Source organism: Microcoleus sp. Pol1C5, assembly GCF_036701115.1.
GTDB lineage: Bacteria > Cyanobacteriota > Cyanobacteriia > Cyanobacteriales > Microcoleaceae > Microcoleus.
This window is the reverse complement of record NZ_JAUBQE010000049.1, coordinates 1-57,671: the sequence shown is the minus strand read 5'-3', so window position 1 is coordinate 57,671 and position 57,671 is coordinate 1. Positions and strand designations below refer to the sequence as shown.

Here is a 57,671-nt window from a genome sequence, read left to right as displayed (position 1 = left end):
TTCCAGAGTTTGACAGTGCCGTCGGAACCCGAAGATGCGATCGCCAATCCGTCGGGAGCAAAACTGACTCCTCTCACCCAGCCCCTATGCCCCGTAAGGGTTCTAATTTCTGTGCCGTTTTCGATGTTCCAGAGTTTGATAGTAGCATCGTCGCTAGCAGATGCGATCGTCTTGCCGTCAGGTGAGAAACTGACAGTCCAAATGTTGTCGCGGTGTCCGGTTAGGGTTCTGAGCAATATCCCGTCTGGGTTCCAGAGTTTGACGGTATCGTCTTCGCTAGCGGATGCGAGGATTTTTCCATCGGGCGAGAAAACGACGTTTCTGACGACAGCTTGGTGGCCGAGGAGCCGATCGCGCTCTCGGATGCTGTAAATTGCTTGTTGGAGGGCGATCGATACTTGCATCTTAGTTTCGGATTTTGCCGGACTGAATGCCTCTAATTTTTTAAGTTTATGTGCTGCTTGCAGTGCTTCGAGCAGTGCTGGAAAAGGGTTTGAGGCTAAAGTTGTCTTTGAGGACAAACTTTCGAGGACTATTTTAGTTTCTGCGAGTTCTCGATCGGCTTTAATTACTTGCAATTGTACAGCCATAGCTGCTGCTAAAGATATCCCTAAAATTGTCGAACCGATCGCAATTATCTTTCTAGCTTGTTTTTTCGCTAAAGTTAACTCTGTTTTAGCTTGATGCTGAGCCAGACTTAAAGTTTCATTAGCTTGTGCCAATATTTGACTTTCCTCAGCTTGCAGTGCAAAAGCCAATTCAACTTCTCGCTTTTCCAAATCCTGAGCCGCCGCTAAAAAGCGGTAATCCAGATGGCTTAAACTTTGGTGTTTAGCCCATTCCAAAGCTTGTTGTAGCGCCTGACCCCGCAGCAGCCGCGAATTATCCTCAAAATTGGCAGCATTCCAAGCATTAAAATTTTCCGAATAAGGTCGCAGCTTTCCTAACTGTTTTTCCACCCATTCAATATTAAAAACTTCGGCATAAATGCGGTTATAAACTTTTAATTTTCCCTGTTGTTGCACCACTAAACCTGACAGTCGCAATTCCGTTTGTTCTGGACTGCCATCAGCAAGAACCCCCCCCAGCCCCCCCTTAGCAAGGGGGGGAGCAAGAGTGGCTATTTCTTGCTTTCCCAGGGGTGAAATAGCCGCATTTAGCCCCGCACTACTCAGAGATAAATCAGCATTTAGCCCCCCCTTAGCAAGGGGGGGTTGGGGGGGGTTAGCGGATTGCAAAACCTGCTGGTAAACCCCCAATAACTGCCCCGCTTTTTGCTGATTTCTCAAAAGGCGATCGCGAATAGTTTTCAAATGTTCAGGCTCATCCTGAGACTCCCAATTCTCCACAATCCGCAACTTCACCAACCTCTCAACTCCGTCCTCCTGTGTGGAACAGGCATCCTGCCTGTCTGTGGGGGTGGAACAGGCATCCTGCCTGTCTTTCTCAGCGCCCTCTGCGTCTCTGCAGTTAACTTTCTTCAACTCCTTTTCCAGTATTAACTTGCACAGCTTTTGGGTCAAAAAAGGTTGTCCCCCCGTCCAATCCAAAATATCTGCGATCGCACTTTCAGGATTGGCAACTTGCCCCTGCCAACCATCAATTAAAGGCTGCACTTCATCAATCTGAAAACCGCGTAAATTTATCGCCTTACCAATATTAAAAGGAGTTTGAGTTTTATCAGCAATCAAATCCGAAGGCGTCGCCACCCCCAACAGCGCAAAAGTCAAACGCCGGTACAGAGGATTGTCAACTCTTTGATTGTAAAACCAGCGAATCAGAGCAAAAAACTCATCAGCCGAAAAATTCATGCTCAATACTCGATCTATCTCGTCAATAAAAATAACAATGCTTGCTTCAATTTCAACTAAAACAACTTCTTCAATAAACAAACTAAACCGTTGTACGGGCGATAACAAATCCCGGCGTTCGCGCCACCAATTCCGCCAATTAATTTTATTCCCTAGCTGACAGCTACTGACCAAAGAATTGACAATGCCTGCATACCACTTTTCGGGAGTTACATCTTCCTTACCAATCCCAGTTAAATCGATAAAAGCGCAAACAGTACCTTCAGCTTGCAATTTTTGCATAGCCCGCACCCGCAAACTAGATTTGCCCATTTGCCGCGAATTCAAAACGTAACAAAACTCACCCGCTTTCAAATTTTCGTAAAAGTCCCAGTCTGCTTGTCGCGTCACGTAACTCGACGCATCTGCGGGGAGACTCCCGCCAATCTGATATTCATCACTAACTGGAGATTCTTTCATCATTGCCTGCACCAAAATCTAGATTTGATTGTACGATCGCAAACCTGACTATGTAGAGATTTACCCAAAAACCTGATTTTTGCTGATTTTGATGATGCTTTGTCAGGCTGCACCTGATTTTTTCCGATAAATTCCGAGTGTTCAGCTATTTATCAGTTCCTATAATACCTGATTTTATCACCATTGCAGTTCAATAGTTTTAGCAAGAAACTGGTAACAGAAAGCGAAAGGTGCAGCAAACAAATACAAACACTTAGCGCTTTGACAAACTCAGAATACACTCATAAATAGGATTACTACCATGACAGAACTTAGAACGATCGCCGACGCTAACATTTCTACCCTGAGATTCGGTTTAATTGAAGACTTGACCGACGTTCCCCGAAAGGAAGACCCTGATTCAGATAATCCGAATCCTAAGCCTAATAAATTCGGTTTGATTGAAGACTTTACCGATGTTCCCCGGACAGACCCCGATGGCGATCCGAATCCCAATAAATCCCCTTTTATTGAAGACTTCACCGATGTTCCCCGGACAGAAGACGATGGTAATCCAATGGTAGAAATACGTGAAGTAATCGCCGCAGATAGCAACTCTACTAACAGCTTATTCGGCCGCATCGATAAAATCAGTGGCTTACCCAATGACAACATACAGGGAACGCCAGGAAATGACTACTTAGTAGGAAAGCATTACACGGACGATGACATCTTTGGCGGTGGCGGTGCAGATACACTCAAAGGCCTTGACGGTGACGACTTCCTATTTGGCGGTACTGGCAATGATAAAGTCTATGGCGGTGGCGATTCCGATTGGCTAGAAGGGAATAGCGGCAACGATTTTCTTGTTGGTCACGCCAATGGTGACGGATACGATTATTATGAAGTCGATACCTTAATTGGCGGTTCCGGAGCCGATACATTCTCGCTAGTTATCGACGGGCCAGAGTTTGAAGTTCCTTACTTAGATGGCTTAGGCGAGCACGCTTATGCAATTATTCGGGACTTTAAGAAAGCAGATGGAGATGCAATTTTGATGGTCGGTCAAAAGCAAGACTACGAATTTGTATCGGGATACTACAATTACGGCAATGACTCTCTGAAAGACACAAAAATATTTTATCAAGGTGACATGATTGCCGTAGTCTCTGACACAATGGCTGCGGATTTAACCCTCTCTTTTGTGTAATTCTATCTGTAGGGCGCTGCACACCTTCCGCTTCGCCCCGCCCATTCTTGGCGTGTCAACTTAAGAGAAAATACCCGGCTTGCCTGCGGTTGGAAACCGCTCGTCTGGGTGCAAGTCGAATGTGGCGACGCCCGTCATCGAACTTGCACCCTTGCCTACACAAACAAAATTCATCTACGTGGGTTTCGCTCAATCTCTACGCCCTAATTTTGAAGAACAAGGAGCAACTGAAATGGCAATTATTAATGGAACCCCTTTCAATGACGACGATACCTTCAATAACGGTCAATTCCGACCCAAGTTAGTTGGTAAAGATCCTGAATGGATGCAAGGCCCCAATGGCCCTGTATTAACGCTGGGATCTGACACAATCTATGGTGATGCAGGAAGCGATATATTGTTGGGTCTTGGTGGAAATGACTATCTAGATGGTGGGTCTAACAACGACGTTCTCGATGGTGGCGCTGGTAATGACACTTTATATGGCGGCGTTGGCTACGACTATCTAGTTGGCGGCCCTGGTAACGATCGGCTGATTGGTGGTAATTTAGACGATGCTCTGCTTGGCGGTACCGGCAATGACAGTCTCTTGGGCGGAAGTGGTAACGATCAACTTACTGGTTTCGGCTTTGGGGAAAATGAATTCGACATCCTCACAGGTGGCATTGGAGAGGACAGGTTCGCGTTGGGTGACGCAAATAGCGTTTACTACCTCGGAAATGGCTACGCCACAATTACGGACTTTAGCTTAACTCAAACCGATAAAATCCAAATTCAAGGCATTCTAACAGACGGTTATTCGCTTGGACTTGGCAACTGGGAAGGTAGCAATGTCCAAGACACTGGAGTCTTCTACAAGGGTGATTTAATTGGTGTTGTGCAAGACCAAAATATTACCAATGTCAACCCCAATCAGGTGTTCATCTCCGCTTTTTAAGCTAAAACGCGGCAGAAATATTCGCGGTACAAATTGCAACGCGGCATGACATAATTGTTTTGCCGCCGCACAATTCCCATGCTGTGCAATTTGTAAATTTGCATCGAATCTAATTCAACTGGTTCGGCAGAATTGACAACTTTTTTCAAAGCTAAAGCTAATTCTGGATTGTGTTGCAGTATTTCCAAATGCTTTCGCAAATGACTGCTGTAAATTCCCGATTCTGATGCCGCATTTTCTAATAACTGAGCTAAGGAGATTTTTCCACAACTAATCTCATACATTGCCAATCTTACTAAATAAGGATGCCCGCCGATCGCATTTATTAACTCTCGCAACTGCCCCTGATCCCATTCCAAGCCGTGCAGCCGAGCTAAATCGTGAATTTGCTGGCTGTCAAACTCCAGCAACTCAACGGGCACCCCCGCATTAAACGGAGATTGATTCATGTCCAAAGGAATATAAACTTCCGTAGAATGCGCCATTACCAACCGCAGTTTTTTCCAGATATCCGAAATCTTGGCTTTTTCGTGCCAGCTTCGCAGCATCCCCAGAAAATCTTCAACTACTTCGGTGTAGGGAAAGAGGCGATCGACTTCATCCAACCCCAAAACCAGAGGCGTTTCTGTTTCTGCCAGCAAATACTCTTCAAAGTAAACAGTACAGTTATCGTTGCTGCCCAAAATATCCGTATCCCAATACTCGTTTAACTTGTTTTCTAACTTTAACTGTCGGCTTACCATCAAACACAACCAGCGCAGAAACTTATCAAGATTTGTTAATATTCCTCGGTCGGCGGCGCTCAAATCGAGATAAACTGCGTGATAGTTTTCCCGAACAGCGCCAGCTAAAATTCGGTTCATCAGTGAAGTTTTGCCCATCATCTCCGGTGCTTTAATCCGAATCAGAGAACCGGGTTTTACAACAGTCTCGCAGCACAAAGATTCAATGTTGCAACGCTCCACATAAAAAGGAGAATCTAATGATACCGAGCCTTCGGGAAACTGCAAATTTGCCGCAGTCAGCGGTTGTAAGAGCAGGTTGGTGTTAATATATTGAGTGGACTCTTGCGATGCAAATCTCCTCAGAGCTTCTTTAAAATTTTTCTTCGTGATTTTTTCGGCTAAGGCTTCTGAAAGCTTGTGCCACAATTTATTGCCGACATCTTTGTTGAGGTATTCAGCACTGTAGCCGTAAGTTTTGGCGATTTCATCGTAACTTTTTCCTTCCCAGGAACCTTGAAGGACTTTCATTTCGATGTCGCTGAGATGTTTGCCGGTGTTTTGAGCAAAAATGCGATCGGCAGATTCTTTGGTTTTGCTCCAAGAGAATTCTAATTCTGAGTTCATGGGATTGACGGGTAAGTACCCATATACGTAAGTATGCAGATGCTTGCAAGAGAGCAGTTGTTCCTGCACTGGAAAGTTACCCTGACTTTTCCCTATTTTAACTGATTTAACCTGAGTTTTTACTGTCAGTCCTTGTAGAAACGCCTGATTTTACTCCCCTGGTCGCTTTTGTTCTTAGAAAATAAACTGGTTTACAAGCAAGTTGATTGCCGAGCCCGATCGCAATTATCGATCGCCTAACCAACAATAGCCGAACCTCGCCAACACCAGGGTATAAGGAGAAAAATTATGGCTGCTACCATTACCGTTAATAGCACAGATGACTCGAATATCAGGAATGCCGTCCTCACCCTCAGAGAGGCAATTCTGATTGCCAATGGTACTCTGAATCTTCCGGCTTTGACAGTGGCAGAACAAGCACAGATTAACGGTACTGTCGGTACTGCGGCCGATCGCGATACGATCGCCTTTAATATCGGGGCGATCGGTTCTCAGCAATTAATTCAGCCTCTATCCGCACTGCCGCCCATCTCCGATCCAGTTATTATCGATGGTTGGAGTCAAGGCGGCGCGGGCTATAACGGTTTGCCACTGGTGGAACTGAGTGGCAACCTCGCCGGAGGTGGGATTGTCGGACTTGATATCACTGCTGGAAACAGTACAGTCCAAGGTTTAGCGATCAACAGATTTAGCTTGGCAGGCATCCGCTTGCAAACCAATGGCGGCAATGCAATCGCCAGCAACCATATCGGCACCGATCTTTCGGGTACGGTCAACCGGGGCAACCGCAGGGGGATCTGGATTGATCGCGTTCCAGATAATCGGATCGAGAACAACTTAATCTCTGGCAACGACAATTCAAATGTCGGGCTTGGCATCGAGATTTCCGGCATCGCTGCGCGCAACAACCAAGTAATCGGCAACCGTATCGGCACTGATGTTACTGGTACTGTTGCGATCGCCAACAACGCTGGCATCAGCATCCGCAATGCGCCTGAAAACTTGATTCAGGACAACCTGATTTCTGGCACTGTGGGCATCGGTAGCGGAATTTTGATTAACGGTTCAACTGCCAATCAAAATCGAGTTGTCGGCAACCTCATCGGCACTGATATCACGGGTAATGTAGCGCTAGGAAACAGTATCTATGGCATCTCTATTGGCAGCGCTTCTAACAATATTATCGGCGGAACGACGCCTCAAGAACGCAATATCATTTCTGGCAGTCAGACGGCGGGTATTGCTTTTCTACAAGCGCCCACAGTTTTAGGCGAACCTTCAGGCGGTGTACCTGCGACAAACCGAGTTGTCGGCAACTATATCGGCACAAATATCAGCGGTACTGCCACTTTGGGAAATCCGATCGGCGTCTGGATTGCTGTTGGCGAAAGCAACATCATCGGCGGCACGACACCGCAAGAAGGCAATGTCATTTCCGGCAATCAAATGGGCGTCTATTTGCTTGGCGACCAGACAACTGGCAACCGCGTTATCGGCAACTATCTCGGCACGCAAGCTGACGGCAGCACTCCTTTACCCAATACTTTGTACAGCAACGTCGTAGCTTTCAAGGCTGGTGTGAATAACCGCATCGGCGGTACCGCTGCGGGGGAAGGCAACACGATCGCATTTAGCGGTAGCAACGGCATTCAAGTGACTGATAGCAACGGTTTGGCAATTTTAGGCAATTCCATCTTTTCTAATAATGGTTTAGGTATCGATCTCGATAACGATGCCGATCCCTTAACTAGCGACGGCGTTACTCCAAACGACTTGGGAGACGGGGATACAGGCGGAAACGGCTTGCAAAATTTCCCGGTGTTAACCTCGGCAACTGCTAGTAACGGCAACATTACCCTTAGCGGCACTCTCAACAGCATTCCCAGTACGACTTTCCGCGTCGAATTTTTTGACAATACTGTTCTAGATCCCAGCGGTAACGGCGAAGGACAAACTTATCTCAACTTTGTTAATCTCATAACTGATGCTGCTGGCAATGCTAATTTTATATCGCCGCCTTTAACTGCAACAGGGGCGATCGTCACTACTGCTACTAACTTAACAACTAACGATACTTCGGAATTTTCTCAACCTTCCCCCGGCTTACTGGAATTTAGCAATCCTGCTTACACTGTAAATGAAAACGGTACAGTTGTAGGTGCTGCAATTACCGTCAATCGCATCGGTGGTAACAAAGGTGCTGTTGGGGCAACGCTGACGCTGACGGATGGTACTGCTGTTGCTGCTGACTACACCAATACGCCGATCGCGATTAACTTTGCCGCGGGCGATACGACACCAAAAATTGTTACTATTCCGATCGCCGATGACGCGATCGACGAAGCTGACGAAACGGTTAATTTATCTCTAACTAATCCAACGGGAAATGCTACAGTTGGCGATCGATACAACAATGCAGTTCTGACAATTGCAGATAACGATAACCCTCCAACTGTCAGCATCGCCCCCGCCACGATTAACCAAGCTGAAGGCAATACAAACACAACTGCCTACAACTACACCGTTAGCCTCTCCAATGCTTCTGGTTTGCCCATTACTGTTAACTACAAGACAGATGACGGTACTGCTACTACGGGCGATATCGACTACGAAGATAATGACGGTAATTTCATCTTTAATTCGCCAGAAGCGCTAACAAAAACGATCGCTGTAATTGTTAACGGCGACGACAAATTCGAGGCGAATGAAACTTTCAGCGTTACCCTCAACAACGCCACCAACGCCACCATCGATCCCGCCGCCAACCAAAGTACGGGCATTATTGTCAATGATGATAGTGATGACTCTAATCCCACTCCAACTCCGACACCAACGCCGACACCAACTCCGACAGAAACGCCGACACCGACACCAACTCCGACAGAAACGCCGACACCGACACCAACACCGACACCAACTCCGACAGAAACGCCGACACCAACGCCAACTCCGACACCAACTCCGATAGAAACACCAACTCCGACAGAAACGCCGACACCGACACCAACTCCGACAGAAACGCCGACACCGACACCAACTCCGACAGAAACGCCGACACCAACACCAACTCCGACAGAAACTCCGACACCAACGCCAACACCAACTCCGACACCAACTCCGACAGAAACGCCAACACCAACTCCGACACCAATTCCGACACCAATTCCGACACCAATTCCGACACCGACAGAAATTCCGGCAGAAACGCCAACACCAACTCCGACACCGACAGCAATTCCGACAGAAACGCCAACACCAATTCCGACTCCAATTCCGACACCAATTCCCGCAGAAACACCAATTCCGACAGAAACGCCAACACCAACACCAACTCCGACACCAATTCCAACAGAAACGCCAACACCAACGGCAATTCCCACAGAAATTCCTGCAGAGATTCCCACAGCAACTCCGACACCGACAGAAATTCCGACAGAAGATTGCCCTTGTAACTCTCTATCCCTCCCAAATCTCAACCAACCCAATCCTGTAGAAAAGGTAGTTGTGAATAGTACGATCGATCTACCCCTCACAGGTACTGCTAGCAATGAGACATTCGACGGCAGCAGCAGCGAGGATTATTTCCAGGCAAAAGAAGGTAACGATAACCTGTTTGGTGGCGAAGGAAATGACTTTTTAAACGGTAACGAAGGCAACGACTTTATCTCTGGTGGAACGGAAGATGACTTGCTTTTTGCTGGCAAGAATCAAGACATTATTCTTGGTAATGAAGGAAGAGATACATTATGTGGGAATCGAGGAGAAGATTCGCTAAATGGCGGAGAAGAGAGCGACTTCATTCACGGCAACGAAGACTCCGATTTCTTGGATGGGGGCAAAGGAAACGATTTCTTATTGGGAGGTAAGGATAGAGATTTAATTTTAGGCAGTGAAAGCAACGATACTCTGTTGGGAAATTTAGGTGACGATACTGCCTGTGGTGGCGGTGGCAACGATTACTTGCGGGGTGATGAAAATAACGATTTACTTGATGGCTGTGAAGGAAATGATACGATTTGGGGAGGAAAAGACAATGATACCATCTTTGGGGGAGCGGGAGACGACTTTTTAAGCGGCGATTTGGGAGATGATTATTTAATTGGAGGAAGTGGGAACGATCGTTTTCTGCTTTGGGCCGATTCAGGGATGGATATCATTCGAGATTTTGAACCCGGAAAAGATGCGATCGCCCTTACTAGAGGTTTGACTTCCTCTCAACTGTCAATTACTCAAGCCAACAGCGACACCTTAATCCGCTTGACAGCAACCGGTCAAATTTTAGCTACTCTCAATAACGTATCAGGACTGACACAACTAGGATATTAAAATTGGTTTGTAGTTGCGCTTGGCGGTTGAGAAACCGGGTTTTTTTACGAAAATACGCAGGTTGTGACCTGCAGATTCGGTAAAAAACCCGGTTTCTTTGGTGAGAGTGCGTCTAGGACTGACCTAAAAATTACGATCGCCCACCTGACTTTTTCCAACTTTAATATTTTGAGTACCTGATTTTTTCGGATAGATCGTTGCCAAACACCATTTTTTAGGGTTTTAAATTACCTGATTTTATTCCCATTGTCGGTCACTCGATTTGAGAACAAACTGGTTTACATAGAACAAATTGCTTGAGTCGCAATTCCTATTGCACCAAGTCCACAACAACAAGGAGCAACAAAAATGTCATCAGTTATCAACGGCACTCAATTCGACGACAACAACACTGTCAACGGCAACGGTCAATTCCACAAATCCTTAGTTGGAGACGATTGGACGATAGACGGTCAAGGTCAAATTCAGATTGCAAATGATACAATCTACGGCTATCAAGGCAACGATAAATTGTTCGGCCGCGACGGAGATGACATCCTCTACGGCGGGTTCGGCAGCGACAAGTTAAATGGCGACGCCGGCAACGATAAATTATACGGCGAAGCTGGCGAAGATTTCCTATACGGAGGCAGCGGTAAAGATACCCTATCGGGAGGGTTGCACAACGATTATCTATTCGGAGGAAGCGGCAAAGATTATCTCATCGGCGGCGACGGCAGCGATTATCTTGACGGTGCTAATTTTTCTGGTGCTGGTAACGGTATAGGCGCAGGTAGCGAATCCGATTCTCTCGCCGGCGGCGCGGGAACAGACACCTTTGTACTCGGCAACGTTAATAACGTTTACTACCTCGGAACTGGCCATGCGACAATTACGGATTTTAGTTTAGGTCAAGATAAAATCCAAATTAAAGGTAATTTAGCGGACGGATATTCCCTCAAAACCGGCGATTGGAACGGCAACAATGTTCAAGATACTGGTATCTTTTACAAGGATAACTTGATTGGCGTTGTACAAAGCACAAACTTAACTAATGTCAACCCAAATCAAGTATTCTTATCCGCGCCTCCTATCCCTCAATAGCCTTAATTATCGCTGTCACAGGGCGGGCAGCAGAGCCCCGCCCTACTTTTTTTAATCGGGAGTTTGTTATCATGAAAATTGCGAATCATCGCCAAAAAATCAACAGACTTGTCTGCAGAACTTTGACCTTAATTTCAGCTATCCTCTTAGGAGGCTTGGGAAAACTTTCCGAGTCCAACAACAACACAGCTTTAGCGCAAGAAAATATCCCCGTTAGTGGTAGGGGTGACGCGCAACTCCAGCCGATTTTGCAATCGTTGACAGAATTCATGCGCCACCGCTGCGTCGGTGCGGCCGTACTCGGTGTTTCTGTTAAAGGTAAACCCGTCGGTGTGTGGGGTCTCGGCCGCATGAAAGGCAGACCTACTAATAACTGGAATCCGGCTTGCGGCGACGATATGCAGGCTCCTCTGGCTCCCCCAGTCGCAGCAGATACCCCCATGCGTATGGGCAGTATCAGCAAGCCTGTTACCTTTGCAATGGTGCGCTGGGCGCTTAAACAGACGGCGCGCGATCGGGCCGGGTTAGAACTGACTGACGACCAAATTGAAGGGATGAAATTGTTCGATCCAGAGCATTATCCGCCGCTAATTCCTGGTTTGAACAAGCAATATCCAGTAGCGATTATCCCTGAAAAATTGCACGCCGTATTTTCGGGAAAAGTCAAATTTCCCGTTCCCGTGAAAGACAGCAAGTGTGCCAATCTTAAGTCAGGATTTGCAGACAAACAGTGGCAAAACGTCACCCTCGGACATTTTTTGTCGCACCGATCCGGACTTCAGCGAAGCGCGCCCAGATATGAAGATGTCACCGCAAATTTGCCTGTGCTTCGCAATCTAAAAACCCCAGCCGATTTTCAAGCACAAGAACAGCTACTTGTCAGCGAATGGGGCAGCAAATCTGTCAGTTCAGCAAAAAATCAACTCGGCATTTCTCCTAGCGCAGGCTATTTTTTGCCGAGTCCTACTTTAACAGAAACTATGCAGATTTTGGCTGGGCGATGCCTTCAGTATCCTCTCGGTCAATATCACTATTCCAATACCAGTCCCGCATTTCCTACGCTTATTTTGCAGCAGCTTATAGCTTCCGGCAGCTATGCTGCTAAAATGGGTAAACCAGCAACTCATCAAGGTTCGGCTTTGGAGGTTTTCTTCAAAACCGAGTTAGGAATTTCTACTGCGGCTGGCCGGGGAATTTTCATGAGCCAAGAAGTAGAAAATATTGGCGATCGCGAGCCCAAAAAACGGCATTGGAACGGAAAAACCTACTATTGGCAGGGATGGGATTTGAAGCGTCCGCACTGCATCTGGAAGGGTAGCTTCTGCGATTTTGCTACTTGGCTAAATCCGAAGCCGGGGAGAATAAATTGGTCTTGGAATTTAAGCCAAGTTCCGTTTAGCAGCAGAAACACTGATTTGAGTCCTGGCACGGGTTCGCTAGCTGCAGAAGCTGAAGTTTTTCTCAAATTTATGTCACAATATTGGGTAGGCGGTTATGAGAATAACCCGCGCATTGGGGAAAAGCGAAATCAGGTTGGGAATCGATATACTGCTCACAACGGAGCGCTTGACGGCACTCATGCTTGGGCAATCCAGTTAGGGAAAAATAACAATCCGAAAGAGTGGAAATTGCCTCCGGTGGATGATACAGGCCGCATCCTTGATGATTTTGCTAATTTGAAGATGTATGCGGGTGTGTTGCCGGAGGGAGTCGATGTTTTTGTGGCTGTGAATCAAAGGGCGGACAAGAAATGTGTTGAGGCTAAAGGTTACAATTGTGGGGATGCTTACGGAATGTTGAATAATTTTATTTTGTACGGTGTTTCTCAGGTGAATTGGAATCTAGTTGCACCTCGTTCAGTTGACAAATAAAATTTATATCCTGTCGTCACGGCAGTTTATCCTATTCATTTTAACCGCTAAAAAAGCTTTTGATGCAGAGTATAATTTGCTCCACATAATTCAACAGAATTAGCGCTGCTGATAAGCTGTAGGTATCTAAATTGTATTTTTTTGGCGGGCGGGAGACACCACAAGAATTTCGTCAAGGTTGACTATCAACTTTAGATGCGTGTTAGCTTACCAGTAAAAAAATGCAATTTTATAAAAAACTCTAACCCGGCGAGTCACAAGTCACTCCTAATGCTTGAATCTAAAACTTATTTCCAATTATCAAAATTTAGGCAAGAGTGATGTAAGAAATCGTTTGCCAAATATTTATCCTGTTTGGGGTGCAAGGCTATTAGATTATTTTTAACTACTTAGGTGTTAAATCAATGCTTTTTTGGTAATCTACTTTTAGGCAATATTTGTTAAAGTCTCAGTGTCATTGTAGCCTATGTTAGGGCGATGGTATTAGTTTAAACTGATTAAAAATTAGGCTGCGAAAATCCGATGATCCACAAGAAGAACCGCAAAAAGTTACCCTTATTGGCAGGATTCTTAGTCTTGCCATTTATTTCTTGGTTCCTGAGTACGATCGCGCTATTTCTCAGTCTCTGGGTCATAGTACCAGCACCCACGATGTTCCTGTACCCTTTGGCGGTGGGAGCACCAGAAATCAGTCCTTGGTTGGTCGGTATCAATACGATCGCCCTTGTCCTGAACCTGCTCAGACGGCATCAAGGCAAAGTCTACATTTTTTTACTGATTTGTAACCTCTTAGCCCTCATCCTGGGCCTGCTACCCCTGATTCAGTTTCCCGCAGCCAATGCAGCGGTAGCTACCCAAATGCAAGCAGTTTTAGGGGAAAACTATTTAGCAGCCATTCCTCAAGCCGATCGCGCGCAGCTACGCCCTCAACCGTTTATCCTCGCAGATGCGTTCCGAGGAATTCCCATCAGAGACGTTAGGATCGATCGGGCTATTGTATTTGCCAACCCTGACGGAGTTTCACTGCAACTAAACCTTTATCGGCCGATGCAAATTGGCAAATATCCGGCTATTATCACACTCTACGGGGGAGCTTGGCAAAGAGGCAATCCCGATTACAATCAGGAATTCAGCCGCTATATGGCCGCCCAAGGCTATTGTGTGGTTGCAATTGATTACCGCCACGCTCCCAAGTATCGATTTCCTGCTCAGCTTGAGGACGTACAAGCCGCTCTTTCCTATATCAAAACTCATGCTGCTGATTGGGAAATCGATCTCGATCGAATTGCTCTGATGGGAAGGTCTGCAGGTGCCCATTTAGCAATGCTAACTGCTTATGATTCTAGTGTGCTTCCAGTTCGAGCCGTGGTCAATTATTACGGGCCAAATGACCTGATCCGGGGATACAATGACCCACCTTTTCCTGATGCCATAAATGTTCGAGCCGTCTTGCGTGCCTTTCTCGGAGGAACGCCAGATGAACTCAACGAGCTTTACCGTCGGGCTTCTCCCATAAATTATATTAAACCGAATCTTCCCCCTTCTCTACTGGTTTATGCAGGTCGCGACCATATCGTTCAGCCCAAGTTTGGTCGATCGCTCTACCAACGATTGCGAGCCACGGGCGATCGGGCTATTTTGCTCGAAATTCCTTGGGCTGAACACGCCTTTGATGCAGTTTTTAATGGGCCAAGCAATCAATTAGCTTTGTACTACACAGAACGCTTTTTGGCTCATGCTCTGAAGTCTTCGGATTACCAACGAGTTAACTAAAAATTATCAACTTACTCATTTATGCTCAATAAACTGCGGCTATAACAGTTTAATAAGTTCCCAAATCTCGTAAAGATTTCTACGACAAATTGTCGCACCAAATTTTAGAATAGTTGCCAGACTTTATTTATTATATAGCGGTTCTCAAGCCTGGTGACGTATGCCCTGCGCGGGCAAATGCCCCATGCCCCATGCCCCATGCCCCATGCCCTGTTAAACTGAAATCCTGCGGTTGTGTGCGATCGATGCGATCGACCCTTCGGAAAAAAATATAAACTTCTGTAGCTTACGATACATTTATTTGGTTAATGATTGTTTAAACTCTCCAAGTGTAGATTGTGTACTCTCCATAATTCTCCAAAACCCCTAAACGAGTGCGTTGTTTGCTGGACTGCGATTTATCGATCGTCGAACCGTTAAAAACCATAAGTAGTTTTGACCTGAATTCATCGGAATTGATTCGCACAAAATTTTTGAGCTGACCAGGGTGAAGATTAGTTACTAAATCTGTGCAGCGCAGACATCTATCATGTTGACTCAAATTAGTACAGGCTCTTGTCATCTATTTTATTGCTGCTAATAACCGAAATCCAACCGCATCTCACACTGGATTGTCACGCCCGATGGGCGAAGTGATAGGGTCTCGCTCGTCCAATCTTTTAGATCCTGCCAAAAAAGGCATTCTGCCCAAAGTTAGCTTTGACTAAAAACGTTGGGTAAATCCAACATATTTGTCAATCGTTAAACTTTTGCTAACATCTATTTTTTCACAACTACTCGTCCTGCAACCCCAATAAAAATAACCATGAGTGGAAACGAATCGCGCGTTCAAGCAATTTCTCAAATCGTCAACCGCAAACAGATGCCTGCCCGGCCTCTCAAGCGGCTAGAAGATATGTGGGCAACAGACGTTTTTAGTCTGAGCAAGATGCAAGAAAGTCTGCCCAAAAGTATTTTCAAATCAGTAAAAAACACCGTTCAAACCGGTCAAAAATTAGATGATTCCGTAGCTGATGTAGTTGCAGCAGCAATGAAAGACTGGGCTATTTCCAAAGGAGCCCTGTACTACGCCCACGTATTTTACCCGCTCACCAACAGCACCGCTGAAAAGCACGACGGTTTCATCTCAGTGCAAGGCGACGGGTCCGTCATCTCAGAATTTGCAGGCAAAGTTCTGGTACAAGGCGAACCCGATGGTTCCTCATTCCCCAACGGCGGCATCCGTTCCACCGCCGCCGCTCGCGGATATACAGCGTGGGATGTCACCAGCCCTGCTTATGTCATGGAAACAGACAACGGCATGACCTTGTGCATTCCCACTGTTTTCATTTCCTGGACAGGTGAAGCCTTAGACAAGAAAACGCCGCTTTTGCGTTCCATTGCCGCAATGAACAAAGCAGCAACCCGAGTGTTAAAGTTATTAGGAAATACCGAAGTTGCTCCGGTTAATTCCAGTTGCGGTTCCGAACAAGAATACTTCCTGGTAGATGCCAATTTCACCACCAGCCGCCCAGATTTACTGCTAGCAGGTCGCACCCTTTTCGGCAAACCTCCTGCGAAAGGTCAGCAATTTGACGACCACTATTTTGGAGCGATTCCAGAGCGCGTTCAAGTCTTCATGCAGGAAGTAGAAGAAAGAATGTACCGGCTGGGAATTCCTGCCAAAACCCGCCACAACGAAGTAGCTCCAGGTCAGTTTGAAATTGCACCAGTTTTTGAAGCTGCAAACGTCGCCAGCGACCACCAACAATTAACCATGACAATTCTCCGCAACACTGCGAAGAAACACGGTTTTATGTGTTTGCTGCACGAGAAGCCTTTCGCCGGCATTAACGGTTCCGGCAAACACGTCAACTGGTCTGTCGGCAATGCCACCCAAGGAAACTTATTAGACCCCGGCGATACACCGCACTCGAACATACAATTTCTAGTTTTCTGCGGCGCTGTGATTCGCGGAGTTCACAAATACGGCCCGCTATTGCGCGCGGTAGTTGCTACTGCCAGCAACGACCACCGATTGGGTGCAAATGAGGCTCCACCAGCAATTATCTCTGTCTATTTGGGTTCGCAATTAGAAGATATCTTTGGGCAAATTAGCCGGGGAGAAGTTAAGGACTCTAAAGGTCGGGGAATTATGAACTTAGGTGTAGAAACACTGCCTACTTTCATGAAGGATGCTGGAGACAGAAACCGGACTTCGCCCTTTGCCTTTACTGGAAACCGATTTGAATTCCGTGCAGTAGGTTCCGGTCAGTCTGTTTCCGGGCCGCTGGTGGCGATGAATACAATTCTTGCAGATTCTTTGGACTGGATTGCTAACAAATTAGAAAGCGATTTGGCTAACGGAACTGAACTGAATGCTGCCATCCAAACACTTCTCAAAGAAGTGATGGACGAACACGGTGCGGTTGTATTTGGTGGCAACGGCTATTCCGAAGAATGGCACAAAATGGCTGTTGAGGAACGGGGTTTAGCTAACTTGCGGACTACGGCAGATGCTTTGCCCGTGTTAAAGGAAGGATACATTGAAGACTTGTTTGAAAAGACAGGTGTTCTGACTCCAGTTGAATTGGAAAGCCGTTACGATGTTTATGCTGAGCAGTATTTGCTGGCAATTGAAGTCGAAGCAAAACTGGTAATAAGCATGGCAAAAACCATTATTTACCCCGCAGCGGTGAGGTATTTAGCTGAAATTTCCGGCACGGTTTCTAAGTTGAAAGAAATTGGGATTGAACTGGAAAAGGAAACTGCCGAAAAAGTAGCGGTGCTGGTTAAGTCAATGATGGATACTGCGAGCAAATTGACTGCTGCTTTGAGCAAGCACGATTTTGCCTCGACAGAAGACCATATGCAATATGCTTCGCAAACAATTCGTCCTTTGATGGATGAGGTTCGCAAGTATGCGGATGCTCTGGAAGGTGAAGTGGCTGATGATTTGTGGCCACTACCTACTTATCAAGAAATGCTGTTTGTTAAGTAGTAGCAAACAAATTCGGTTAATTGCAGGTGAGATTTGTAAGGACACGGCAGTGCCGTGTCCTTACTTGTTGAGATTAAATGAGTGTTACGCTGAATCTCTCAGAGTCATTAAATGCGAGCGAGAGTAAGACTTGTGAAGATTGTTCAAATACCATTCAACAAATTTATCGGGTAGAAAAAGTAATCTGGTTGCGAAAAGCTATTATGCGAATTAAATCTTTCTTGAAACAAATGACTCTGGTGGCTCTAGCTCTATTTTTTGCGATCAGTTGCAGTCGATCGACTCCGAACGTAAACTCTTCCCCTGAAGCAAGTACCTCTAGCAGCTTTAGAGTGGCGTTGGTCGTCACAGGTTCCAAAGACAACAACAGTTGGGCTCAAGCCTGCTTTGAAGGGTTAACCCTAATCAAAGATAAATTTAATGCTCAGGTAGATTTTACTGGCATTGACAATGAAGATAGTGAAGCTGCCCTTCGCCAATATGCCCAGTCAGGCTATGACCTGGTAATTGCAGCCAGTGGTGGCTATATCAAAGCTGCCGAAAAGGTCGCTAAAGAATTTCCGCGAACGAAATTTGCCCTGTTTACCACGTATCCAGGGAATAACACAAATTTGGGGGCTGTTGCCTTTCGATCGGGTGAGGTGGGGTACCTCACAGGTGCTTTGGCTGCCATGAAGACTAAAAGCAATAAAGTTGGCTATATTGTAGGTGCAGCTTATCCGGTTTACAAAGAAGAAGAAGCTTTGTTTAGGCGCGGAGTGAAGGCAACGAATCCCTCTGTTCAAGCTTCGACTGCTTTTCTCAACAGTTGGATTGATACGGACAAAGCCATTAAAGTCGCAACGGATATGGTTGCCTCTGGAGTAGATGTTTTGACAATCAACGCGGATGAGGCAGGATTAGCCGCGCTAAAAGCCGTTACGCAAAAGCCAGGAGTCCTTGTGATTGGTTGGGCCAAGGATCAGTACGAACTGGCTCCCGGCAAAGTCCTAACTAGCGTTCTGCAGGACATTCCCAATCTGGTGCTCAATGCGGCGGTGTTAACCCAGGAAGGTCGCTGGGAAGGAAAACTTTACAAGTTTGGACTCAAGGAAAAAATCTACGACTTTGCGCCTTTTCGTGGTAGTCTCACGTCTCAGGAAGAGGACACTTTTAAGACCATCCGAGATGCTGTGACGACTGGCCAAATTGATGTTTCTCCTTAGTGCGCCGATTAATTGATTTACCAATATTGATTCTAAGTCCGATGCAAAATCAACGCAACGATCGCGCTCTTCCGATTGCCAAAAGATCCCCTTCACATCCCTGGCAACGCTTCTTTTCTATTGCCAATCAGCTCCGGTATGGTTTGATATTTTTGGTTCTTCTGAGCTTACTGCCCACAGGTGGTTTGCTGATCTACCTCAGCTTTCAGGCGCAGATCCAGCAATCGCGATCGCTCCAACAAGAGCGCAGTCAGACAGCAGCAGGGCAGATTGATAATTATCTAGATGACTTGAAACGAAAACTGAGCTATTTAGCTAGGGTCCAAGGACTCACAAAATTTCAATCTCAAGCGCAGCAGAGCCTGTTGGAAGGGTTGACTCGTCATAATGATGCTTATGAAGCAGTTGCCATTTTGAACCGGAAGGGACAAGTTGTCGCGTCAGTTTCACCCTACCAACCGCTCAAGTTAAAAAATCCCGCCAATTCGCCACTGTTTATTCGTGCCTTTAAACAACAGGAAGATTATGTCAGTCCTGTAGAAATTAATCCTCAAACTCACGAACCAAACACCATTCTGGCGGTTCCGATTCGGAATGACCGAGATGAGGTGGATGGGGTGCTATTAGCGCAGGTAAATCTCAACTTTCTCTGGTTTGTTGTTTCCCAAACCGAGGTCGGCAAGAGGGGTTATGTTTATGTAGTCGATGAGCGTAATTTTGTCATTGCTCAAAAGGATAGTAAGCCAGAAACATTTCAACTTCAAGATATTTCTAAGCGCCCTTTCTTTCAATTCTTGAAAGCATACCAAGATACTAAGCGCCTTAACGTTTATCAGGGTCTAAAGCAGGTAGAAGTATTGGGTGCCAGTGCCTTAGTTCGGAGCGTGAATTGGAAGGTGGTTGTAGAACTGCCAACGGCTGAGGCTTATGCTCCCGTTTACCAAATGCTCTCAATTATGGGAGGCTCATTGGCGCTGGTGACGATCGTTGCTGTTGGCATTGGCTTTCTATTTATTCGGCAAATTGTGGTGCCGCTACAGCGCTTAACCACGGCAGCTACTGAACTCAGTGGGGGGCAATTAGAGACGCGGGTCAACATCGACAGCCAAAACGAACTGGGGACATTGGCGATCGCATTTAACAATATGGCAACGCAGTTAGAGGAACTGATTACAGCAGTTGAAGTGGAACGCAATTTTGTTTCAGCAATTCTTGAAATTGCAGGTGCGCTGGTAGTTGTACTCGACCCGCAGGGACAAATCGTTCGCTTTAACCGAGCTTGCGAACAAATGACTCATTACTCGTTTAGTGAAGTGAAAGGGCGTTACATTTGGGAATTGTTCCCGAACTCAGACTTAGCTGGACAAGCCAAAACTACTTTTGAGTCTTTACAATCTGGTAATTTTCCTCAACAGTATGAAGGCTGTTGGGTGAGCAAAGATCAACAACTCAGACTGATTGCCTGGTCAGATACTGCTTTACTGGATAGTGAAGGTGAAATTGAGTACATCATCAAAACAGGGATTGACATTACTCAACGGAAACAGGCAGAAGAGGAACTCAAAGCGTCGGAACAGCGACTATCTTTTCTATTCCGCCAAAGTGCACTGGCAGTTGTGGAATGGGATTTAAACTTTAAAGTCACTGCTTGGAATCCAGCGGCAGAGCAGATTTTTGGTTACACGCCTACAGAGGCGATCGGACACCATGCCGCAGAATTAATTGTGCCTGCGTCTGCCCGAAAGGTAGTCGATCGAGTTATGAACGAGTTGTTGAGTCAGGTTGGAGGAATCTACAGCGTCAACGAAAATATTACGAAAAACGGTCAAACCATTATTTGCGAATGGTTCAATACGCCTTTAGTAGGGGATGCTGGAAAGATTATTGGAGTTGCATCCTTGGCACTGGATATTACTGAGCGCAAGCAAGCCGAAGCTGCTTTAAGGCAAGCAAAAGAGGAAGCTGAGGTTGCACTCAAAACCTTACAGCAAACTCAAGCACAACTCATTCAGGCAGAGAAAATGTCTGGTTTGGGGCAACTGGTTGCTGGTGTTGCTCACGAAATTAACAATCCAGTCAACTTTATCTATGGCAACCTGAGCCATACTGCCGACTACACGCAAAATTTACTAAATTTGATTCAGCTTTACCAGCAAACCTATCCAACTAATGCCCAAATTGAGGAAAAAATTGAAGAGTTCGATCTGGACTACATTAGTGAAGATTTGCCCAAAATGCTTACTTCAATGAAGGTAGGAGCCGATCGCATTCGTCAAATTGTCCTGTCGCTACGAAACTTCTCGCGGCTCGATGAGGCAGAAATGAAGCCAGTTGATATCCACGATGGAATTGACAGCACATTGATGATTTTGCAAAATCGGCTGAAGGCAAAACCGGATCATCCTGCTATTGAAATTGTTAAAGAGTACGGCGACTTACCGCTGGTAGAGTGCTATGCCGGACAGTTGAACCAAGTCTTTATGAATATTCTGGCAAATGCGATTGATGCTTTAGAAAACTACGACAATCAGCGTTCTCCAAAAGATATCCAAAAGAATACCAGTTGCATCACTATTCGGACTAAGCTAGCCACAAATGAAACTGGGTCCGGTTATTCTAAAAACGTGGTGATTCAATTTCAAGACAATGGAGCGGGCATGACGGAAACTGTTAGACAACAGGTTTTCAATCCCTTCTTCACCACAAAACCAACTGGTAAAGGAACTGGATTAGGACTATCCATCAGCTATCAAATTGTAGTTGATAAGCACGGTGGCTCTATCGAGTGCTTCTCTCAACCTCATCAAGGAACAGAGTTCCGAATTGAAATTCCTGTTTTGCAAAGCGGTGCTATAGCACTCGTGGGTAAATAACTGCTATCACATTCCTTTATATAGCAATCCTTGCAGGAGTCGTAAATGTTTTACCCCACCCCAACCCTCCCCGCGAGTTCGGGGAGGGAGTAAGAAATTCACAAATGATGCAAGGATTGCTATATATAGCGTTTCTGATAATAGACACCTATGAAGCTAGCTACAAATCACACTGGGATAGTTTCTCGAACAGGTTTCGAGAGGGTTTGATCGACGGCATTGTGGGTTTTGAGAGTGCTGTTAGATCATTCCGGTGCAACGGGAATTGATATGAGTAGCAATGGAGACGATCGCCGGAAAGTGGTTCAATACCAGCCGATCGCCCCCAAGCACCTCAAAACAGACTTAATATCATCCGCTAATCAAACGATTTTCTCGCTAGAAAGTTCGCCGCTAGCAGGAGGCTCTACCGTATCCCCAAAGACAATCCGCAGAAAAGGCGGAGCCAAAAAAGTCGTCAGAATCACCATGATAATAATCGAGACTTCTAACGGTTTATCCAAAACCCCACTCGCCGAACCAATGGCGGCAAACACTAACCCGACTTCGCCCCGAGGAATCATCCCCACTCCGATCGCCAATCGATTGATTCCCGGCTGACCAAACACCACCCAGCCTGTTACGATCTTGCCAAAAATAGCAACCAAAATCAAAAATACGGCAATCAAAAGTCCCGCCCGATTATCCGGCACTGTTGGATTCAAAACCCCCAAATCCGCCCGAGCCCCCACCGTTACAAAGAAGATTGGCACAAATAAATCGGCGATGGGTTTCACCAGTTCATCCAACTCCAGGCGGGCATCGCTTTCATCCAACACCAAACCAGCCGCAAAGGCACCCAAAATCGCTTCGAGATGAATTGCGTTGCCCAGAAAAGCCATGAAGAAAGCAAAGATAAATGCCGGAATGATAATATTGCCGCGAGTTTTGAGTTGACCTGCCACCGCCGAGAAAGTTTTGTCGAAGACACCACCTAAGAGAATCGAACCTAGCAGAAAGGCAGTTGCACTTACGATCAAATAGATGATATTAACAACATCAATCTCACCAGTTTTGGCTAAACTGGCGACAACAGCCAGGACAATAATTCCTAACACATCATCAATCACCGCCGCACCGACAATAATTTGACCTTCTTTAGAGTTCAGTTGTCCTAATTCAGACAACACTTTGGAGGTAATTCCAATGCTGGTTGCGGTCAAAGCTGCCCCCGCAAAAATAGCTGGAATTGCTGCCGTGTGGAAAATTATCATCAAGCCAGCAGTACCGGCGGCAAAGGGAACTGCCACACCTACGCAGGCGACAACGGTAGCTTGAATTCCGACTTGCTTGAGTTGTTTGAGATCCGACTCTAAACCAATTTCAAACAGCAGAATAATCACGCCTAATTCAGCCAGCACTGAAATGACTTCACTCTGCGATTCAAAGACACTGGTGAGGGCGGCAGGAGACAGATGATTGATCGATTGCAGAACTGTCATAATCCCTGAGTTGGATGCTGACAGCCCGCTTCCGGGAAAAACGATCAAGTGTAAAGCAGATACCCCAATAATCACCCCTGCTACAAGTTCACCCAAAACCGGTGGAAAATCGAAGTTTCTCGCTACTTCGGCGCCGATTTTACTGGCGATATAAATCACTACCAAACTGAGCAAAACTCCGCTGAGGACGATCGGCGAATTTTCTGCTTCGACTGTTGCTAACAAAGGTATGGGAGCAACTAGGGATGCCATCCCAGAACTTAAAGCTGTAATTGTATGGTTCAAAAACATGGGTACGATGATGGTAAGAAAGACGATTCTACGCTGACTGTTAACTGTTAACTGTTGACTGTGAGTCGGAAAATTGATAACTGTTACATATTGGGTAGGCAGTTAACTCGACATGACTATCAAGCAAAACTCGAAGAACCCAAATCAGGGGGTACATCCTGCCACCGACCTTGTCCGACTGCTTGAATTGCTTCTTTTAGCAAGATATCGCCGGTATAAATTGCCCTACCGACGATCGCACTTTTGACACCAATTGGTTCCAAAGCCAGCAAACTTAACAAATCGGCGATCGAACTAACGCCACCGGAAGCAATCACGGGAATCGAAATAGCGTTAGCAATTTCGCGCAAAGATTCCAAATTCGGCCCTTCCATAGTACCGTCGCGGTGAATGTCGGTGTAAATAATTTCAGCCGCCCCTAACTCTGCCATTTGCTGCGCTAATTCTGTCGCTAAAACTTCCGAAGTTTCTAGCCAGCCTCTAGTCGCAACTTTACCATTTCTGGCATCTATTCCCACCAGAATTCGACCGGGAAATTCGGCGCACAATTCGCCGACTAATTGCGGTTGTTCGACGGCGACAGTGCCGAGAATGACGCGCCGGACGCCTAAATTGAGGATAGCAGTAACAGAAGTGCGATCGCGCATTCCCCCACCTACTTGACAGGGAACGTCTACGGATCGGACGATCGCTTCAATGGCTGCTTGGTTGACTGGATGACCTGCTTTAGCGCCGTCGAGGTCTACTAAATGCAGCATGGTTGCGCCTTCATTTACCCACTGTCTGGCGACTTCGACGGGGTTGTCGTTAAAAGTCTGAGACTTCGCGTAGTCTCCCTGATACAATCTGACGCATTTTCCATCCAATAAGTCGATCGCGGGAATTACATTCATAATTTTTCCTCAAATTGGTAATTATACCAGTTAAAAAAAAGAATGCAACTTTATGCAATCTACCAACTCATACATAATCATTCATTCCGACTTCTAAAATCTTAAATCTAAAATGGTATTACCCATTACCCTTTATTTTTGACATTCGCAACCGCTATTCAAATGAAATATAATCGCCGAAGACAGCGTTGACCATAAAGGAGTATTGACCTCAGCTTTTTGCAAAGCTTCGGCCGTCCAGTCGTTGCAAGTTCTCAAAATAGAGTAACTGCCTTTTGCTTCATAAAAACGGTCGCTGTTACCGTAGCCGTAGCTAATTTTAATTTTATTACCTGCTGCATCTAATTGGAATGTATCTTGAAGAAAATTTATTATTTTAAGATAATTCGCTCCACTAATTTTCACACATTTGGTTTCAATATTTTGGGGAGGAAACCGATAACTTTGAACGTGTACGGTAGACGGAGTAGGGAGAAATAGCGCCTTGAAAGCTGTGACTGGGTTGATGATTGCTGAGGTAGCATTTTCCAGCATAAAAGCTCTATCTCCCCAGCCAAAAGATAGATATTTATAATCAGAAGTGACATCCAGCCCTATTTCTGTTAGCGGTAAATATTGATTCCAGTCAAAATATTCATTTTTAACTGGAACAATGATTTCAGTGTGAATGCCTTGGTTGGAAATGTATAGAGAGATTGTGCAATCTGGTTGCGAGTAATTTCCCCACTTTCTAGGAGTGAGATAGCCAATTGTTAGGAAAGCAGTTAAAGATAAGATGACAATTCCTAAGCGCTGTATGCTTTTTCTCATTTTAACCCTAGGTTTCAAATTCTGGCTTCAGATGGCGGGCGCTGCATCTTCGTGGGGAAGAATTCTTGCAAAGCAGAATTGCGCTGTTCGGGGGTTTCGTTAGCCCAATTCGACAAACTTTCGTAGAAAAAGAACGACACGCCAGCGAAATCTCTTTTTCGCACTTCTTGCACTTGTTCTTGAATTTGTTTTAGGGACACAGAATTATTTTTAAGACCTGTTAAAATGCCGATCGCAGTTGGAATGTTAAATTTAGCCAATTTAACTTCTTCCCGTTCCAGTTCGGCACTAAAACGCTTGATATCGCTGCGATAAACCTGCAACACAATTTCTTGGATGTAACCGCGTCTTTCCCAGGTAAACCAATCCTGCAAGTGGGCGGGTAAAGAAAAGTGAAAAGGGTTCGGAGATAAGCTGACAATACATTTTTCTTTGCGGGATTTGATGGCGCGGGAAACTCGCCCCACGAAGTCATTGATTTTGTCAGCGCGCCAGCGCACCCAGAAGGTTTCGCGGGAGTCGTCGGAGGGAGGACTTTTGATTTGTTCTTGATACATTAACACTGTCCGTGGCTCGTAGCCAAATTCTACTGGCAAGCCGAAATGGTCGTCAAATTGAATGCCATCTATATCATAATTATCGACAATTTCTATGATTAAATCTAAGATAAATTGCTGAACTTCGGGATGAAATGGATTCAGCCAAACTCGATCGTGTTTGCCTTCTTTCCAAATAGTTGAACCGTCGCGTCGCTGCGCCAGCCAGTCGGGGTGAAGTGTTGCTAATTCCGCTTCGGCGGGAGCCATGAAACCAAACTCAAACCAGGGGATTACTGCTATACCTTTTTGATGGGATTGTGCTATAATTTCTTTGAGGATGTCTCGGTCTTTCAATCCGGGCGAGGGGTCGATCGACTGTCCGAATACTCGTTGGGCTGCCGCACTCGGATAAAGTGTATAGCCTCCTTGCCAAACCGTGGGATAGATGGTATTGAAATTGAGTTGATCCAGTCGATTTACAGCGTCAATGATGTTGTTGCGGGAGAACATAACCTCGCTATCAATGTTAGTCAGCCAGACGCCGCGCAATTCGGTTGTTGGGGTTTGGGGGCGGGTTTGAGCTAACAGACGCGGGGATAAAATCGCGGAGGAGGTAAGGGCGATCGCAAAAACAACTATTAAAGCCAGTATCCGCTGCCATTTGTGCAATTTAATCATCAATTTGTCGCCAATATGATTATTTTTATACTGATATTTTACCGTATAATTAGCTTGTGAGGGTGCGTCAGCGAGGGTTATTTTATTAAAAGTCACTCGAACATTTTCTAACGCACCTACTATTTTTGATATTATTGAGGGTCAATGATGGTACCCATAAATAATATTGTTCCTGTAGTATGGTCTTGGATGGGACAAAAGAATGGACGGTTTACATTCATTTGAAAAGGCAATCTACTAGCTCTGGTTACCGCGATGGAAGTGACGGCGGCTGCTTCTGTACCTTCTTCGTTTACTTCCACAAATGTTTTGTGTTTTACTGAATCTACTGCTACGTTGTTATCAGTCATTGGAGAAAAATCTGCTTTTGAGCTATCAAAAATTCCTGCCATGCCCAAAGCTGTGAGTGTGTTTTGGAGTTCAACTTCATACTCTATTTTGAAGCGGGGTATTTCAATTGTCCCATTTATATTTGTAAATTCTGGCATCCATTCATTCCAGTTTTCTGGTGTTAATTGCTGCAAGAAAGTTGCCAAATTGCTATTGGAGCTGGGCAAGAAAATATACATAGCCAGAGCGCCTTCTTTTCCGTAAGGTAAACTGACTGCTTGAAATTTGTCTGTTTCGTAGTACCAATAAATGCCTTTCTGGGACATCATCGGATGCTGCTTTGAACTGCCGTCGGTTAAAGAGAAAGTTTTGTTCGCAGTTTGAGATTTATCAAAGGGGGTTTTCCAGTTGCCTTTGAAATAGATAGCGTTAATCAAAAACAAGACTCCATCGGGGCTAATTTTATCGACAATTTTATCAATTTTTCCTTGAGTTTTTTTGCTCACCCAATTGTTAATGATGCTAAGAGCTTGCGGATTCATAAAGTTTAGTTCGGTAAGATCGGCATTGTAGTATTTTTGATTAGTTTGCAGAAATTCGGGTTTTAAGGAGAAGCCTTGTTGCGTCCAAAGCGAGTTAGCAATTAATACTTGGACATTGGGAGCAACTTTCTGCAAACTATTTTGCAAGCCTTGATTTGCGGCGTTGATTTCTTGGGGAGTCATTCCCGTTAATTCGAGAACTTTTGTCATTTCTTGTTTGGTTTCTCCGCTAACTCCGTTGTATGCCATTGACAGTGCGAGGGCGACAGAAGTAGGAGAAATAAAGATATTTTTATTCGGCTCTTGTTTGCTGAGGGTGTTGAACAAGTTAAAACCAAATTTGGTATTAGCTGCAACAAGTCTGGCGTCTACATTTATCTGGTTGTTAGGGGGTGTCATCGCTACAGCTTGTGAGTGATTAGGATTGGCGAGTTTGATGGGGTTAATTTTCAGTGACAGCGCTAATTCTGCGAAAATTGCTAATGTAATGATGGCGACAGTAGCCTGCCTGGTTTGCCATGACATAACTGTTATCTTTGGTTGGGTAGTGAGCTTACTTTACTATTATGACTTACCTGTGTTAATTAACTTACTTTGACTGCCTTTATTGTCACCAAATTTTTTTGTGTTTGAGGCTGTATGGGAGAATTTAACTAATTTTAACGCTGGTGATGCTTCCCTAAAATATGGTGTCTAATGGTAGTGGAGATTGTAGCCAAGGACGGAATCATATTTTATGAAAATAGATTTGTAAATTTATATTGATTTTTATTGTATGATTCCCAGGCGCTAAGATTTGCGATCGCCCAACGAGAATAAAGTTAATAAATCCTAAAATTTTTCAAAAAGTTTCCCCGGATACTTAATTATAACAAAGATTTAAGATATGACAAGTTAGTAACAATCAAATAGTTATAAGATTGAAATTGTTTTTGAGTCACAATCCCTATGAATCCTGATTCTCTCCGCACCTTGGGCGTACCGCCGAATGCTTGGAAAGTTGATGCCAAAATTGCCGATATCACCCGCTCGCAACTTGACCCACAAATTGTTACTTTAGAAACAGAAACTAAAACCCTGCGTTTGGACTTAGCAAAAGCAGCAATGTTGGTGATAGATATGCAAAACGATTTCTGTCATCCCGACGGTTGGCTAGCACATATTGGCGTAGATGTAACGCCCGCCCGAACTCCAATTAATCCTTTAATAAATTTTCTGCCAAAATTGCGATCGCACGCAGTGCCAATTATTTGGATTAACTGGGGAAACCGCCCCGATTTGCTCAATATTAGTGCAGCTTCCCGTCATGTTTACAATCCCACAGGTGACGGCGTAGGTTTGGGAGATCCGCTGCCAAAAAACAACGCCCCTGTACTGATGGCAGGGAGTTGGGCGGCGCAGGTTGTCGATGAATTAAAACCCAAACCGGAGGATATTTGCGTTGATAAATATCGGATGAGCGGCTTTTGGGATACTCCTTTAGATAGTATCTTGCGGAACCTCGGCAGAACTACACTTTTCTTCGGAGGAGTAAACGCCGATCAGTGCGTGATGGCTACCCTGCAAGATGCTAATTTCCTCGGTTACGACTGTATTTTAGTCAAAGATTGTACAGCGACGACATCGCCAGATTATTGCTGGCAAGCGACTCTTTATAACGTTAAGCAATGTTTTGGTTTTGTGTCTGATTCTCAGGCTATGTTAGAAACAATTAAATAGCAGTCCTTAGTCCTTAGTCAGCAGTCATTAGTCACTAAGAATAATTTTTTGAGGCTAAGCTCGCAACTACTGGACTTACAGCTCAGCAACAAAGAAACCGGGTTTTTGCGGTTTTTGTCGCCTGTAACACATCTTCTCAGTAAAAACCCGGTTTCTCGCCGCCCATGCGTAAGTCCTAAACTAATGACTCTAGCTCGCTCGCTAATCATATCAGAAACATAACAACCGACAACTCACAATAAAAAAATGACAAACCAGTGTATGATTCCAGTGGTAAAGTCTCCGCAAGACTACCAAGCATTTCGCATCAGTCCGGGCGATACTAATAGATTAGCTATCGTCTTCGATCCGGTAACAGCTAATGTTTCATTAACTGTTTGCGTGGAGATTTTCGATGCGGGCGGTAAAACTCCTCCCAACCGCCATCAATTCGCAGTAGAAATGTTTTTTGTACTCAAAGGAAGAGGGCAAGCAACCTGCGATGGCAAAACAGTTAGTATTCAACCGGGAGATAGTTTGTTAGTACCTCCAACGGGTACTCACGTAATTGAGAATACGGGCAGCGAACGTTTGTACACTTTGTGCATCATGGTGCCAAATGAGGATTTTGTAGAACTAATTCGCAGCGGCACACCAGTCGAACTAGATGACGAAGATATGAGAGTTCTCGGGCGATCTGATGTACTCGTATCGTGCTAGTTTTTTAGTAGGGACTTTAGTCCTTTAATCTCGTTCTTAGGTAGAGCATTGGAACACATATCTAGATGCTCTGCCTAGCTTCTATTTTCCAGGTAAAATAATTTATGAGCGTTATATTTCACATCACTCAAAGCCAACAATGGGAAGAAGCAAAACAGCTTAAATCCTATCGCGGTGAGACCCTAGACTCTGAAGGATTTATCCACTGTTCGACTCTGCCGCAAGTTGTTAAATCTGCCAATAAGTTCTTTGTTGGTAAAAAAAAATTGCTGCTGCTGTTGATTGACTCGGAAAAAGTAGAATCTGAAATTAAATATGAATTGGCTGCGGGTGAAAATTACCCGCACATTTACGGGCCGCTGAATGTTGATGCTGTGTTGAAAGTTGTTGAATTTGAACCGAGTGCCGATGGCAAGTTTGAATTGCCGGAAGAATTAAGAGATATTGTTTAATATTCTGATTTTTGCCATTGTCAACTAACTTTTTATGGCGTGGCTCAAAGCCCACCCCACGGGAAAGTTGAATTTTGTGGAACGGGCATCTTGCCCGTTCTAATTTCTGCAATATATCAATTTCAACTTACTAATTAACTAACTCTTGCGCCAATTTCAGCGCATCTTCGGGAGTCGCAATTCTCCCTTCCACCCGCGCTAATTGAATCTCCATCAACAATTGACCGATGCGCGGACTTCTGGGCAATTTCAAATATTCCATTAAATCATTGCCGGTAACTAACTGTGTGGGATGAGCAACAATATCATCAGCATCCAGATAGCGATTAATTAACAGTGAAATATTCTCAACCGCCACTCCCGCCGCCACGGCTAAAACCGCTAAAACTGGAAATACTATTCCCACATCCCGAAACAAAAAATACTGTTCTCGCAAAGACATTTCCGCAATAGGTTTTGCTTGCAATTGTGGCAAGTATTTCAAAAGCTCGATCGCACTTTTAATCTCCGCATTGCTGTACTTCAGCCGCTGCAACTGGGTTTCAGCAATTGTCGGGTCGGAATCTGCCAAAATAGCCAGCTTCGCGACAGCCAACAAAGGCGTTTTAATTGTATCTCGAATCTGACGCCCGAATTCCTTCCCTAATTCCGGGTAAATAGCCGCTAATTTGTCAGCAGATGCGTCAATTTTTGTCAAAATATCGAAACGGTCGATCGCACTTTCAAACCAAATCGAAAACAAACCGTCTTCGCAACCGCGACAAATCCAAGGAACACCATCAGGATTGCTCAACAAATAACCCAATTCCGTCCGCACCCGTTCCACCGCTACCCGACTCAACAGCGGCGCTAATTCCCGAATCGCAGATTGAGTTTCAGGTTCGATCGCAAAACCCAACTGCGCCGCTTGGCGGTAAGCTCTTAATAACCTCAGCGGATCGTCCTCCAAATTTGACCGCGAAACCATCCGCAGCAAACCCAAGCGCAAATCAGTTTGACCGTCCAAAGGATCGATGATTTCTCCGGTAAAAGGATTGCAGGCGATCGCATTTATCCGAAAATCTCGGCGCAGCAAATCCCCCTCCAGACTCCCCCCTTCCGCTTGCGCCAAATCCACCGTACCGCCCGCAAATACAACCCGCGCAATTTGGCGTTCCGCATCCAACAAGACAAATCCACCTTTCGTGCGATCGGCAATTTTTCGAGCAGTCTTCACGGCCCGTGTTAGCATAACGAAATCCAAATCAAAATAGTGCGATCGCCTCCCCAGCAACGCATCCCGCACTGCACCGCCCACCAGATAAGCAGGCGGTGTCAGCAGTTTCAAATCAAACGGCCAAGTATCAGGAGATAATGAAGAGGGCAAATTAATCGGCATCGCAACAAAAATCTACTTTCCTTACAAACAATTAAACTCTTGCTACGCTAGATTAACAGAAAGCTCAATTTTCACCAATCTTTTTGAAATGCACAGAGGATATCAAGAATGTGTATTTGTATTAACTGCCACTATGTAGACCGCTGCTTCACCTACCACGCCGTAGAAGAACAGCACGAACAGCTTCACCTCACCGAAACACCCGATTTCGACCCCGTAGAACCCACCATCAACGTCAACATCCGTCCCCGCCAAGACGAAATTGAAATGGAATGGGATGTAGTCGGGTGTCAGAGTTTCAAGCAAGAGACCGGCAAATGGGCAAAATTGCGGCCAGGCGAACTCGTCCCGACTTAAGGAAGAAGGAAGAATGAAGAAGGAAGAGGGAAGAAGGAAGAAGGAAGAACGAAAAAAATAAAACGCTCTCATTTTCTTGTTTCTTCTTTTTACCCAATTTTCAATTTTCCATTTCCAATATTCAATTCCCAATTTTTAATTACCGATGCCCGATGCCCGATGCCCGATGCCCAATTCCCCATTCCCCATTCCCAATTAAAAATCTAAAATCTAAAATCTAAAATCTAAAATCCAATGTGCTATTGCTTAAACCCAACTTGCCAGAATCCGCACAACCCAGGGGATGCAGAATTGTGCCAAAGTTGCGGCTCCAAATTGTTGTTGACTATTGACCCAGAAACGCCATCAGCATCTCGCTACCGAACCATAAAGCCGATCGGGCAAGGAGGCTTCGGCCGAACATTTCTAGCAGTTGATGAAACCAAACCCCTGATTTTTTCGCAGTGCGTAATCAAGCAATTTTTGCAGCAAAATACCGCCGCCGAAAAAGCCGCTCAACTATTTCACCAAGAAGCAGCCCAGCTAGAAACCTTGGGTAAACATCCCCAGATTCCAGAATTAATCGCGCATTTTGAACAAGACGGGAGACAGTATTTAGTACAAGAATTTATAGACGGTAAAAACCTAGCCAGAGAATTAGAACAAAAAGGAGCATTCACCGAAACTCAAATTCGGCAAATCCTCAACGATTTATTGCCCGTGCTCCACTTCGTCCACAAATCCAAAGTTATTCACCGCGATATCAAACCAGAAAATATCATTCGCCGCCGACTATCTCCAACTCCTTTACCCGCCTTAGAAACTTCCTATCAACCCTCTCCTTTCCAAAAAGATATTGTTTTAGTAGACTTCGGTGCAGCTAAGAAAGTAACAGCAAACGGCTTGCAGCCAACTGGTACAATCATCGGCAGTGCTGCTTATACAGCCCCAGAACAATTGATGGGGAAAGCAGTTTTTGCCAGCGATATCTACAGCTTGGGCGTTACCTGCATTCACTTGCTGACTGAAATTCCTCCCTTCGATTTGTTCGACAGTACAGAAGATTCTTGGGCTTGGCGAAATTATTTGAAGACTGCTGTTAGCGACGATTTCGGCCGCATCCTCGACACCATGCTTCAAAGTGCTACCAATCGGCGCTACAGTTCAGCATCAGCAGTCATCCGGCACTTGAACCCCAAACCGGTGTATTTAGACGCACCGCCTGTGCTAGACGCGCCGGAAACGCCCGCAGAACTGGTGCTTACACCCGCGCCCGGTGTGTCGCTTTTCACTCGCCAACAGCAAGCCGAAATTCAGGAAGCTCTGCAAGAGGCGATCGCCCCGTACAATGTTACAATCCAAGTCAGTCAAGCCAAGCAACAGCTCAATATCGTCATCAACAGAACCGAAGACAACCCCGTTTACTATCCGCACTTATCTCAAATAATTGCCACAAGACTCACCGATTTGCAGTTAAATAAAGTCGCAGCCGTGAAGCTGTTGGGAAGAGTTAACAATTCTCGCCGCCCGGAGTGGAAGCAAATATTGCAAATCGATCCCAAGATTAAATTGAGAAACAAACTCGTGCGGATGCAACACAATCAATTAGTCAAGAAAATCGCCCCTGTTGCTACCCAAGAATTTTGGCTGCCGAAGTTGAAAACTCAGGATTTTTGGATAGATGCGCTAATGTTTGCTTTAGTTTGGTTTATCTTTGGCTCTCAAATAGTCATTTTTAATTCTTGGTTTGCGCTAATAGTTTCTTCTGGTTTTATGGCGGTGAAGCATCAAGTTTCCCAACACAAAGAATTTGCCAATAAAAATTTATTTGCAAGCTTAGTGGTGCTGTTTTTGATGACTGGGGGCATGGGGAATTCCCGGATTTTAAACACGGGAATATTTGGCATTCTTTTGGGTTGCTTAGTTGTGGCTTTGCCGCTGTTTTTTGTTAAGGAAAATTATCAGTAATCGTGAATAGCAATCCCCAAGACGGAACATCTGTTAAAAAATACGGCTTAGCCCTGCACACAGCTAGTCGCGAACTCGGTTTAGCCATCAGCAATTTTGCCGGGGATTCTCGCTGGCAAACTTGGAATTTGGATCGCGATTTAGCCACTCATTTGCATCAGTATTTAGTCGAGTTTATTGGGCCGCAAACTTGGGCGGATTTGGCTTTTATTGCGGTGGCGAAGGGGCCCGGAGGTTTCACGGGGACTCGGATGGGTATGGTGACGGCGCGGACTTTGGCTCAACAGTTGGATATTCCGGTTTTTGCGATTTCAACTTTGGCGGCTGTCGCTTGCAGCAGCAGTAAAAAATCTATCTCAAATCAGGATATGGCGCTGCAAATGCCTGCACAGCGGGGTCAATTGTTTGGGGCGGTTTATTCAGTTAACAAAGATTCTGGTTTAACTGAGTTGTTTCCTGATACGGTGATGACTCCTGAAGCTTGGCAGGAAAAGTTGGATAATTGGGGAAATTCTTATCAGTTAATTGAAGTTGGTAGCGAGTTGGGTTGGTCGGTTTCTAGTGTGTTGGAATTGGCTTATTTGGAGTGGAAACAAGGAAGTCGCCCTGATTGGTCGGATGCTTTGCCTTATTACGGGCAACATCCGGTTAAGGGACACTGAATATTGGGAATAGGGTATTGGGAATAGGGCATTGGGCATTATTTCGTTTCTGTTAAATCAACTTGTAGAGTGCGTTTTTTTTCTGACCATGCCCTATTCCCAATGCCCGTAAATGATTTATAAGCAATTAAGCAGACTTGATATTGTTGTTTATTTAAGGGCGATACAAACTTCGAGGCAAAAAGTTAATGTTAGGGGGTCTGGGCTTTCGGTTCGCAATCGATCGATCTCAGCTCGATCGCAGCCGCGAGATTCCATGAAATCGAGCATCCAGTTCGTTATTGTAGCGAGATCGATGTATTTTGCTCCGAGACAAACAGGGCAAATTTCTGGGCTGAGGGTACCGGTGCCGCCGCATTCGGGGCAATCCCAGTGGCTGGTTAGGGGATCGGGGGTAGTTGGGATGTTGTTCATGCTGGGAAAAAGTACGCGCGGCGTAGCGATCCTGCAGGGAATCGCACTACTCGTTAACTCTAGCAAAAATGCCGATCGCCCTTACTTCTTCCTGTGTTTACACTAAGCGAGCTAGTGAGTAAAATTGACAAAAATACAAAAAGGGTGGCTATGTTCGATCGCACTCAATTGTTTGTGGCTGGTATGTCGATCGCACTTTCGGTACAGCTAAGTCAGGCAGTTGCAGCAGTCTGGCCAGTTGAGAAAGTCGTACAAACACCACAAACTAACAGTAGCGAGGCTGCTGAAAAAGCTTTCAAAGAGGGACTCCAACTGTACCAGCAAGGAACGGCCCAAGCAAAAAGAACTGCGATCGTCAAGTGGGAAGAAGCATTAAAGTTGTATCGGCAAGCAGGCGACAATAGAGGGCAAGCACTTAGTCTCCTTGGTCTTGGCAGAGTCTACTCAGATTTTGGAGAAAACCAGAAAGCGCTAGAGTATTACAGCCAGTCGCTTCCCCTGTTTCGGGCACTCGGCGATCGCCGTGGGGAAGCTACCACCCTCAACAACATCGGCAATGTCTACGCAGAATTGGGAGAAAAACAGAAAGCGCTAGAGTATTTTAGCCAGTCCCTTCTCTTGAGACGCGCAACAGGCCATCGCGGTGGGGAAGCTGCCACCCTCAACAACATAGGCACTGTGTACTCCGAATTGGGAGAAAAACAGAAAGCGCTAGAGTATTACAGCCAGTCGCTTCCTCTATTGCGGGCAGTGGGCGATCGCCGTGGGGAAGCTACCACCCTCAACAACATCGGCAGTGTCTACTCAGCATTGGGAGAACAACAGAAAGCGCTAGAGTATTACAGCCAGTCGCTTCCTCTATTGCGGGCAACAGGCGATCGCGGTGGAAAAGCTACCACCCTCAGCAGTATCGGCTTAGTCTACTCAGAATTGGGAGAAAAACAGAAAGCGCTAGAGTATTACAGCCAGTCGCTTCCCCTGAGACGGGCAACAGGCGATCGCGGTGGGGAAGCTACCACCCTCAACAACATCGGCAGTGTCTACTCAGCATTGGGAGAAAAACAGAAAGCGCTAGAGTATTACAGCCAGTCGCTTCCCCTGAAACGGGCAGTAGGCGATCGCGGTGGGGAAGCTCTCACCCTCACCAGTATCGGCAATCTCTACGCAGATTTGGGAGAAAAACAGAAAGCGCTAGAGTATTACAGCCAGTCGCTTCCCCTATTTCGGGCAGTAGGCGATCGCCGTGGGGAAGCTGCCACCCTCAACAACATCGGCAATGTCTACGCAGAATTGGGAGAAAAACAGAAAGCGCTAGAGTATTACAGCCAGTCGCTTCCCCTGAGTCGGGCAACAGGCGATCGCGCTGGAGAAGCTATCACCCTTTTCCACATAGCTTATGTCAAACGCAACCAAAACAATCTTACCGAAGCCCTTAACGACATTGAATCCTCTATCAAAATCATCGAAAACCTCCGCACCAAAATTGCCAGCCCTGAACTCCGCAGCTCATACTTTGCCACAGTACAAAACTACTACGAATTCTACATCGATTTGTTAATGCAACTGCATAAAACTAATCCTAAATCCGGTTATGATACAAAAGCCTTAGAAGCCAGCGAACGTTCGAGGGCCCGCAGTCTCCTCGAACTCCTCCAAGAAAGTAATGCCAACATTCGCGAAGGCATTGACCCCAATTTACTGCAACAAGAAAAGAGCCTGCAACAGCAACTCGATGCCATTGAAAAGCAGCGCATCGAAGCAATCAGCAGCCCCAACCTCAATCCAACTCAAATCGATGAAATCGACAAACAGCGCCTCGCACTTTTGGAACAAAATCAGCAAATTCAAGCCCAGATTCGTACCGCCAGCCCCCGCTACGCTGCCCTCACCCAGCCCCAACCTTTAACACGGCCAGAAATTCAAAAACTGATTCTCGATGAAAACACAATTTTATTGCAGTATTCCCTTGGCAAAGACCGCAGTTATTTGTGGGTGGTTAGCCAAAAGGGACTAACCAGCTATGAATTACCAAAACAGGTTGACCTTGAAACAGCAGCCCGCAATTTCCGAGACGCAATAACTAGCCCAACCCAGAGAAATATTCCCCAAAAAGTTACCCAAGCAAGTGCAAATCTAAGTCAAGTAATTTTACAGCCCGCCGCAGCCCAATTAGCAAACAAACGCTTATTAATTGTTCCCGACGGCGTGCTGCACTATACCCCTTTTCCAGCTTTAACTCTTCCCCCAACCGCCGGACAAAATAGCAATGTTCCCTTAATTACCGAACATGAAATTATTACCCTGCCTTCCGCCTCAAGTCTCGCCATTCTCAGGCAAAATTACGAAGATAGAAAACCACCAAGCCAAAGTTTAGCAATTTTAGCCGATCCTGTTTTCAGTCCAGACGATGAAAGAATCAAAGGAAAAATCACCCAAGCAACAACAGAAAAATTAGAAGCAAATAACCTCGGTTTAAATCAATCGCTTCGCGCTTCTAATCGGGAATGGCCGCCAAAACGCCTACCATTTACCCGCCAAGAAGCCCAAACAATATTAACTTTATTCCCCTCAGCTTCTAGCCGTCAAATATTTGATTTTAATGCCAGCCGCACTACTGCTACCGACGGCAGTTTAGCCAATTATCAAATCGTGCATTTCGCCACCCACGGCATGGCCAACAGCAAAAATCCCGAACTCTCAGGAATTCTGATGTCGATGATAGATGACAAAGGCAATCTTGTCAATGGCTTCTTGCGACTCACGGATATTTTCAACTTGAAACTGGCGGCAAATTTAGTGGTTTTAAGTGCTTGTCAATCGGGAATGGGACAGAATGTTAAAGGCGAAGGAATGGTGGGATTAACAAGGGGATTTATGTATGCGGGGGCGCAGCGGGTGGCGGTGAGTTTGTGGAGTGTGGATGATGAAGGAACTTCTGTGTTAATGCAAAAGTTTTATCAAAAAATGCTGCAACAACAGTTAGCGCCGGCGGCAGCTTTGAGGGCGGCGCAGATTGAAATGATGCAGCAGGAAAAATGGAAATCTCCCTATTATTGGGCTGCTTTTACTCTTCAGGGCGAGTGGAAATGATATACACCACTTTTGCTGGTAAGTAAGTACATAACCCTTCTAGGGACAGGGCAATGCCCATTGGTGTCAAGTTAACGTTCAATTGGTAGTCCGATAGTCCGATAGTCCGACAGTCCGACAAGGAATGAATTCCCTGGCGGACTAACGGGTGGGCGGGCTAACAACTTAAGTTGACACCAATGGGCCGAAGAGCCCGGAACGGGCATCTTGCCCGTTCCACAAAGAATGAGTTTTCTTGTGGGGTGGGCCGGAAAGCCCGCCCAGAGAAGGGTTTATCGCCCGCTAGCTAAAGCCTCCCGCAATTTGCGGCCCCGCGATTTATCCCGAAGTTCGGGAGTCGCCATCCGCAACACAAAATCCAGCAACCAAGGCGCAATTCGGTGACACCAAACTGCTAGATGACTTTGCCATCCTACCAAGATTTCCGGCGCATCTTTGTGCAATCCCGCGACAAGCGCTAGGGCAACTTTTTCGGGAGTTGTGGGCACTACCCACCGGAATTGTTCCAAGTCTCGCACCATGTCGGTATCTGTTAGAGATGGCAGCAAAGCTGTGACTCGAACATTGTACTGAGTTAACTCGCTGCGTAAAGCTTGGGTGAATCCCAAAATAGCAAATTTGGTAGCAGAATAAGTGGCCATTGTGGGCGCGGCAATTTTTCCCATTAAGCTCGAAACGTTGACGATGGTTCCTTCTTTTTGAGTCGCCATTCGCCTCGCAATCAAGCGTGTAATTGTGTAGGTTCCGAGCAAATTTAAGGCGATTTCTTCCTCGATTAACGGCAGCGGGGAACGCAAGAATGATGCTTGGTGCGCGACGCCTGCACAGTTGACTAGCAGGTGAATCGGGCCGCAATCTCGCCAAGCTTGGGCGATCGCAATATTCACCGCTACTGACTGAGTTAAATCCAAAGCTAACGGCACTACTTCTGTGCCAAAAAGATCGATTTCCTCGGCCAGTTCAATTAATTGCTTGCGGTTGCGCGCCACAATCAACAAACGTTTGACTCCTTGTCTCGCTAATTCCAGGGCGATCGATCGCCCAATTCCGCGCGAAGCTCCTGTAACAAGAGCTGTTTTTCCTTGAAGTTGCATAGATTAAACCTTTTGGTTGATGCTCACCGCGGCACGGAGTTATGAGTTGTGAGTTGTGAATTATTAGTTATGAGTTGAATGTTTTAGCGGTAACAACTCATAATTCATAATTGTTGAAAAGGCTATCTTGTTGCGATAGACCTCATTTACTTGTGGGGTTAACTCAGAACCAAAAACTGTTGAATCGCTAACGTGCGCGTGAGTTGAACTAAACTTGTGGTTTGCCAGAAATCAGTCAAATATCTGGGCTTTTAACCTCATTCAAGCAGACAAACCTGAGATGGGCAAACCGAGTCAAAATTATGACCAAGCGGGCTTTATTACCGCTTTTTCTTCAGTTCGCGGAGGCGGACTTTGCTTGTGTAGCCGCGAATTTATTCTCCGGGATATTCACCGCGAATTGGTCATTGAGCGGGGTTGGAGAACCCCTCTTTCTTCACTCCGTGGAGGCGGATTTTGCCTGTGTAGCTGCGAATAAATTGGCCGGGAATATTCGCCGGGATTGATTATTCGCCAGGGCTTAATTACCCCTCTTTTTTTAGTCCGCAGAGGCAGACGATATCCTGTGCAATCGCGACTTAAAATCGCCGGGGATTCGTGCGAATTGGCACAGGATAATTGAGCAATACAGATTATCAATTCCACACCTCCTAGATATGAGAATTTCCTATCTACACACACCTTAACAACTAGAAGTTAAAGCGGCAACAATTTTTAATAAATCTTCCGCAACACTTCTTTACACAATTCTCATACGGCAGATTTCCAAGTGCCGTGAAAGCCCAAAGGTATGACACCGGGCAATTCTAGCTGGCAAACAGGTTCGCGGGAAAGTCCGTCGCTGTCAAATATCCAGACTTCGCTGCTGTCAGAATTGCCGTCATAAATAACTGTTACTATCCAACCTTTCTCCGACGAAATATCTGGAACGTAGATGGGCTCTGCGGGATAGCGATTTTCGCCCAAGTCCGCAATTGTGAGATTGCGGGTTTGCGTCTCCAAACGGGCGATCGCGCCATAACGTTCCGGTACAATATCAACGTCAGGCCGATACATTGCCAGATAAATATATCGCGAGTCTTGCCCTATTTCTGAAGCAGGTACCGTCGGAAACTCGCAAGGTTGATCCAGCAATTCTTCGGCTGCTGTCACTTTGCCAGTTTGAGGATTGAGACACACCCGCCACAGGGAACCCTCCGCATCGGTGAGAGTTTCGCCCGCCGCTACTTCTTTCAGCCGCTGATTAGTTTGAAAGTCAGCGAAGCGCACAAAATCAACGGCCACCGAACCATCTTCCTTGACAAAACCGTTAGCAAAATGCCACTGAAACCAAGAATCGGTTTGGCCTCGACTAACTAAAGAGAGAGTTTCCGAGTCAATAACTAATATCTGCGTTCCTAACTCCGGTTTCCATTCAAAAGAGTCGCCGAAACTGCTAATTCCCGCTAATACTGGCAAAAATTTGAGTCGCACCGGCGGTACAAAAAATATGAGATACTTTCCAGCTAAAACAAAATCGTGGATCATGGGAATTCCATCTAAAGCAACCGTTGCTTGTTGCACAATTTTGCCTGTAGGATCGCTTTTATACAGATTCAACTTTGTACTGGCACCCGGTGTAGTTCCAAAGTTAAAAATATTGCCAGTAATCGGGTCGCGCTTGCAGTGAGCGGAATAAGAAGATCCGCTCTCTAAACTTCCTAAATCGTCCGTTCCGCGAGTTTCCAGGGTTTGCAAATCGAGGCTGTGAGGCCAGCCGCCTTCCCACAAAGCTAAAAGGCGATCGGGCAAAGCTAAAACTGAAGTATTGGCAGCATTTTTAACAGATTTAGTCCACCGCAACCACAGAGGCACCGGTGCTGTCATGCCATAATTACTGTAGAGAAATTTATCAGCTTTTTCCTCAGCTTGATATCCCGCTGTCTTCACGTAGCGATAGACAGCACCAGCACCGGCATCGGTAAAATGTACTGCCAAAATAGCACCATCGCCATCAAACCAGTGTCCCGCATTCATGCCACCGCGTTGCAAACGTGCGGGCCCGTTACGGTAGAGAGTGCCGCGCAATCCTGCGGGAATTTTACCGCTTTTAACGGATAAGTGAGTCAGCGGAAATTCCGCAGCCGGACGGGCTAAAGCTTGAGCCCAAGATTTTTTAGCTGAGATTTTAGTGTCTGTTTTCATTTGAAACTGGCAATTTTAAACTGATATTGCAGAAATTTTCCTTTACAATTATAGCAAAAATTACCTAACAGCTATGACTCTCCGCCGCCGTGCTCTGCTGACAACTTTTGGGCTGACTGCTATTGGTACTCAGCTTGTGCCGTTAGCGAAGCCCTCGAAGAGGATCGCCCAAACCAACCTATCTCCCAAAAGTGCGATCGTTAAGCCGCGCCGCCTGCAAGTTGGCGATACAGTAGCTTTAATCAATCCTGCTGCTTTCAACTACAAAAAAGAAATCGAGGATTTTTTTAAAGTTATGGAAAAGCTGGGTTTAAAAGTTAAATTGGGAGAGCATTTTTACGACCGCTACGGCTATTTAGCAGGCAAGGATGCCGATCGCGCCGCCGATGTCAACGCAGCCTTTGCCGATGACTCCGTGCGAGCTATTTTTACCGGGATGGGCGGCTGGGGCTGCGGTCGGATATTGCCGCTCCTAGATTACAATATTATCGGCAACAATCCCAAAATTATTATGGGATTTAGCGATATTACTGCGCTGTTATTGGCGATTTATGCTAAAACTAATAGAGTTACTTTTCACGGCCCTTTAGGTGCGTCAACTTGGAGTCCCTTTACAGTAAATTACGTCAAAAAAGTTTTGTTTGACGGAGGTTCTGTTACGATGCAAAACTCCCAAAGCGTGCAAGTTCAAACAATCGGGCGGGGCACAGCTAGGGGAAAACTAATCGGTGGAAATTTATCAGTAATAGCAGCAATGGTGGGTTCTGCATATTTACCGACCTGGGAAAACAGTATTTTGTTTGTTGAGGAAGTTGGTGAAGAAGTGTATCGCATCGATAGAATGTTGACGCAGCTCAAATTAGCGGGCATTCTTGATAAAATATCCGGTTTTATTTTCGGACAGTGTACCAAGTGCGAAGCTGAAAAACCCCAAGAGTCCCTAACCTTGCCTCAAGTCTTATCCGACCACATTCGCCCTTTAAATATTCCCGCGTGGTACGGTTCAATGGTGGGACACATCCGGGAGCAGTTCACTTTGCCGATCGGTCAAGAAGTCGAAATCGACGCTGACTCTGGTACAATCAGATTATTAGAATCCGCTGTCAGCTAAATCTTAAACTATTCTCGATATTCGCTCGGCTGTTCCTCTGGTTCTGCATTACCGCGCAGAGCCTGGTAATGACAAAATTAAAAATACAATTAGGACGATCGTGAAAAACCGACAATTCCTCAAACATCTAGCAGCAATTATCTTAGCAATAATTTGCATATTGCCGCTCAATGCGTGTGCAGCCGTAAGTAAAACCGCCGATGGCGACCCAATTTATCAGCAGCGAACAGTCCACAATCCTGACGGAACCGGCAAATTTTACATGGGTCGAGAAATTGCTCAAGTCATGGGAGATCAAGGTGCTGGTTGGCTAGAAAGACCGTCTCGCGGCATGGAAGAAAAATCAGCTCGATTAGTCAACAATCTCGATTTAAAACCAACTGATATTGTCGCCGACATTGGAGCAGGAACGGGATATTTTAGCTTTCGCATCGCTCCCTTAGTTCCAGAAGGAAAGGTTTTGGCAGTTGACGTGCAGCCGGAAATGATTGATTTTATTAAATTGAATAAACAAGAAAAAAATATTGCTAACGTTGAGCCAGTTTTGGGCAGTATCGACAATCCAAATTTGCCGGAAAATAGCGTAGATTTAGTTGTGATGGTCGATGCTTATCACGAATTTGCATATCCTAGAGAAATGATGCAAGGAATTGTGAAAGCACTCAAACCGGGAGGCCGCACGGTATCGATCGAGTATCGGGGCGAAAACCCGATGATTCCCATTAAAGGTTTGCACAAAATGACGCAGAAGCAGGTGAAAAAAGAAATGGCCGCAGTCGGTTTAGTATGGAAAGAGACAAAAGATATGTTACCCCAGCAGCATTTGATGGTGTTTGAGAAACCATCTCAAATTTAGCAGCCAAACAGAGCGATTGTGTACCATTTTTACTCATTTTTGTCAAGGTACAAAAGACGTATTTTTGAGGCTCGCGATCGCTCGGTCAAACATACTAAGCCTTAAGTAACCCTTAAGATAGACATTTTACTAAAAATACCATTTACAATTAAAAATTGATAACCCAGAGGCGCTTCCTTCATTTTTCAAGCGAAGAAGTGTCGCTATTAAGAAGTACCAGCGTGAACATTCCAAGTTCCATCCTCACCATGCTCGCCGGCATCGGAGTGACTCTGATCAGTCTCTGGTACGGGCAGAATCACGGTTTACTGCCGATCGCCGCCTCTGATGAAGCATCCGACATAGACGCACTTTTCAATACAATGATGACCATTTCCACTGGACTATTTATCATGGTCCAGGGAATTCTCATCGTTGCTGCAATTAAATATCGCCGTCGTCAAGGAGACAACACAGACGGGCCGCCTTGGCATGACAACTTTCCCTTAGAAATTCTTTGGACAGCCGTGCCGGCGGTGATTATTTTAGGAATCGGAGTCTACAGTTTTGAGATTTACAACTCAATGGGAGGCCTCGATCCGATGGGCAATCACGACCACGGCACCATGCAAGCGCACTCTAAAATGCGGGGAAGTGCGATCGCAGCCACACTCTCAGATACACCCCAAAACGCCCCTCAAATTCCATCTCAAAAACTCGTTGCTTTAGGCGTAGGCGCTTCCCCAGAAAATGAAGACAAACCAGCAGACTTAGTTGTAAATGTCACAGGTTTGCAGTACGCCTGGATTTTTAGCTATCCAGAAAGCGGCGTTAGTTCTGGCGAACTGCATATGCCAGTCAACCGCGACGTACAGCTAAATATCTCAGCTCAAGACGTGCTGCACGCATTTTGGCTGCCGGAATTTCGCCTCAAACAAGATGCAATTCCCGGCCGGCCGAGCGAACTGAGATTTACACCAACTAAAACTGGCGAATACCGGGTTGTTTGTGCTGAATTGTGCGGCGCTTATCACGGAGCGATGAAAGCTGTAGCAGTCGTTCACACGCCAGAAGAATTCGACACTTGGCTGCAAAGCCAGCAAGTTGCTAGCAGTCAAAACTTAGAGCAAGCAGTTGCAGTCAATCCTGGGGAATTGTCAGATGGAGAATTTTTGGCTCCCTACGTCAGGGAAATAAAAATTAATTCCGAAGCCCTAGAACAACTTCACCCAACTCATCACTAAAAATAGTCATTAGTTCTGGCTACTGGGTCTTTGATCCTGAGCTAATAACTAATGACTAATAACTAATGACTAATAACTATGACACAAGCACAGTTCCAAGAAAGTGCAAACACTGAGGCTCGCGGAACAGCGCCCGCTGATAGACATTGGCGCGACTACTTCACTTTTAATACCGATCACAAAGTCATCGGTATTCAATACCTGGTAACAACATTTATTTTCTATCTAATCGGCGGCGTGATGGCAACTTTGGTGCGAACAGAACTCGCCACCCCCGACGCCGATTTTGTCACCCCCGAACTCTACAACAGTTTATTTACTGTTCACGCGACGGTGATGATCTTCCTGTGGATCGTACCCGCCGGAGCCGGATTTGCTAACTTTTTGATCCCCTTAATGATTGGGGCAAAAGACATGGCATTTCCCAGACTGAATGCCCTTGCCTTTTGGCTAATTCCCGTAGGCGGCGTTTTGCTGTTGAGCAGTTTTTTGGTAGGAGCTCCACAGGCGGGTTGGACTTCCTATCCGCCTTTGAGCTTAGTTACTGCTCAAGCGGGGGAAGAAATTTGGATTCTCAGCGTTTTGATTCTGGGGACTTCTTCGATTTTGGGGGCGGTTAATTTTGCCGTTACCATCTTTACCATGCGCGTTCCGAGCATGAGTCTCAATGAAATGCCTTTGTTTTGCTGGGCGATGATTGCGACTTCAGCGCTCACTTTGATTGCTACTCCAGTCTTAGCCGCAGCTTTGATTTTGCTGTCGTTTGACTTGTTAGCGGGGACGGCATTTTTTAACCCGACAGGCAACGGCGATCCCATCGTCTACCAGCATTTATTCTGGTTTTATTCGCACCCTGCAGTTTACATTATGATTATGCCCTTTTTCGGGGTGATTTCAGAAGTTTTGCCGGTGCATTCGCGCAAGCCAATTTTTGGTTATTTGGCGATCGCATATTCCAGTCTCGCGATCAGCTTTTTGGGCTTGATCGTGTGGGCGCACCATATGTTTACCAGCGGCACTCCCGGCTGGCTGCGGATGTTTTTTATGATCACTACTATGATCATCGCCGTACCAACTGGGATTAAAATATTTAGCTGGTTGGCAACTATTTGGGGAGGCAAACTCCGGCTTGTCAGCGCGATGCTATTTGGGATGGGTTTTATCTCAACATTTGTGCTCGGCGGCATCACCGGAATCATGGTGGCTTCCGTACCTTTCGACATTCACGTTCACGACACTTATTTTGTCGTCGCTCACCTACACTACGTGCTGTTTGGTGGCTCAGTGTTTGGCATTTACGCTGCTTTTTACCACTGGTTCCCCAAAATGACGGGGCGGATGATTAATGAATTTTGGGGTAGAGTTCACTTTGTTTTAACTTATGTTGGCTTTACTGTAACTTTCCTGCCGATGCACGCTTTGGGGATGCAAGGAATGCCCCGGCGGGTGGCAATGTACGACCCGAAATTTACCACAATTAATGTCATTTGTACTGTCGGTGCTTATATGCTGGCAGTGTCTACAATCCCGTTTATCATTAATGTGATTTGGAGCTGGAGGTACGGCCCGAAAGCAGGTGACAATCCTTGGCAAGCTTTGAGTTTAGAATGGATGACGACTTCGCCGCCCCCCATCGAAAATTTTGAAGGAGTGCCGGTATTGGCAACGGGGCCTTACGATTACGGCATGGAAAAAATTCAGAATACAGGGGAACGTCTCAGGCTCAAGCTGAGGGAAAATGCTACGCGCAATACCCAGAAAACAGGTATCCCTATTGCGGAGGCTCAAGCTTCAACTTTCTTTGGCGGTACTGCAACTTTGGTCGCTCCTGAATCAGAGGTAAATGCTGATTCTCCTGCTGATGAAAGTCAAGATGGCGAATAGTTATTAGTCATCAGTCATTAGGCATTGTTGACTGTTGACTGTTGACTGTTAACTAATGACTGATGACTAATGCCAACTGCCAACTGCCAACTGACAACTGACTTCTTCATTACCAATTTCTTATGCAAATTCCAGCGATCGATCCGACAAAAACAGCCCTAAATTACCACCACGAGGGCGAAGTAGAAGCACACGGTGTCGAGCATCCCGACCACCGAATGTTAGGTGTAATTGTGTTCCTGTGCGCTGAAGGCATGATATTTTTCGGTATGTTTGCCGCGTATTTGATTTATCGGGCGATGGCCCCCGTGTGGCCTCCTGAAGGTACGCCGGAGCGCGAGTTATTGCTGCCGGGAATCAATACGGTAATTCTGATTGCTAGCAGTTTTGTGATTCACAATGCGGATACTGCAATTAAAAAGAATGATGCCGCCGGAATGCGGAATTGGTTGCTCGTAACTATTGCTATGGGCGCAGTTTTCTTGTTCGGTCAGGTTTACGAATACGCTCATTTAGAGTTTGGCTTGACGACTAATTTGTATGCCAGTTGTTTTTACGTTTTGACTGCTTTTCACGGCTTGCACGTTACCTTGGGAGTGCTGTTTATGGTGGCGGTGGTGTGGCGATCGCGCGCGCAAGGCCATTATTCTAGCGAGCACCACTTTGGAATCGAAGCGACTGAGATTTACTGGCACTTTGTCGATGTGATTTGGATTGTTTTGTTTCTGTTACTGTATATTTTGTAATCTCAGAGGCTTTTCGACCTCTGCCACAAGAGATTTGTATGACCCCCAATTGGGGGTTTTTTTATTGTTTGGAGAGTGCGATCGCCTTTCATTCACCTCCTCAAAGCCGATCGCGCTAAACTAAAAGTAGCAATTCTCTTATCCAGCAGCATTGAGAAAATTATGCAGTGCGAATTGTGCGATCGACAAATGGAAGCATTAACCGCCCATCACCTCACCCCCAAACAAAACACCAAGCGGAAAAACGAAGATCCCAGCCCGACAATCGACATTTGCTCAGCCTGTCACCGCCAGATTCACTCTCTATTTGACAACAAACACCTCGCCCAAGAGCTCAACACCCTGGAAAAGCTCAAAAATGACCCTGAACTCCAGAAATTTGTCTCTTGGATTAAGAAACAAAAAACCGACAAACGCATTCAAGTACGCAGCAAAAAAACTTGATCGCAGGGTCCGAACTCGGATATATAGTCCTGGCCGCAGTTACTGTCTGCCGCCCGCTTTCTTCATTAATTTTCGTTTCCTAACCCAAAAATTTATATAGAAACCCGGTTTGTTTGCGTAAATCCTAGTATAGTGATTTACTTATTTGTAACAAGCTGCCAACAATTATTATGAACCTCACCTCCCTCGAACTCGCAAAAGACCGAGCGCGTATCTACAAAAACTACCTCCAAATGGAAATAGATGCCAAAGCGAACATAAACAAACTAGCCTTTTTAGACCGGGGCATTGAAAAATCCCCTTACCAACAAGAAATTAAAAACTATCCCGATTATCTCAAACAGAAACCCGACGGCATAAAAGTAATTAGCTCTATTCCCGGACCCAATAATCCCCTCAAACTTACCCCATTTCCCAGCTTGGGAGAACTACCTCAAATTAACTCTCAAGCTTTAAGTTTCCTCCACGCAGACATCAAAGAAGCCTGCGTTTGCATTGGTACTTTTGTAGAGGGCAAAATTCAGGCGCAGTGGCTGGGAAAAAACGCACTTACCAATGCTGAGCAGTGGAGTGCCACTAAAATTATCGCACTCCTTAATATCGTCAGTCAACTAAATAGCAAATATCCCGACTGCGACATTGACAACTGCGTTGTTAGAGATGGCAACGGGCAAAAACATGATTTTTATTTTTACGAGGTAGCAAAAGACATGATTAACTATGCCTCCAATATAGGAAGTTCAAACTCCTTAGCTGCGATGTTCAAACGCTTCGATACTCGCATAGGATTAGAGCAATGGCTGAAGAGCGCTACTGGCAATAATGACCTAATTTTTCGCGGCGATTACGGCGAAAATCCTTATCTCACCAACCCAAAAATCTTCGATCTCACCAAAAAACAAGTGCTTTTAAGTGCCGCAGTAAACAGCACCAAACAAAAAAATTCCGTATCTGCTTATGACTTGACCAGGCTGATTTCCATGTTAGGATGGCACTTCCACATCGAACAGCGATCGCGCATGAAAGCATCTCAGTGGAACAGCTTAGAAAGCATTGTCAGAGCAATGGGACATGACAGCGCTCGATATGTGGACGTAGCAATTAAAACTTTGGGGATGGAGAGCCTTATCACTTCTCCAGTAATTATCTCAAAATTGGGTTACGGACTGAGCTCGATCCGGGGAACCCTAGAAACAGTTTATGTGGCTTTAGTGCGGTTTGTTGACGAGCGACCCAAAGCGGCGGGAAAGCCGGCAAAAGTCAGAACTTTAGCCATGAGTTTGCGGGCAGAAAAAGCTGTAGGCGGTTCCAGCAGTGTCGATCGCTTGGCGATCGAACAAGACGCCAGAGTCGCCGCCGAAGTCACCGAGATTCTCCGGCGGTTGTTTGCCGAAGAATTTTAAAGGCGGGCGATCGGCTAATGAGAAAGTCGGTGAAACTTGCGGTAAAGCATCCTCTCCACCGGCTTTCCTCCTCGCAAATGTTGCTCAGTTATTGTCGCCACTTCTTCAGGGCAAACGCCATTGTACCAAACCTCTTCTGGCAGCACCAACACCATCGGCCCGTTGCCACACTGTCCCAAACAACTGCTAGCAACAACTTCAACTTCTGAGGGCGACAATTTCTGAAAAGCTGCCAGTACCTTTGCTGAATTTTGCTTGCGACAAGTGCGGTTTTGACAAACAAGAACTTGCCTAGAAGATTCGATAATTTTCATATTTTTTACTTGACATTCTGCTACATATATGCTATTTTTTTATCATGGAATAGGTGCGCGCATATACGCCCAGATTTTATATATGCCCAGATTTTAAGGTGCGCCGCAGCGCACCCTACGGTTAATCGGGTGACAATCCTTTGGAAGCCAACCATTGTCGATCGAACAAACGCGACTGATACCGAGCCCCCCCGTCGCAGAGTACCGTAACAATCGTATGTCCAGGCCCCATTTGCTTCGCTAAAGCCACAGCCGCCCCCACATTAATCCCCACAGAACCGCCCATAAACAGCCCTTCTTTCCTCAGCAGTTGGTAAATCACCCGGACAGCTTCAGTATCATCAATTTGAATGGCGTCGTCTACCGGGGCATTCTCCATATTTGCAGTGACGCGGGTGGTGCCAATTCCCTCAGTAATCGAACTGCCTTCAGTCTTAATTTCCCCAGTTTTGAAATAACTGTAAAGCCCGCTGCCCATCGGGTCTGCCAAGACAATTCTAACAGCAGGATTTTTTTCTTTCAAAAACATTCCTACCCCAGCAAAAGTGCCGCCAGTACCAGTAGCTGTTACCCAAGCATCAATTTTGCCGTTTGTTTGTTCCCAAATTTCCGGGCCAGTTGTCTCGTAATGAGCTCGGCGATTGGCTAAATTGTCAAACTGATTGGCCCAGACAGCATTCTCCATTTCCGAAGCCAATCTTCCCGACAATTTGACATAATTATTCGGGTCTTTGTAAGGAACAGCGGGAACAGTCCGAACTTCAGCGCCCAAGGTTTTCAAAGCATCGATTTTTTCTTGAGATTGGTTATCGGGAATCACAATCAAACATTTGTAACCTTTAGCGTTGCAAATGTGGGCCAAACCGATGCCTGTATTGCCGGCAGTGCCTTCAACAACGGTGCCGCCCGGTTTGAGCAAGCCTTTTTCTTCTGCGTCTTTGATAATGTATAAAGCGGCCCTATCTTTAACGGAACCGCCGGGATTTAGAAACTCTGCTTTGCCGAGAATTTCGCAGCCTGTTTCATCGCTGAAGCTGTTTAAGCGAATTAGTGGTGTGTTGCCGATTGTGCCTACAAAGCCGTTTTTAATATCCATATTTTTGGCGTGTGTGTATCCTATGATTAATTTTTACAATAAGTTGATATTTATTGCTAGCAGTTCTACCAAATTTTGCTCATATTGAGTATGAATCCGGGCAAAACCGGATCGCCGCTGACTGTCGCGGGATTCTCCAAACACTCCTCTGGCAAACCAGGACGGTAAATATAAATTCTGCGGTTTTTGCGGTCAATTAACCAGCCTAACTGCACTCCGGGTTCTCTCATATATTCTTGCATTTTTTCTTGCAATGGCTTGAGATTGTCAGAAGCAGACCTCAGTTCGACTACAAAATCCGGGCAAATCGGGGCAAACTTTTGCTTTTGTTCTGGTGACAAAGCATTCCACCGTTCCAGTTTAATCCATGAGGCATCCGGCGACTTTTCTGCACCAGTTGACAGAGTAAATCCTGTACTCGAAGTAAACGCTAAACCAGTACCATTTTGTTCTGCCCAAACCCACAGTGGCCCAAATATATTACCTTCTCGGTTTCCCGTCTCCGAACCAGTAGGGGGCATAATTAGCAATTCTCCCGATTTGTTACGTTCAATGCGTAATTCACTATTGATTTGACAGAACTCGAAAAACTCGTCGTCTGTCATTTGCAATTTGGGTGGTATTCGCAACACAATTGTTGATGACTCCATTTTGCCTTTCCTCAAATCTAAAGTGTTTACACAAGATTGCACAATTTTTTTTGTAGTTAGAGCTTTAGTCCTCAAAAATCAGGGTTAAGGACTAAAGCATTGGTGTAAACTTAAGCCTAAAACCATTGATAAATATCGCTCTTACCTGAGTCTAGAACCCCCAAAATCCCCCTTAATAAGGGGGACTTTGAGTGCTTCCTGTCCCCCCTTAATAAGGGGGGCTAGGGGGGATCGAGAGGTTGATCGGTAGACGGTATACTGATACTACTTTTGACGTTAAGTTGACACGAATGGGACTAAAGTCCTTACTACAAACAGGGTGGTAAATTAAACCTATTTATTCGGCTGAGGAGTCATCCGCAAGTAAGGCTTAATCGGCGTATAACCTTTAGGAAATTTCTCTTCCAACTCTTTCGGGTCGGTAATCGAAGGTACGATTACGCAATCGTCGCCATCTTTCCAATCAACAGGAGTCGCAACGCTGTATTTGTCGGTAAGTTGCAAGGAATCAATTACTCGCAAAATTTCATTAAAATTCCGACCAGTGCTCGCCGGATAAGTAATGCTCAAACGCAATTTCTTTTCCGGGTCAATCACAAAAACTGTGCGGATTGTTAAGTTGTTCAGCGAGTTTGGATGGATCATGTCGTAAATGTCGGAGACTTTACGATCGCCATCTGCTAAAATCGGATAATTGAGGGTGACATTTTGAGTTTCCTCAATATCTTTAATCCAGCCCATGTGAGAATCCACATCATCGACGCTGAGGGCAATGGTTTTGACGCCCCGTTTTTCAAATTCAGACTTTAGACGGGCCACTGCACCGAGTTCTGTGGTGCAAACTGGAGTATAGTCTTTCGGGTGAGAAAACAACACGACCCAGCTATCCCCAGCCCAGTCGTAGAAATTGATTTCGCCTTCAGACGAAGCTTGGGTAAAGTTGGGAACGGTATCGCCTAATCGCAGAGTCATAACGGATTTCCTCTAATTTTATTTAAGGACTGTTCCTTATCATGCCATAATTGCCCGGTTTCTCGATCGAGCTGTAAAGGATTCTAAACTTTTTGGTCGATCGATCGGCAATTCCACTACTGTAATGTATGTGTGGCTTATACCGCTAAATTTTCTTCCTATGCTTTACTTTCTGCTGAAGGCAATACAGCCTATTTTAGTCCCGCTGTGTTTTGTGTCCGCCTGGGGTTTAGTTTTTTTGCTGTGTTTGAGTGTCGGGCGTACTGTAACCGACTCGCTGCGTCGAGCTCAGCGGATGCACCAAATTCCTTGTGCTAACTGCGTATTTTTCACCGGCGACTACCACCTCAAGTGTCCCGTTCAGCCTACTATAGCTTTATCTGAAGATGCGATCGACTGTCCTGATTATCGAGGGCATTCGGGAATTTACGGTTAAAAAATCCGGCCGCCGCTTTACATATTTCTTAACATCTCTGGCTCTTTCAATTAAACTTAAGTTGTGGTAAAGAGATTTTCAGGAGAGGGGAAAGAATGCTAATTCAAAAGCTAAATGCCTGCGATGAGTTTATTGCTGGCGACGGTACTCAACTGCGAGAATTATTGCATCCAGACAAACAAGCTGTGGATTTGCGTTACAGTTTAGCCCACGCCGTTTTGCCACCGGGACAAACTTCTGCGCTGCACTCCCTGACGACTTCTGAAGTTTACTACATCCTCAGCGGCGTTGGGGAGATGCACATCGACGACGAAAATCAATTCGTGGAAGCCGGAGATGCAGTTTACATTCCCCCAAACGCCAAGCAGTTTATTTACAACTGTGGCACAGAGCCGCTAATATTTATTTGTATTGTCGATCCCGCGTGGCGAAAGGAAGACGAGACAATTTTCCACTAATTTTCTAGTTTTTATTCTGGTATACTCGTTACCCGGCTCTGCCCGGTAACGCATATCGAGAGGCTCTGCCTCTACTGAAAAAAACATCACAAGCCGAAAATCTCTTTTAACAACAACAGCACCCAGCCATATGTACCGAGTGATTTCCTCTTTTTTCAACTTCGATGTGGAGTTGCAATAATCCTCGGATTCAGTTGCATTGCTCCCCTCTAATTAGTTGAGGAAGTGTCAGCTTTGTTGGTGGGTGCTGCTATTGGTTTTTGATGAGACAGATGTGAGATTAAACAGCGTTTTTACTCCTTAGATTCTATTGTGAACTTCGCTGTGGTATCTAGAGGTTGTATCTGTCAGAGAAGCTTTTTGTTCGCTTCATATTATTAATTTAGCACCTTCTTCTAGAAGCGCAAGTACCTGCAACTAAACTTTACAAAAGAAGGAAGAAGGAAGAGGGAAGAAGGAAGAGGGAAGAGGGAAGAGGGAAGAGGGAAGAGGGAAGAGGGAAGACAATCCTCTATGGATATAGATAATTACGACTAATTATGAACTTAAATTAAGCATTGAGCTTTCTAGCTGCTCAGCTAAAATAGTAGAGTTCGGCTGTGCTTGCTGCTGCGAGAAACGGCATAATATTTGTATGAAAACAACCAAACTCATCAAACTGTGCGCCTTATCGATCGGCATCTTCCTGCTGTGCAGCAGTGTAGTGACAGCGCAAACGACGGCGAACCCTCAACCTGGGCAAACTTACACTAACCAGGAGATTCTGCAACAGTTGGTAAAGGCAAAAGTCGTATATCTGGGAGAAACCCACGATAGCGCAGAAGACCACCAAGCTCAACTAAAGATTATCCTAGAAATGCAGCGGCAAAATCGGAAAATTGCGATCGCGATGGAAATGTTTCAGCGTCCCTTTCAAAGCGCGATCGACAACTACTTAGCAGGTAAACTGACTGAACAGCAATTAGTCGAGCAAACAGAGTACGATCGCAGATGGCGCTTTCCCTGGGAATCTTACGCCCCCATTTTGCGGTTTGCCAAAGAAAATCAACTACCCGTCCTCGCCTTAAATACACCATCCGAAGTAACGAGAAAAGTTGCGTCTCAAGGTTTAGAAAGCCTCACAGCAGAGGAAAAAAAGCACATTCCGCCCATATCCGAAATTCGCACCGACAACGCTGAATACCGGCAACTGCTGCTAGAAGTTTACCAGCAACACCAAAAGGCTGAACAGGGAAATAGTACGGGTTTTGAAAGATTCTTGCAAGCCCAAGTTTTGTGGGACGAAACTATGGCGGAAAAAATCGCCCAATTTATTCAAGCCAATCCCGACTATCAAGTTGTCGTGTTGGCGGGTAAAGGACACATTATGTACGGTTACGGCATTCCCAGTCGCGTCGAGAGGCGTTTGGGGACCGGGAATGTAAAAGTGCGCTCGGTCTTATTCAATTCCAGTGACAATCCTGCTTTATCGGCAGATAAACCCATTGCTGACTTTGTTTGGAATCACTCCAAATAGTACAATTATACGCGCAAGCAATAATCAGGAAAAAATCAATGACAAACAGACCAAAAATTCTCGCATTTGCCGGAAGTACCCGCGAAGCATCCTATAACAAACTGCTGGTAAAAGTTGCGGCGGCTGGGGCTACGGCGGCGGGTGCAGAAGTTACTTATGTAGATTTGCGCGATTTGCCGATGCCGCTATTTGACGAAGATTTGGAAGCAAAAGAGGGAATGCCAGAAAATGCCCGCAAATTGAAGGAATTGATGGTAGGGCATGACGGGTTTTTGATAGCTTCCCCTGAGTATAACAGTTCAATTACCCCTGTGTTGAAAAATGCGATCGATTGGGTATCGCGCCCAGCACCGGGTGAACCGGGATTGGTGGCATTTACTGGCAAAGTAGCGGTAATTATGAGTGCTTCCCCAGGCGGAATAGGGGGTTTGCGGGGATTAGTGCATTTGCGATCTATCCTGGGGAATATTAACGTATTGGTACTCCCAGATCAGAAAGCAATTCCCCAAGCTTTTGAAGCATTTAATGCTGACGGTACGATGAAAGATCCCAAACAGCAGGACGCTGTTGAAAATCTTGGTGCTAAGTTGTCTAATGTGCTGTCGAAATTAATCGCATGAGGCAATAAATTCATTTGGCAGTTGGGACACAACATTGCTGTGTCCCAATCCCAGCATCTGTTATTTTGCTGGCTGCATCAAGTGCGATCGCCTCGCAAAATTGCTACGATCGTAGTTGATTGCCTGTTATACTCAACCCCAAATTAACATGACATTCATCGGAGATCCCGACTCAGCACCTGCTTTGCCGACAGCAGCAGAAGCAGCGGTTGCCAAAACAAGTAGCCGCGCTTTAGAATCGCACTTGCAAAATCATCCGTCTGGCGAATCCCTCAAATTGATATTAAACGAAAAAGAGGGAGAAACAATTGACATACCGGCCGCAGCGTTACCCCTGCTGTTAGCAATTTTGCAACAAACAAGCAGCGGCAATACTGTCAAGCTGATTCCAATTACGGAGGAACTCGATATCTGGCAGGTTGAGGCCTTACTCAATGTCTCCCGCGAGTATGTGTGGAAGTTGCTAGATTCTGGCGAAATTCCATACAAAATGGTAAGTACCTGTCGCCGGATACGTTATGAAGATGTAATGAAATATAAAAAGCAGGATTATGAAAAAAGAAGTAAAATACTTGACGAACTTGTCGCCGAATCAGAAGCACTAGGTTTGTATGACTAACTCATGGAAATTGTAAAAGTAGTCTGCGATGCTAATGTTTTGTATTCAGCCGCACTCCGCGATTTTCTGATGGAATTAGCAGTTGGTGATGTGTTTGAGCCGAGGTGGACAGAAGAGATTCACGCCGAGTGGATGAGAAACGTGCTTCAAAACAATCCAAATCTCACATTAGAACAGCTTGCCAGAACCAAAAATTTGATGAATGCAAGCATTAAAAATTGTGTGGTGACTGGCTACGAGCAAATTATACCAGAGTTGGAACTTCCCGATCCGGGAGATCGGCACGTTCTAGCAGCAGCAATTCATTCTCGCGCGGATTTTATCGTTACTTTCAATCTAAGGGATTTTCCTGCTGAGAATCTTAAACAATATCACATTCAACCGCTGCACCCAGATCAGTTAATTCTGCGCTTTCTCAACTTGAATTTTGAAGGTGTATGCAAAGCAGCCGAGAAACAAAGAATCAGGCTCAAGAATCCGCCAAAAACACCTGACGAGTATTTAAAAACGCTGGTAGAATTCGGACTGCCACTGTCAGCAAATCGGATGCGAGAATTGTGCTATCGAGATTAGTACGATCGCAGACCGCAGACTTTCCCGATTTTTTTCCAAAGTTTATTCTTGTATCTTCCCACAGGCTAACTCTTCGACCTAGCCATACCACTCATCTACTTTTTCCAACACCGCAGTAAATTTATTTACCCTTGTGCCTCTACTTGAAAACGGGTATAATTTTGTTTCTCAGATATAATAGCTAGTGGAAAACTTACCACAAATTGTACCGAAACCGCATCACCCGATCGACGTAAAACAAAACCACCCGATCGCAGAGTGGCAGAAATAAACAATATTAGGCATACTTTAACCATCGGTCATCGGTCGGTATATTTCTTCCAAACAGCACGGCAGGCGTGGGAGACTCCTCCGTCACGCCTGCCCTGCAGTTTTATTTAATAATTGTTCGATTTCCTACGGCATAGCTTAGCTTCACACAAATCACCCCATTTTTTTCTTCTTCCAAGCCTCCACAAACGGCAAAAACACGGACACCAACTCCTGCCGATTCATCACCAAAGTCGGATAAGAAATCCTGCCGTAATTCTTCCCCACTTCCAGCGGAAAAATAGCCGGGGATTCCAGCGGCAACCAAACCGCACCAGCAGCCTTCACAATTACCCAACTCCCCGCAATATCCCAAATTTTGGGAGTCGCTTCCACCCCTCCCATAGCCACACCCGAAGCCACAGTCAAAAAATTGTAACTAGCCATGCCCAACATCCGAACTTTACTCGGAAGATGAGGCCCGATTCCCACACTCCGCGAACACAAATTAAAAAAATGATTGCCGCTCATTTTATCAGCAGTCGGCCGAATTTGCTGCCCGTTTAAAAACGCACCTTGAGGCATATTGTCAAACACGCCGCCCGCCAAATCAGGTGCATAAAAACCGTGAAAAGACTGATTAATTGGCGGCAAATGCACGCAGCCAAAAACCGGAGTTCCGCGATACAACAAACCCAAAGAAATACCCCAAATCGGAATTCCCCTAGCAAAATTAGTTGTAGCATCTAAAGGATCGACAACCCAGCACCATTCAGTATCGGGGAAAACGTGTTCGCCCTCCTCACTTAAAATCCCGTGAGTGGGGAAAGCAGATGCGATCGCACTTCTAATTTCTGCATCCGCCCAATTATCGGATTTCGTCACCAAACTCCCGTCATCCTTTTCATCCGCTTGTGCGGAACCGAAATCTTGCAGCAACTGCTGTCCGACTCTCTCGACAGTAACCCGTGCAAAACTTAAAATAGAATCCCAAAAATTAGTCATTAGTTATTAGACATCTCCCAAAACTCGCAAAGCTTATCTGGCAAAGGCTTTGCGAATTATAACTCTTCTCAAAAATCTCT

The 57,671-nt window shown here is 45.6% G+C and carries 45 protein-coding genes (1 of these 45 running past the window's edge); 29 read left to right on the top strand and 16 right to left on the bottom strand.

What is annotated here, in order from left to right:
* Positions 1 to 2,273, bottom strand: the 5' portion of a protein-coding gene (locus QUA23_RS23895) for a WD40 domain-containing protein (protein WP_333078588.1). 1,531 nt of this gene lie to the left of the window's left edge; only the first 2,273 of its 3,804 coding nucleotides appear in the window; its start codon is at positions 2,271 to 2,273; the stop codon falls past the left edge of the window.
* A 298-nt stretch (positions 2,274 to 2,571) separates the two neighbouring features.
* Between QUA23_RS23895 and QUA23_RS23890 the strand changes: the two genes are divergently transcribed.
* Both QUA23_RS23890 and QUA23_RS23885 read left to right on the top strand, forming a co-directional pair.
* Positions 2,572 to 3,459, top strand: coding sequence for a calcium-binding protein (locus QUA23_RS23890; RefSeq protein WP_333078587.1), 888 nt, complete (start codon positions 2,572 to 2,574; stop codon positions 3,457 to 3,459).
* A 79-nt stretch (positions 3,460 to 3,538) separates the two neighbouring features.
* Complete coding sequence (locus tag QUA23_RS23885; RefSeq protein WP_333078586.1) at positions 3,539 to 4,396, top strand: calcium-binding protein; 858 nt, start codon at positions 3,539 to 3,541, stop codon at positions 4,394 to 4,396.
* Here the strand turns inward: QUA23_RS23885 and QUA23_RS23880 are convergent.
* Complete coding sequence (locus QUA23_RS23880; RefSeq protein ID WP_333110540.1) at positions 4,393 to 5,814, bottom strand: AAA-like domain-containing protein; 1,422 nt, start codon at positions 5,812 to 5,814, stop codon at positions 4,393 to 4,395. The genes QUA23_RS23885 and QUA23_RS23880 overlap by 4 nt on opposite strands.
* Before the next feature lie 219 nt (positions 5,815 to 6,033).
* Between QUA23_RS23880 and QUA23_RS23875 the strand changes: the two genes are divergently transcribed.
* The 7 genes from QUA23_RS23875 (at position 6,034) to QUA23_RS23845 (ending at position 21,856) form a co-directional block, all read left to right on the top strand.
* Entirely contained in the window at positions 6,034 to 10,071 is a 4,038-nt protein-coding gene (locus QUA23_RS23875; RefSeq protein ID WP_333078584.1) for a Calx-beta domain-containing protein, read from the top strand.
* 348 nt (positions 10,072 to 10,419) lie between these two features.
* Positions 10,420 to 11,154: a calcium-binding protein gene (locus tag QUA23_RS23870; protein ID WP_333078583.1), complete on the top strand. Its 735-nt coding sequence runs from the start codon at positions 10,420 to 10,422 to the stop codon at positions 11,152 to 11,154.
* Positions 11,155 to 11,225: 71 nt separating this feature from the next.
* On the top strand, positions 11,226 to 13,025 hold the full coding sequence (locus QUA23_RS23865; RefSeq protein ID WP_333078582.1) for a serine hydrolase: 1,800 nt from the start codon (positions 11,226 to 11,228) through the stop codon (positions 13,023 to 13,025).
* 522 nt (positions 13,026 to 13,547) lie between these two features.
* Complete coding sequence (locus tag QUA23_RS23860; RefSeq protein WP_333078581.1) at positions 13,548 to 14,798, top strand: alpha/beta hydrolase; 1,251 nt, start codon at positions 13,548 to 13,550, stop codon at positions 14,796 to 14,798.
* Positions 14,799 to 15,603: 805 nt separating this feature from the next.
* Positions 15,604 to 17,778 (top strand): glutamine synthetase III, encoded by a 2,175-nt coding sequence (locus QUA23_RS23855; protein WP_333078580.1) that lies wholly within the window; start codon positions 15,604 to 15,606, stop codon positions 17,776 to 17,778.
* A 203-nt stretch (positions 17,779 to 17,981) separates the two neighbouring features.
* Complete coding sequence (locus tag QUA23_RS23850) at positions 17,982 to 18,983, top strand: BMP family protein (protein WP_333078579.1); 1,002 nt, start codon at positions 17,982 to 17,984, stop codon at positions 18,981 to 18,983.
* Between the two features lie 41 nt (positions 18,984 to 19,024).
* The gene (locus QUA23_RS23845; protein ID WP_333078578.1) at positions 19,025 to 21,856 is read left to right on the top strand and encodes a PAS domain S-box protein; all 2,832 of its coding nucleotides are present in this window, start codon (positions 19,025 to 19,027) and stop codon (positions 21,854 to 21,856) included.
* Positions 21,857 to 22,218: 362 nt separating this feature from the next.
* On the opposite strand, the gene QUA23_RS23840 is transcribed toward QUA23_RS23845, so the two are convergent.
* The 5 genes from QUA23_RS23840 to QUA23_RS23820 all read right to left on the bottom strand — a co-directional run bounded on the left by QUA23_RS23840 (position 22,219) and on the right by QUA23_RS23820 (position 27,945).
* Complete coding sequence (locus tag QUA23_RS23840; RefSeq protein WP_333078577.1) at positions 22,219 to 23,628, bottom strand: cation:proton antiporter; 1,410 nt, start codon at positions 23,626 to 23,628, stop codon at positions 22,219 to 22,221.
* Positions 23,629 to 23,747: 119 nt separating this feature from the next.
* On the bottom strand, positions 23,748 to 24,521 hold the full coding sequence (gene hisA, locus QUA23_RS23835) for a 1-(5-phosphoribosyl)-5-[(5-phosphoribosylamino)methylideneamino]imidazole-4-carboxamide isomerase (protein WP_333078576.1): 774 nt from the start codon (positions 24,519 to 24,521) through the stop codon (positions 23,748 to 23,750).
* A gap of 132 nt (positions 24,522 to 24,653) precedes the next feature.
* Complete coding sequence (locus QUA23_RS23830; protein WP_333078575.1) at positions 24,654 to 25,331, bottom strand: TIGR02117 family protein; 678 nt, start codon at positions 25,329 to 25,331, stop codon at positions 24,654 to 24,656.
* A 14-nt stretch (positions 25,332 to 25,345) separates the two neighbouring features.
* On the bottom strand, positions 25,346 to 26,548 hold the full coding sequence (locus QUA23_RS23825; protein WP_333078594.1) for a glycoside hydrolase family 10 protein: 1,203 nt from the start codon (positions 26,546 to 26,548) through the stop codon (positions 25,346 to 25,348).
* Positions 26,549 to 26,679: 131 nt separating this feature from the next.
* A complete protein-coding gene (locus tag QUA23_RS23820; RefSeq protein WP_333078574.1) occupies positions 26,680 to 27,945 on the bottom strand; it encodes a serpin family protein in 1,266 nt (421 codons plus the stop codon).
* Between the two features lie 423 nt (positions 27,946 to 28,368).
* Between QUA23_RS23820 and QUA23_RS23815 the strand changes: the two genes are divergently transcribed.
* The 3 genes from QUA23_RS23815 to QUA23_RS23805 all read left to right on the top strand — a co-directional run bounded on the left by QUA23_RS23815 (position 28,369) and on the right by QUA23_RS23805 (position 30,290).
* On the top strand, positions 28,369 to 29,139 hold the full coding sequence (locus tag QUA23_RS23815) for a cysteine hydrolase family protein (protein ID WP_333078573.1): 771 nt from the start codon (positions 28,369 to 28,371) through the stop codon (positions 29,137 to 29,139).
* Positions 29,140 to 29,400: 261 nt separating this feature from the next.
* Positions 29,401 to 29,838 (top strand): cupin domain-containing protein, encoded by a 438-nt coding sequence (locus tag QUA23_RS23810; RefSeq protein ID WP_333078572.1) that lies wholly within the window; start codon positions 29,401 to 29,403, stop codon positions 29,836 to 29,838.
* A 104-nt stretch (positions 29,839 to 29,942) separates the two neighbouring features.
* Positions 29,943 to 30,290: a DUF952 domain-containing protein gene (locus QUA23_RS23805; RefSeq protein ID WP_333078571.1), complete on the top strand. Its 348-nt coding sequence runs from the start codon at positions 29,943 to 29,945 to the stop codon at positions 30,288 to 30,290.
* 130 nt (positions 30,291 to 30,420) lie between these two features.
* On the opposite strand, the gene QUA23_RS23800 is transcribed toward QUA23_RS23805, so the two are convergent.
* Positions 30,421 to 31,668 (bottom strand): CCA tRNA nucleotidyltransferase, encoded by a 1,248-nt coding sequence (locus QUA23_RS23800; protein ID WP_333078570.1) that lies wholly within the window; start codon positions 31,666 to 31,668, stop codon positions 30,421 to 30,423.
* A 108-nt stretch (positions 31,669 to 31,776) separates the two neighbouring features.
* Here QUA23_RS23800 and QUA23_RS23795 point away from each other — a divergent pair, with 108 nt between their 5' ends.
* The 3 genes from QUA23_RS23795 (at position 31,777) to tsaB (ending at position 34,634) form a co-directional block, all read left to right on the top strand.
* Positions 31,777 to 32,025 carry a Ycf34 family protein gene (locus QUA23_RS23795; RefSeq protein WP_006632635.1) on the top strand — a complete coding sequence of 83 codons (249 nt, stop codon included), beginning with the start codon at positions 31,777 to 31,779 and terminating at the stop codon, positions 32,023 to 32,025.
* A 234-nt stretch (positions 32,026 to 32,259) separates the two neighbouring features.
* Positions 32,260 to 33,972: a serine/threonine-protein kinase gene (locus QUA23_RS23790; RefSeq protein ID WP_333078569.1), complete on the top strand. Its 1,713-nt coding sequence runs from the start codon at positions 32,260 to 32,262 to the stop codon at positions 33,970 to 33,972.
* Positions 33,973 to 33,974: 2 nt separating this feature from the next.
* Positions 33,975 to 34,634 (top strand): tRNA (adenosine(37)-N6)-threonylcarbamoyltransferase complex dimerization subunit type 1 TsaB, encoded by a 660-nt coding sequence (gene tsaB, locus QUA23_RS23785; RefSeq protein WP_333078568.1) that lies wholly within the window; start codon positions 33,975 to 33,977, stop codon positions 34,632 to 34,634.
* Positions 34,635 to 34,784: 150 nt separating this feature from the next.
* Here the strand turns inward: tsaB and QUA23_RS23780 are convergent, their stop codons facing one another.
* Positions 34,785 to 35,048 (bottom strand): hypothetical protein, encoded by a 264-nt coding sequence (locus QUA23_RS23780; RefSeq protein WP_333078567.1) that lies wholly within the window; start codon positions 35,046 to 35,048, stop codon positions 34,785 to 34,787.
* Between the two features lie 150 nt (positions 35,049 to 35,198).
* Here QUA23_RS23780 and QUA23_RS23775 point away from each other — a divergent pair, with 150 nt between their 5' ends.
* Complete coding sequence (locus QUA23_RS23775) at positions 35,199 to 38,138, top strand: CHAT domain-containing protein (RefSeq protein ID WP_445243518.1); 2,940 nt, start codon at positions 35,199 to 35,201, stop codon at positions 38,136 to 38,138.
* Between the two features lie 272 nt (positions 38,139 to 38,410).
* On the opposite strand, the gene QUA23_RS23770 is transcribed toward QUA23_RS23775, so the two are convergent.
* Positions 38,411 to 39,232 (bottom strand): SDR family NAD(P)-dependent oxidoreductase, encoded by an 822-nt coding sequence (locus tag QUA23_RS23770; protein ID WP_333039678.1) that lies wholly within the window; start codon positions 39,230 to 39,232, stop codon positions 38,411 to 38,413.
* 750 nt (positions 39,233 to 39,982) lie between these two features.
* On the bottom strand, positions 39,983 to 41,416 hold the full coding sequence (locus QUA23_RS23765; protein WP_333078565.1) for a carotenoid oxygenase family protein: 1,434 nt from the start codon (positions 41,414 to 41,416) through the stop codon (positions 39,983 to 39,985).
* 73 nt (positions 41,417 to 41,489) lie between these two features.
* On the opposite strand from QUA23_RS23765, the gene QUA23_RS23760 reads away from it, so the two are divergent.
* The 7 genes from QUA23_RS23760 to QUA23_RS23730 all read left to right on the top strand — a co-directional run bounded on the left by QUA23_RS23760 (position 41,490) and on the right by QUA23_RS23730 (position 49,083).
* Positions 41,490 to 42,527 (top strand): LD-carboxypeptidase, encoded by a 1,038-nt coding sequence (locus QUA23_RS23760; protein ID WP_333078564.1) that lies wholly within the window; start codon positions 41,490 to 41,492, stop codon positions 42,525 to 42,527.
* Between the two features lie 97 nt (positions 42,528 to 42,624).
* On the top strand, positions 42,625 to 43,383 hold the full coding sequence (locus QUA23_RS23755; RefSeq protein WP_333078593.1) for a methyltransferase domain-containing protein: 759 nt from the start codon (positions 42,625 to 42,627) through the stop codon (positions 43,381 to 43,383).
* A 221-nt stretch (positions 43,384 to 43,604) separates the two neighbouring features.
* Positions 43,605 to 44,606: a cytochrome c oxidase subunit II gene (locus QUA23_RS23750; protein ID WP_333062937.1), complete on the top strand. Its 1,002-nt coding sequence runs from the start codon at positions 43,605 to 43,607 to the stop codon at positions 44,604 to 44,606.
* Between the two features lie 78 nt (positions 44,607 to 44,684).
* Positions 44,685 to 46,490 carry a cytochrome c oxidase subunit I gene (gene ctaD / locus QUA23_RS23745; protein ID WP_333062936.1) on the top strand — a complete coding sequence of 602 codons (1,806 nt, stop codon included), beginning with the start codon at positions 44,685 to 44,687 and terminating at the stop codon, positions 46,488 to 46,490.
* A gap of 122 nt (positions 46,491 to 46,612) precedes the next feature.
* On the top strand, positions 46,613 to 47,236 hold the full coding sequence (locus QUA23_RS23740; protein ID WP_333062934.1) for a heme-copper oxidase subunit III: 624 nt from the start codon (positions 46,613 to 46,615) through the stop codon (positions 47,234 to 47,236).
* A 75-nt stretch (positions 47,237 to 47,311) separates the two neighbouring features.
* Positions 47,312 to 47,680 (top strand): hypothetical protein, encoded by a 369-nt coding sequence (locus QUA23_RS23735; RefSeq protein ID WP_333078563.1) that lies wholly within the window; start codon positions 47,312 to 47,314, stop codon positions 47,678 to 47,680.
* Positions 47,681 to 47,850: 170 nt separating this feature from the next.
* Positions 47,851 to 49,083: a hypothetical protein gene (locus tag QUA23_RS23730; protein WP_333078562.1), complete on the top strand. Its 1,233-nt coding sequence runs from the start codon at positions 47,851 to 47,853 to the stop codon at positions 49,081 to 49,083.
* A 14-nt stretch (positions 49,084 to 49,097) separates the two neighbouring features.
* On the opposite strand, the gene QUA23_RS23725 is transcribed toward QUA23_RS23730, so the two are convergent.
* From QUA23_RS23725 to QUA23_RS23710, 4 genes are all read right to left on the bottom strand, one after another.
* Positions 49,098 to 49,397, bottom strand: coding sequence for a (2Fe-2S) ferredoxin domain-containing protein (locus tag QUA23_RS23725; protein ID WP_333078561.1), 300 nt, complete (start codon positions 49,395 to 49,397; stop codon positions 49,098 to 49,100).
* A 121-nt stretch (positions 49,398 to 49,518) separates the two neighbouring features.
* On the bottom strand, positions 49,519 to 50,493 hold the full coding sequence (locus QUA23_RS23720) for a cysteine synthase A (protein ID WP_333039694.1): 975 nt from the start codon (positions 50,491 to 50,493) through the stop codon (positions 49,519 to 49,521).
* 65 nt (positions 50,494 to 50,558) lie between these two features.
* A complete protein-coding gene (locus QUA23_RS23715) occupies positions 50,559 to 51,143 on the bottom strand; it encodes a Uma2 family endonuclease (RefSeq protein WP_333078560.1) in 585 nt (194 codons plus the stop codon).
* 333 nt (positions 51,144 to 51,476) lie between these two features.
* Entirely contained in the window at positions 51,477 to 52,115 is a 639-nt protein-coding gene (locus QUA23_RS23710) for a peroxiredoxin (protein WP_006632618.1), read from the bottom strand.
* A 160-nt stretch (positions 52,116 to 52,275) separates the two neighbouring features.
* Here QUA23_RS23710 and QUA23_RS23705 point away from each other — a divergent pair, with 160 nt between their 5' ends.
* From QUA23_RS23705 to QUA23_RS23680, 6 genes are all read left to right on the top strand, one after another.
* Positions 52,276 to 52,551: a hypothetical protein gene (locus QUA23_RS23705; protein ID WP_333062925.1), complete on the top strand. Its 276-nt coding sequence runs from the start codon at positions 52,276 to 52,278 to the stop codon at positions 52,549 to 52,551.
* Between the two features lie 95 nt (positions 52,552 to 52,646).
* The gene (locus QUA23_RS23700; RefSeq protein WP_333078559.1) at positions 52,647 to 53,009 is read left to right on the top strand and encodes a cupin domain-containing protein; all 363 of its coding nucleotides are present in this window, start codon (positions 52,647 to 52,649) and stop codon (positions 53,007 to 53,009) included.
* A gap of 634 nt (positions 53,010 to 53,643) precedes the next feature.
* Positions 53,644 to 54,525 (top strand): ChaN family lipoprotein, encoded by an 882-nt coding sequence (locus QUA23_RS23695; RefSeq protein ID WP_333078558.1) that lies wholly within the window; start codon positions 53,644 to 53,646, stop codon positions 54,523 to 54,525.
* Positions 54,526 to 54,563: 38 nt separating this feature from the next.
* Positions 54,564 to 55,145, top strand: coding sequence for an NAD(P)H-dependent oxidoreductase (locus tag QUA23_RS23690; protein WP_333078557.1), 582 nt, complete (start codon positions 54,564 to 54,566; stop codon positions 55,143 to 55,145).
* Between the two features lie 148 nt (positions 55,146 to 55,293).
* Complete coding sequence (locus QUA23_RS23685; protein WP_333078556.1) at positions 55,294 to 55,764, top strand: excisionase family DNA-binding protein; 471 nt, start codon at positions 55,294 to 55,296, stop codon at positions 55,762 to 55,764.
* Between the two features lie 3 nt (positions 55,765 to 55,767).
* Positions 55,768 to 56,337: a PIN domain-containing protein gene (locus QUA23_RS23680; protein ID WP_333078555.1), complete on the top strand. Its 570-nt coding sequence runs from the start codon at positions 55,768 to 55,770 to the stop codon at positions 56,335 to 56,337.
* A 423-nt stretch (positions 56,338 to 56,760) separates the two neighbouring features.
* Here the strand turns inward: QUA23_RS23680 and QUA23_RS23675 are convergent, their stop codons facing one another.
* The gene (locus tag QUA23_RS23675; RefSeq protein ID WP_333078554.1) at positions 56,761 to 57,591 is read right to left on the bottom strand and encodes an inositol monophosphatase family protein; all 831 of its coding nucleotides are present in this window, start codon (positions 57,589 to 57,591) and stop codon (positions 56,761 to 56,763) included.
* Positions 57,592 to 57,671 lie beyond the last annotated feature (80 nt).

Bases quoted from the DNA above. Each gene is read 5' to 3' on its own strand.
- QUA23_RS23825 (WP_333078594.1), bottom strand. From the start codon at position 26,548: ATGATTAAATTGCACAAATGGCAGCGGATACTGGCTTTAATAGTTGTT.
- QUA23_RS23810 (WP_333078572.1), top strand. From the start codon at position 29,401: ATGATTCCAGTGGTAAAGTCTCCGCAAGACTACCAAGCATTTCGCATC.
- QUA23_RS23700 (WP_333078559.1), top strand. From the start codon at position 52,647: ATGCTAATTCAAAAGCTAAATGCCTGCGATGAGTTTATTGCTGGCGAC.
- QUA23_RS23850 (WP_333078579.1), top strand. From the start codon at position 17,982: ATGCGAATTAAATCTTTCTTGAAACAAATGACTCTGGTGGCTCTAGCT.
- QUA23_RS23770 (WP_333039678.1), bottom strand. From the start codon at position 39,232: ATGCAACTTCAAGGAAAAACAGCTCTTGTTACAGGAGCTTCGCGCGGA.
- QUA23_RS23780 (WP_333078567.1), bottom strand. From the start codon at position 35,048: ATGAACAACATCCCAACTACCCCCGATCCCCTAACCAGCCACTGGGAT.
- QUA23_RS23720 (WP_333039694.1), bottom strand. From the start codon at position 50,493: ATGGATATTAAAAACGGCTTTGTAGGCACAATCGGCAACACACCACTA.
- QUA23_RS23705 (WP_333062925.1), top strand. From the start codon at position 52,276: ATGCTTTACTTTCTGCTGAAGGCAATACAGCCTATTTTAGTCCCGCTG.
- QUA23_RS23795 (WP_006632635.1), top strand. From the start codon at position 31,777: ATGTGTATTTGTATTAACTGCCACTATGTAGACCGCTGCTTCACCTAC.
- QUA23_RS23680 (WP_333078555.1), top strand. From the start codon at position 55,768: ATGGAAATTGTAAAAGTAGTCTGCGATGCTAATGTTTTGTATTCAGCC.
- QUA23_RS23725 (WP_333078561.1), bottom strand. From the start codon at position 49,397: ATGAAAATTATCGAATCTTCTAGGCAAGTTCTTGTTTGTCAAAACCGC.
- QUA23_RS23685 (WP_333078556.1), top strand. From the start codon at position 55,294: ATGACATTCATCGGAGATCCCGACTCAGCACCTGCTTTGCCGACAGCA.
- QUA23_RS23855 (WP_333078580.1), top strand. From the start codon at position 15,604: ATGAGTGGAAACGAATCGCGCGTTCAAGCAATTTCTCAAATCGTCAAC.
- QUA23_RS23765 (WP_333078565.1), bottom strand. From the start codon at position 41,416: ATGAAAACAGACACTAAAATCTCAGCTAAAAAATCTTGGGCTCAAGCT.
- QUA23_RS23690 (WP_333078557.1), top strand. From the start codon at position 54,564: ATGACAAACAGACCAAAAATTCTCGCATTTGCCGGAAGTACCCGCGAA.
- QUA23_RS23815 (WP_333078573.1), top strand. From the start codon at position 28,369: ATGAATCCTGATTCTCTCCGCACCTTGGGCGTACCGCCGAATGCTTGG.
- QUA23_RS23760 (WP_333078564.1), top strand. From the start codon at position 41,490: ATGACTCTCCGCCGCCGTGCTCTGCTGACAACTTTTGGGCTGACTGCT.
- QUA23_RS23790 (WP_333078569.1), top strand. From the start codon at position 32,260: ATGTGCTATTGCTTAAACCCAACTTGCCAGAATCCGCACAACCCAGGG.
- QUA23_RS23875 (WP_333078584.1), top strand. From the start codon at position 6,034: ATGGCTGCTACCATTACCGTTAATAGCACAGATGACTCGAATATCAGG.
- QUA23_RS23890 (WP_333078587.1), top strand. From the start codon at position 2,572: ATGACAGAACTTAGAACGATCGCCGACGCTAACATTTCTACCCTGAGA.
- QUA23_RS23840 (WP_333078577.1), bottom strand. From the start codon at position 23,628: ATGTTTTTGAACCATACAATTACAGCTTTAAGTTCTGGGATGGCATCC.
- QUA23_RS23865 (WP_333078582.1), top strand. From the start codon at position 11,226: ATGAAAATTGCGAATCATCGCCAAAAAATCAACAGACTTGTCTGCAGA.
- QUA23_RS23740 (WP_333062934.1), top strand. From the start codon at position 46,613: ATGCAAATTCCAGCGATCGATCCGACAAAAACAGCCCTAAATTACCAC.
- ctaD (WP_333062936.1), top strand. From the start codon at position 44,685: ATGACACAAGCACAGTTCCAAGAAAGTGCAAACACTGAGGCTCGCGGA.
- QUA23_RS23870 (WP_333078583.1), top strand. From the start codon at position 10,420: ATGTCATCAGTTATCAACGGCACTCAATTCGACGACAACAACACTGTC.
- QUA23_RS23805 (WP_333078571.1), top strand. From the start codon at position 29,943: ATGAGCGTTATATTTCACATCACTCAAAGCCAACAATGGGAAGAAGCA.
- QUA23_RS23695 (WP_333078558.1), top strand. From the start codon at position 53,644: ATGAAAACAACCAAACTCATCAAACTGTGCGCCTTATCGATCGGCATC.
- hisA (WP_333078576.1), bottom strand. From the start codon at position 24,521: ATGAATGTAATTCCCGCGATCGACTTATTGGATGGAAAATGCGTCAGA.
- QUA23_RS23845 (WP_333078578.1), top strand. From the start codon at position 19,025: ATGCAAAATCAACGCAACGATCGCGCTCTTCCGATTGCCAAAAGATCC.
- QUA23_RS23775 (WP_445243518.1), top strand. From the start codon at position 35,199: ATGTTCGATCGCACTCAATTGTTTGTGGCTGGTATGTCGATCGCACTT.
- QUA23_RS23820 (WP_333078574.1), bottom strand. From the start codon at position 27,945: ATGTCATGGCAAACCAGGCAGGCTACTGTCGCCATCATTACATTAGCA.
- QUA23_RS23710 (WP_006632618.1), bottom strand. From the start codon at position 52,115: ATGACTCTGCGATTAGGCGATACCGTTCCCAACTTTACCCAAGCTTCG.
- QUA23_RS23730 (WP_333078562.1), top strand. From the start codon at position 47,851: ATGAACCTCACCTCCCTCGAACTCGCAAAAGACCGAGCGCGTATCTAC.
- QUA23_RS23715 (WP_333078560.1), bottom strand. From the start codon at position 51,143: ATGGAGTCATCAACAATTGTGTTGCGAATACCACCCAAATTGCAAATG.
- QUA23_RS23675 (WP_333078554.1), bottom strand. From the start codon at position 57,591: ATGACTAATTTTTGGGATTCTATTTTAAGTTTTGCACGGGTTACTGTC.
- QUA23_RS23860 (WP_333078581.1), top strand. From the start codon at position 13,548: ATGATCCACAAGAAGAACCGCAAAAAGTTACCCTTATTGGCAGGATTC.
- QUA23_RS23800 (WP_333078570.1), bottom strand. From the start codon at position 31,668: ATGCCGATTAATTTGCCCTCTTCATTATCTCCTGATACTTGGCCGTTT.
- QUA23_RS23830 (WP_333078575.1), bottom strand. From the start codon at position 25,331: ATGAGAAAAAGCATACAGCGCTTAGGAATTGTCATCTTATCTTTAACT.